Source organism: Janthinobacterium sp. Ant5-2-1 (assembly GCF_001445815.1).
Classification (GTDB): domain Bacteria; phylum Pseudomonadota; class Gammaproteobacteria; order Burkholderiales; family Burkholderiaceae_D; genus Janthinobacterium; species Janthinobacterium lividum_E.
Genome location: NZ_LNCE01000047.1, coordinates 115,078 through 171,779, shown reverse-complemented (window position 1 = coordinate 171,779; position 56,702 = coordinate 115,078). Strand labels below are relative to the sequence as shown.

At 64.0% G+C, this 56,702-nt stretch carries 51 protein-coding genes (2 of these 51 only partly in view); 30 read left to right on the top strand and 21 right to left on the bottom strand.

Annotated elements, in window-relative coordinates; genetic code table 11:
• The 4 genes from ASN89_RS16015 to ASN89_RS16000 all read right to left on the bottom strand — a co-directional run.
• Positions 1-1,266, bottom strand: the 5' portion of a protein-coding gene (locus ASN89_RS16015) for a tetratricopeptide repeat protein (protein ID WP_058049953.1). It extends 138 nt beyond the left edge of the window; 1,266 of the gene's 1,404 nt are visible here — the first part of the coding sequence; its start codon is at positions 1,264-1,266; the stop codon falls past the left edge of the window.
• Positions 1,263-3,224 carry a type II secretion system protein GspD gene (locus ASN89_RS16010; RefSeq protein WP_058050006.1) on the bottom strand — a complete coding sequence of 654 codons (1,962 nt, stop codon included), beginning with the start codon at positions 3,222-3,224 and terminating at the stop codon, positions 1,263-1,265. Before ASN89_RS16010 ends, ASN89_RS16015 begins: the two co-directional genes overlap by 4 nt.
• Before the next feature lie 107 nt (positions 3,225-3,331).
• Positions 3,332-4,714, bottom strand: a complete 1,383-nt coding sequence (locus ASN89_RS16005) for an ExeA family protein (RefSeq protein WP_235501988.1) — start codon at positions 4,712-4,714, stop codon at positions 3,332-3,334.
• Entirely contained in the window at positions 4,711-5,439 is a 729-nt protein-coding gene (locus ASN89_RS16000) for an ABC transporter ATP-binding protein (RefSeq protein WP_058049952.1), read from the bottom strand. The genes ASN89_RS16005 and ASN89_RS16000 overlap by 4 nt, the downstream gene beginning before the upstream one ends.
• Positions 5,440-5,646: 207 nt before the next feature.
• On the opposite strand from ASN89_RS16000, the gene ASN89_RS15995 reads away from it, so the two are divergent.
• The 16 genes from ASN89_RS15995 to ASN89_RS15920 all read left to right on the top strand — a co-directional run bounded on the left by ASN89_RS15995 (position 5,647) and on the right by ASN89_RS15920 (position 19,842).
• Positions 5,647-7,350, top strand: a complete 1,704-nt coding sequence (locus tag ASN89_RS15995) for a GspE/PulE family protein (protein ID WP_046683043.1) — start codon at positions 5,647-5,649, stop codon at positions 7,348-7,350.
• Between the two features lies 1 nt (position 7,351).
• Entirely contained in the window at positions 7,352-8,587 is a 1,236-nt protein-coding gene (locus ASN89_RS15990; protein WP_058049951.1) for a type II secretion system F family protein, read from the top strand.
• Positions 8,587-9,093 carry a type II secretion system protein gene (locus ASN89_RS15985; RefSeq protein ID WP_058049950.1) on the top strand — a complete coding sequence of 169 codons (507 nt, stop codon included), beginning with the start codon at positions 8,587-8,589 and terminating at the stop codon, positions 9,091-9,093. The genes ASN89_RS15990 and ASN89_RS15985 overlap by 1 nt, the downstream gene beginning before the upstream one ends.
• 76 nt (positions 9,094-9,169) lie before the next feature.
• Positions 9,170-9,643: a prepilin-type N-terminal cleavage/methylation domain-containing protein gene (locus tag ASN89_RS15980; RefSeq protein WP_058049949.1), complete on the top strand. Its 474-nt coding sequence runs from the start codon at positions 9,170-9,172 to the stop codon at positions 9,641-9,643.
• A gap of 159 nt (positions 9,644-9,802) precedes the next feature.
• Positions 9,803-10,339 (top strand): Tfp pilus assembly protein FimT/FimU, encoded by a 537-nt coding sequence (locus ASN89_RS15975; RefSeq protein WP_058050004.1) that lies wholly within the window; start codon positions 9,803-9,805, stop codon positions 10,337-10,339.
• The gene (locus tag ASN89_RS15970; RefSeq protein ID WP_058049948.1) at positions 10,329-10,886 is read left to right on the top strand and encodes a prepilin-type N-terminal cleavage/methylation domain-containing protein; all 558 of its coding nucleotides are present in this window, start codon (positions 10,329-10,331) and stop codon (positions 10,884-10,886) included. Before ASN89_RS15975 ends, ASN89_RS15970 begins: the two co-directional genes overlap by 11 nt.
• Positions 10,883-11,785 (top strand): prepilin-type N-terminal cleavage/methylation domain-containing protein, encoded by a 903-nt coding sequence (locus ASN89_RS15965; protein WP_058049947.1) that lies wholly within the window; start codon positions 10,883-10,885, stop codon positions 11,783-11,785. The genes ASN89_RS15970 and ASN89_RS15965 overlap by 4 nt, the downstream gene beginning before the upstream one ends.
• Positions 11,782-12,234 carry a hypothetical protein gene (locus ASN89_RS15960; RefSeq protein ID WP_058049946.1) on the top strand — a complete coding sequence of 151 codons (453 nt, stop codon included), beginning with the start codon at positions 11,782-11,784 and terminating at the stop codon, positions 12,232-12,234. Before ASN89_RS15965 ends, ASN89_RS15960 begins: the two co-directional genes overlap by 4 nt.
• 130 nt (positions 12,235-12,364) lie before the next feature.
• Positions 12,365-13,324 carry a hypothetical protein gene (locus ASN89_RS15955; protein ID WP_058049945.1) on the top strand — a complete coding sequence of 320 codons (960 nt, stop codon included), beginning with the start codon at positions 12,365-12,367 and terminating at the stop codon, positions 13,322-13,324.
• The gene (locus ASN89_RS15950; RefSeq protein ID WP_058049944.1) at positions 13,321-13,989 is read left to right on the top strand and encodes a hypothetical protein; all 669 of its coding nucleotides are present in this window, start codon (positions 13,321-13,323) and stop codon (positions 13,987-13,989) included. Before ASN89_RS15955 ends, ASN89_RS15950 begins: the two co-directional genes overlap by 4 nt.
• Complete coding sequence (gene gspM / locus ASN89_RS15945; RefSeq protein WP_058049943.1) at positions 13,989-14,687, top strand: type II secretion system protein GspM; 699 nt, start codon at positions 13,989-13,991, stop codon at positions 14,685-14,687. Before ASN89_RS15950 ends, gspM begins: the two co-directional genes overlap by 1 nt.
• Positions 14,672-15,085, top strand: coding sequence for an MSHA biogenesis protein MshK (locus ASN89_RS15940; protein ID WP_200969057.1), 414 nt, complete (start codon positions 14,672-14,674; stop codon positions 15,083-15,085). The genes gspM and ASN89_RS15940 overlap by 16 nt, the downstream gene beginning before the upstream one ends.
• A 38-nt stretch (positions 15,086-15,123) precedes the next feature.
• Entirely contained in the window at positions 15,124-16,908 is a 1,785-nt protein-coding gene (gene mshL / locus ASN89_RS15935; RefSeq protein WP_046683148.1) for a pilus (MSHA type) biogenesis protein MshL, read from the top strand.
• Positions 16,909-17,814 (top strand): ExeA family protein, encoded by a 906-nt coding sequence (locus ASN89_RS15930; RefSeq protein ID WP_058049942.1) that lies wholly within the window; start codon positions 16,909-16,911, stop codon positions 17,812-17,814.
• Positions 17,815-17,831: 17 nt separating this feature from the next.
• The gene (locus ASN89_RS15925; RefSeq protein WP_058049941.1) at positions 17,832-18,899 is read left to right on the top strand and encodes a tetratricopeptide repeat protein; all 1,068 of its coding nucleotides are present in this window, start codon (positions 17,832-17,834) and stop codon (positions 18,897-18,899) included.
• Between the two features lie 25 nt (positions 18,900-18,924).
• Positions 18,925-19,842 carry an alpha/beta hydrolase gene (locus ASN89_RS15920; RefSeq protein ID WP_235501987.1) on the top strand — a complete coding sequence of 306 codons (918 nt, stop codon included), beginning with the start codon at positions 18,925-18,927 and terminating at the stop codon, positions 19,840-19,842.
• Positions 19,843-19,947: 105 nt separating this feature from the next.
• Here ASN89_RS15920 and ASN89_RS15915 read toward each other — a convergent pair whose 3' ends face one another.
• The 3 genes from ASN89_RS15915 to ASN89_RS15905 form a co-directional block, all read right to left on the bottom strand.
• A complete protein-coding gene (locus ASN89_RS15915) occupies positions 19,948-21,051 on the bottom strand; it encodes an HD-GYP domain-containing protein (RefSeq protein ID WP_052755647.1) in 1,104 nt (367 codons plus the stop codon).
• Between the two features lie 48 nt (positions 21,052-21,099).
• The gene (locus tag ASN89_RS15910) at positions 21,100-22,278 is read right to left on the bottom strand and encodes a pyridoxal phosphate-dependent aminotransferase (RefSeq protein WP_058049939.1); all 1,179 of its coding nucleotides are present in this window, start codon (positions 22,276-22,278) and stop codon (positions 21,100-21,102) included.
• Positions 22,279-22,361: 83 nt separating this feature from the next.
• Positions 22,362-22,796 carry a putative toxin-antitoxin system toxin component, PIN family gene (locus tag ASN89_RS15905; protein WP_058049938.1) on the bottom strand — a complete coding sequence of 145 codons (435 nt, stop codon included), beginning with the start codon at positions 22,794-22,796 and terminating at the stop codon, positions 22,362-22,364.
• A gap of 30 nt (positions 22,797-22,826) precedes the next feature.
• Between ASN89_RS15905 and yaaA the strand changes: the two genes are divergently transcribed.
• Entirely contained in the window at positions 22,827-23,597 is a 771-nt protein-coding gene (gene yaaA, locus ASN89_RS15900; protein WP_046683029.1) for a peroxide stress protein YaaA, read from the top strand.
• A 35-nt stretch (positions 23,598-23,632) separates the two neighbouring features.
• Here the strand turns inward: yaaA and ASN89_RS15895 are convergent, their stop codons facing one another.
• A complete protein-coding gene (locus ASN89_RS15895; protein ID WP_046683028.1) occupies positions 23,633-24,436 on the bottom strand; it encodes an outer membrane protein assembly factor BamD in 804 nt (267 codons plus the stop codon).
• Positions 24,437-24,525: 89 nt separating this feature from the next.
• Between ASN89_RS15895 and ASN89_RS15890 the strand changes: the two genes are divergently transcribed.
• Both ASN89_RS15890 and pgeF read left to right on the top strand, forming a co-directional pair.
• Complete coding sequence (locus ASN89_RS15890) at positions 24,526-25,551, top strand: RluA family pseudouridine synthase (RefSeq protein ID WP_046683027.1); 1,026 nt, start codon at positions 24,526-24,528, stop codon at positions 25,549-25,551.
• Complete coding sequence (pgeF, locus tag ASN89_RS15885; protein WP_058049937.1) at positions 25,551-26,336, top strand: peptidoglycan editing factor PgeF; 786 nt, start codon at positions 25,551-25,553, stop codon at positions 26,334-26,336. The genes ASN89_RS15890 and pgeF overlap by 1 nt, the downstream gene beginning before the upstream one ends.
• A 16-nt stretch (positions 26,337-26,352) precedes the next feature.
• Here the strand turns inward: pgeF and ASN89_RS15880 are convergent, their stop codons facing one another.
• Positions 26,353-26,577, bottom strand: a complete 225-nt coding sequence (locus ASN89_RS15880) for a hypothetical protein (RefSeq protein ID WP_235501986.1) — start codon at positions 26,575-26,577, stop codon at positions 26,353-26,355.
• A gap of 114 nt (positions 26,578-26,691) precedes the next feature.
• Between ASN89_RS15880 and phaC the strand changes: the two genes are divergently transcribed.
• The 3 genes from phaC (at position 26,692) to rimO (ending at position 30,745) form a co-directional block, all read left to right on the top strand.
• The gene (phaC, locus tag ASN89_RS15875) at positions 26,692-28,407 is read left to right on the top strand and encodes a class I poly(R)-hydroxyalkanoic acid synthase (RefSeq protein ID WP_082654604.1); all 1,716 of its coding nucleotides are present in this window, start codon (positions 26,692-26,694) and stop codon (positions 28,405-28,407) included.
• 224 nt (positions 28,408-28,631) lie between these two features.
• The gene (phaR, locus tag ASN89_RS15870) at positions 28,632-29,195 is read left to right on the top strand and encodes a polyhydroxyalkanoate synthesis repressor PhaR (protein ID WP_010399000.1); all 564 of its coding nucleotides are present in this window, start codon (positions 28,632-28,634) and stop codon (positions 29,193-29,195) included.
• Between the two features lie 194 nt (positions 29,196-29,389).
• Complete coding sequence (gene rimO / locus ASN89_RS15865) at positions 29,390-30,745, top strand: 30S ribosomal protein S12 methylthiotransferase RimO (RefSeq protein ID WP_180979539.1); 1,356 nt, start codon at positions 29,390-29,392, stop codon at positions 30,743-30,745.
• A gap of 84 nt (positions 30,746-30,829) precedes the next feature.
• On the opposite strand, the gene ASN89_RS15860 is transcribed toward rimO, so the two are convergent.
• Positions 30,830-31,405 carry a PEP-CTERM sorting domain-containing protein gene (locus ASN89_RS15860; protein WP_046683023.1) on the bottom strand — a complete coding sequence of 192 codons (576 nt, stop codon included), beginning with the start codon at positions 31,403-31,405 and terminating at the stop codon, positions 30,830-30,832.
• 218 nt (positions 31,406-31,623) lie between these two features.
• On the opposite strand from ASN89_RS15860, the gene ASN89_RS15855 reads away from it, so the two are divergent.
• Entirely contained in the window at positions 31,624-32,790 is a 1,167-nt protein-coding gene (locus tag ASN89_RS15855; RefSeq protein WP_058049935.1) for a cystathionine beta-lyase, read from the top strand.
• A 38-nt stretch (positions 32,791-32,828) separates the two neighbouring features.
• Here the strand turns inward: ASN89_RS15855 and ASN89_RS15850 are convergent, their stop codons facing one another.
• The gene (locus tag ASN89_RS15850; protein ID WP_058049934.1) at positions 32,829-33,191 is read right to left on the bottom strand and encodes a DUF4870 family protein; all 363 of its coding nucleotides are present in this window, start codon (positions 33,189-33,191) and stop codon (positions 32,829-32,831) included.
• A gap of 86 nt (positions 33,192-33,277) precedes the next feature.
• Here ASN89_RS15850 and ASN89_RS15845 point away from each other — a divergent pair, with 86 nt between their 5' ends.
• Positions 33,278-35,167, top strand: a complete 1,890-nt coding sequence (locus ASN89_RS15845) for a serine hydrolase domain-containing protein (RefSeq protein WP_161911776.1) — start codon at positions 33,278-33,280, stop codon at positions 35,165-35,167.
• 4 nt (positions 35,168-35,171) lie between these two features.
• Here ASN89_RS15845 and ASN89_RS15840 read toward each other — a convergent pair whose 3' ends face one another.
• From ASN89_RS15840 to ASN89_RS15810, 7 genes are all read right to left on the bottom strand, one after another.
• Positions 35,172-35,429, bottom strand: coding sequence for a hypothetical protein (locus ASN89_RS15840; protein WP_058049932.1), 258 nt, complete (start codon positions 35,427-35,429; stop codon positions 35,172-35,174).
• Complete coding sequence (locus ASN89_RS15835) at positions 35,426-36,280, bottom strand: DUF692 domain-containing protein (protein WP_161911775.1); 855 nt, start codon at positions 36,278-36,280, stop codon at positions 35,426-35,428. Before ASN89_RS15835 ends, ASN89_RS15840 begins: the two co-directional genes overlap by 4 nt.
• Positions 36,270-37,190: a TIGR04222 domain-containing membrane protein gene (locus tag ASN89_RS15830; protein WP_058049930.1), complete on the bottom strand. Its 921-nt coding sequence runs from the start codon at positions 37,188-37,190 to the stop codon at positions 36,270-36,272. Before ASN89_RS15830 ends, ASN89_RS15835 begins: the two co-directional genes overlap by 11 nt.
• Positions 37,187-37,915 (bottom strand): nucleotidyltransferase domain-containing protein, encoded by a 729-nt coding sequence (locus tag ASN89_RS15825; RefSeq protein ID WP_152988587.1) that lies wholly within the window; start codon positions 37,913-37,915, stop codon positions 37,187-37,189. The genes ASN89_RS15830 and ASN89_RS15825 overlap by 4 nt, the downstream gene beginning before the upstream one ends.
• 109 nt (positions 37,916-38,024) lie before the next feature.
• Entirely contained in the window at positions 38,025-38,867 is an 843-nt protein-coding gene (gene serB, locus ASN89_RS15820) for a phosphoserine phosphatase SerB (protein ID WP_046683143.1), read from the bottom strand.
• Between the two features lie 55 nt (positions 38,868-38,922).
• Positions 38,923-42,366, bottom strand: a complete 3,444-nt coding sequence (gene mfd / locus ASN89_RS15815; protein ID WP_058049928.1) for a transcription-repair coupling factor — start codon at positions 42,364-42,366, stop codon at positions 38,923-38,925.
• An 87-nt stretch (positions 42,367-42,453) separates the two neighbouring features.
• The gene (locus ASN89_RS15810) at positions 42,454-43,398 is read right to left on the bottom strand and encodes a 5'-nucleotidase (protein WP_058049927.1); all 945 of its coding nucleotides are present in this window, start codon (positions 43,396-43,398) and stop codon (positions 42,454-42,456) included.
• Between the two features lie 341 nt (positions 43,399-43,739).
• On the opposite strand from ASN89_RS15810, the gene ASN89_RS15805 reads away from it, so the two are divergent.
• The 4 genes from ASN89_RS15805 (at position 43,740) to ASN89_RS15790 (ending at position 51,198) form a co-directional block, all read left to right on the top strand.
• On the top strand, positions 43,740-45,515 hold the full coding sequence (locus ASN89_RS15805; RefSeq protein ID WP_058049926.1) for a methyl-accepting chemotaxis protein: 1,776 nt from the start codon (positions 43,740-43,742) through the stop codon (positions 45,513-45,515).
• Between the two features lie 356 nt (positions 45,516-45,871).
• Positions 45,872-47,467, top strand: coding sequence for a methyl-accepting chemotaxis protein (locus ASN89_RS29785; protein ID WP_321166359.1), 1,596 nt, complete (start codon positions 45,872-45,874; stop codon positions 47,465-47,467).
• On the top strand, positions 47,467-48,369 hold the full coding sequence (locus ASN89_RS15795; protein ID WP_058049925.1) for an EAL domain-containing protein: 903 nt from the start codon (positions 47,467-47,469) through the stop codon (positions 48,367-48,369). Before ASN89_RS29785 ends, ASN89_RS15795 begins: the two co-directional genes overlap by 1 nt.
• Before the next feature lie 51 nt (positions 48,370-48,420).
• The gene (locus tag ASN89_RS15790) at positions 48,421-51,198 is read left to right on the top strand and encodes an ATP-binding protein (protein ID WP_058049924.1); all 2,778 of its coding nucleotides are present in this window, start codon (positions 48,421-48,423) and stop codon (positions 51,196-51,198) included.
• A gap of 3 nt (positions 51,199-51,201) precedes the next feature.
• On the opposite strand, the gene ASN89_RS15785 is transcribed toward ASN89_RS15790, so the two are convergent.
• Both ASN89_RS15785 and ASN89_RS15780 read right to left on the bottom strand, forming a co-directional pair.
• Positions 51,202-52,113 carry a lipase secretion chaperone gene (locus ASN89_RS15785; RefSeq protein WP_058049923.1) on the bottom strand — a complete coding sequence of 304 codons (912 nt, stop codon included), beginning with the start codon at positions 52,111-52,113 and terminating at the stop codon, positions 51,202-51,204.
• Between the two features lie 10 nt (positions 52,114-52,123).
• A complete protein-coding gene (locus ASN89_RS15780; protein WP_058049922.1) occupies positions 52,124-53,038 on the bottom strand; it encodes a lipase family alpha/beta hydrolase in 915 nt (304 codons plus the stop codon).
• Between the two features lie 363 nt (positions 53,039-53,401).
• On the opposite strand from ASN89_RS15780, the gene ASN89_RS15775 reads away from it, so the two are divergent.
• On the top strand, positions 53,402-54,082 hold the full coding sequence (locus ASN89_RS15775) for a TetR/AcrR family transcriptional regulator (RefSeq protein ID WP_058050001.1): 681 nt from the start codon (positions 53,402-53,404) through the stop codon (positions 54,080-54,082).
• 63 nt (positions 54,083-54,145) lie between these two features.
• Here the strand turns inward: ASN89_RS15775 and ASN89_RS15770 are convergent, their stop codons facing one another.
• Entirely contained in the window at positions 54,146-56,473 is a 2,328-nt protein-coding gene (locus ASN89_RS15770) for a penicillin-binding protein 1A (protein ID WP_414842517.1), read from the bottom strand.
• 212 nt (positions 56,474-56,685) lie between these two features.
• On the opposite strand from ASN89_RS15770, the gene ASN89_RS15765 reads away from it, so the two are divergent.
• Positions 56,686-56,702, top strand: the 5' end (the start) of a protein-coding gene (locus ASN89_RS15765; RefSeq protein WP_058049920.1) for an OPT family oligopeptide transporter. The gene runs 2,251 nt beyond the window's last position; the window shows 17 of its 2,268 coding nt (coding positions 1-17); the start codon lies at positions 56,686-56,688; the stop codon falls past the right edge of the window.

Here is a 56,702-nt window from a genome sequence, read left to right as displayed (position 1 = left end):
CTGGTAATAGGTGGCGGCCAGTTTCGGCTGGTTCAGCCGGTCCAGGCCCACGGCCAGGTTGAAGGCATAGTCGGGATTGCCGGGCGCGGCGCTGTAGGCGCGGAAAAATTGCTGCTGCGCTTCATTCCAGCGGCGCTGCTTGGCGTACACATTGCCCAGTGCAAACAGCACGGGGCCGCTGTCGGGGGTGCGGGCGAGGATGGCTTTCAGTTTTGCCTCGCTCTGCACGACGTCGCCCTGGCGCAGGCCGATCAGGCCGGCCAGCGCCACGCCATCGTCGGGATTGATCTCCAGCAAACGCACGTACAGCGACGCCGCCTGCGCGCCCTGGTTTTCGCGCTGCGCCACGGCCGCCAGGCCCAGCAGTGCATCGCGGTTGTTGGCATCCTGCCGCAGCACGCTTTCATATTGCTGGCGCGCCGCGCCCAGCTGCCCCCCGTTGAAGGCCTGGTAGGCTTGCTGCACACCGGGGTTGATTTGCGGCGCCGTATCGTTGCGTACCACCTGGATCTGGCTGTTGTCGGGCGCGGCCACTGGTGGCAGGCTGGGCGGCGCAGGCGGCTGCAGTTGCGCCAGCTGGGCGGCCACGGCCGCTTGCGCGGCGGCCTGAATCATCGCCTGCTGTTCCGCCGCGCCGGCTGGCTGGCGCTGTTCGCGCGGCACGTCCTGCGGCAGCGGCGAGGGCGCCGGGGCTTCCGGCAGGGCGCCGCCGGTCCCGGGCACCACCACGATGGGACCGGCAACGCCGGCCGTTCCCGGAGCGTCCGTCAGCGGCATGGGTACGCCGGGCAGGTTGGCGCCCGCGCCGGGGCTGCTGCTGGCGCGCCAGTACCAGTACGCCATGGAACCGGCCACCAGCAGCAGGATCGCCAGCAGCACGGCCAGGCGCACGGTGGCCGGGTCGACGCTGATGGGGCCGGTGGGGCCTTTCGGCGGCGGATTGCTGCGGCTGGTGCGGGGTTTGACGGGCGGCGGTTCCGGACGGGCGCGCGGCGGCTCGGGGGGCGGGCCAGCTTGCGGACCGGACTGCGCGCCACTGGGCTGGGGCGGCGGCGCGGGTGCGTCCTGCAGCGGTTCCAGGCGCAGGGTGCTTGCCGGCTGCACGGGCGGCGGTGCCACTGGCGCGGGACGGGGCGGCAGAGCGTCGGCCGGCGCCAGCTCCAGCACCTGGTCGTAGGCTTCGGACGGCTTTTCCAGTTCCTCGTCGGAAAGGCTGTTCTGCTTGGCGCGCTCGGCTTTCTTGAGCGCCTGCATCAGCAAGCTCATGGGACGTCTCCCTGCAGGCGTGCCTGCGGCTGGATGGCCGGCGCCGGCACGCCTTCCGTGTACGGCTGGCTGTTGAGCGGCGCCTGGCCGGGCAGCAAATAACGGTAGTCGCGGTAATCGCCATCGATGCTGGCATCCTTGACCACGACGGGGCGCATGAAGATCACCAGCTCCGTCTTGCTGCTTGCCTCGTTACGATAGGTAAACAAATTGCCGACCAGTGGCAGGCTGGACAAGCCCGGCACGCCATCCTTGGCATTGTCGACGGAATCCTGCATCAGGCCGCCCATCACGGCGATCTGGCCATTGCCTACTTTCATGATCGATTCCAGCTCGCGCGCCTGGATCACGGGCACCTTGCTGATCACGCTGGCCGTGGCCAGGGCCGGATTCGGGTCTTGCACGTAGCCGACGATGCGCGTGATGGTGGGCCTCACGTTGAGGGTCACTTCATCGCTGTCGGAAATTTGCGGCGTGACGCTCATGACGAAGCCGACGGGCACCGTTTCCAGCTTCGATTCATAGGTGGCGGGCGTGGTGATGGTGCCCGTCGAGCTGACCACGGCAGGCGTCACCTTGATGGTAAAGAAGACATTGTTGTCGACCACCTTCAGCATCGCCGTCTGATTGTTGAGCACGCTGATCTTCGGGCTGGACAGCACCTTCACCTTGCCGAACGATTCGAGCAGCTGGATGGTGGTCTTGAAACTGTCCTTCAGGTAATCGAGCACGAAGATGCCGGGCGTCGAACCGGGCGTGACGCCGCTGCTGAGCGCCTGGGTGCCCACCTGTTTCTGCGTCAGGCTCAGGCTGCCCGTCAGGCGCGACCAGTTGATGCCTTGCTGGTATTCATTGCTCAGGCGCACCTCGAGAATCGTGGCCTCGATCAGCACTTGCCGCTTGGCGCTGTGCAATACCGCGTCGAGGAATTCGGCGACTTTTTCGTGCTGGCGGCCCGTGGCCCGCACGGCGATCAAGCCGCCTTCCACGTTGACGACCACCGACGACGGGCTGCCCTTGTTGGCCAGTTTCAGCAGCGGCATGCCGTTCGCATCGAGCGGCTGGCCAGGATTCGCGTTCTGGATGGGCGCCTGCTGCTGGCCTGGCGCATACTGGCCGCCAGTCTGCATCGGCGCCTGGCTGCCGTATTGATTGCCGACCTGATTCTGCTGCTGGCCTTGCTGAATTTGCTGTCCCTGTTGTCCCTGTTGTCCTTGCTGCCCCTGCTGGCCGGGCATGCTCGTCAATTGCTGGTTCAGCTGTGCCAGCGGGTCCACCTGCACGTCGTTGAGCGTGGTCTCGCGCAGCAGGTCGCGGATATTCTTTTCCAGGCTGTACCAGAAATTATTCTCCGAACGATTCACGACCAGGGTGGTTGAATTGTTATTGCCATTGCCGCCGCTGCCTTGCGTGTTGCCAACGGGGTTGCTGGCGTTGTTGGAACCGCCGCCCGCCGTGGAAATTTGCGTGGCGATATTCACGCTGCTGTTGGTGCTGCGCGCCATGTTGACGTAATCGACCTTGTAATTGCGCCACACGGGCGCATCGGGCAGCACCGTCAGATTCTTGCCATCGATTTCGTAGCGCATATCGACTTGCTTGCCGATACGCGTCAGCAATTGCGGCAGGGTCTGGTCCAGCGCATTCAGGGTGACGCTGCCTTCGATCTGCGGGTGGATGTCGATATTCATGCCCGCGTCGCGCGCCAGCGCAAACAGCAGCGATTGCACAGGCACCTTGTGCACGGTGACGCTGTAGGTTTCCACTTTGGGCGCGGGCAGCGGCGCTGCCAGCGCGCTGCTTTGCTGCACCGGTTCGGGAATGGCGCCGACGGGGCGGGGCGGGACATTGAGGTGGGCAGGCGACAGCGGCGTTTGATGCGTGGCGCAGCCGGACAGCGCGGTGCTGCAGGCGAGGGCGACCCAGGAGGCCAGCACAGGAATAGGGTGTTGATTCATGAAAAGTTCGCCCTTGAAGTCGTGTTGTGCTTTTGTAATTTTACCCAGCATGATCGCCTAAAAGCAATCGGCTGTGCGGGCCAGGGTGGCAATATACCGAAATAAAGTCAGGGGAGGCCACGCCCCGTTTTTGCCGGCGCCGTGGCTTTCATTTCCGTACGGATACTATCTATGTCATTCAGCAATATTTTCTGCGGCGACGTGGGCGCCAGCCTCGTCCAGACGGCTTCGGCGCTGGCCCGGTCGGCGAAGCTGCCGTAGACGATGTCCAGGCGCGCGATGGCGTTCGCGGGCGCAGCGCCAGGCAGGCGAAACACGTGGACGTCGCGCAGGCCGATGGCTTGCTGCGCCTGCTGCAGGAAAGTTTCCGCCGCGGCCGTTTCGCTGGCGGGCAGGCTGGCGATTTGCAGCACCAGTTGCTGTGGTCCCTGCCTTGCCAGCCAGTCGCGCGATTCTGCCAGCTTGTTGTCGAGCAGCGTCGAGGGTGCCGGGAGCGCTGGCAGCGTTGGCAACGGTGCACGTGGAACTGCTGCCTGGCCCGGCGCCAGCCATTGCCACAGCAGCGCAGCGGCCAGCAGCAGCATCAGCGCGCTTAGGGTGCCCGCCAGCAGCTTGCCCGTATGCCAGGGCGGACGGTGGAAGGGGCTGTCGGCAATGGCCAGGCGCACGTGGCGCGCGCCGATTTCCTGTGCATCATCGGCAAACGCGGCCAGCAGGGCCTTGTCGGCCAGGATATTGACCCTGCGCACGATGCCTTGCGCCGCGCGCGCCAGCCGGCGCAGCGCGGCCGGCGTGAAGACGAGCGGCGCCGTGCGGCCGGCGGCGGCCAGGCGGCAGCCCAGATAATCGTTCAGCAAGGCTTGCGGCAGGCGCGGCACGGTGAAACTGTGGGTGATGCGTTCCTTCAATTGGCGGAACTGGGGCAAGTCCAGCGTGTGCTGCAATTCCGGCTGGCCGAACAGGACGATTTGCAGCAGCTTGTGGCTGGCCGTTTCCAGGTTCGTCAGCAGGCGCAGCGCTTCCAGGGTAGCGCCCGGCATGGCTTGCGCTTCTTCGGCCAGCAGCACCACCTGGCGCCCGGCCGTGTGCCGCGCGATCAGCTCGCCGTGCAGGGCGCGCAGCACGGCGTCGGTGCGCCAACCGTCCAGTGCCAGGCCCAGTTCGGCGGCGATGGCGTGCAGGACTTCGTCCGGCTCCAGGCGGGGATTGAGCAAATACAGCACGTCGACCCGGGGCGGCAGGCGCTCGGCCAGCATGCGGCACAGCATGGTCTTGCCGCTGCCGACTTCACCCGTCAGCTTGATGATGCCTTCGCCTTGCGTGACGGCATACAGCAGCGCATCGAGCAGTTCGCCCCGTGTATTGCCCGTATAAAAGAAGGCCGGGTCCGGCGTGATGCCGAACGGCGCCGTGCGCAAGCCGAAATGGCGCAGATACATGCCGTGCGGCGACGGCGCGTAGTGGCTGGCGACCTGCGTGTCGGTGTTCATGCCGCGATGCAATTGAGAAAAGCCTGTTCCAGGCTGGCGTCGGCCGCACCGCCATGGCGGGCGCGGCATTCGGCGGGCGTGCCTGTAAACACGATGCGGCCCGCATGCAGGATGGCCATGCGGTCGCACAACTCTTCCACGTCGGCCAGCGCATGCGAGGTGAGCAGGGCGCCGCGGCCCTGCGCGCGCGCTTGCCGCAGCACGTGCTTGAATTGCGCGCGCGCTTTCGGGTCGAGTCCACTCATCGGTTCATCCAGCACCAGTTGCCGCTTGCCCGACAGCAGGCAGGCGGCCAGCCCCAGTTTCTGCATCATGCCTTTCGAATACTCGCGCGCGGGACGCAGCAGCACGTCCGGCGCCAGGTCCAGCGCGCCCGCGACCTGCTGCACGGCTTGTGCATCGGGGCGCACATCGTGCAGGCGCGACAGGTAGCGCAGGAAGTCGCCGCCCGTCAGGTAATACGGTGCCTGGAAACGTTCCGGCAGAAACGACAGCGGCTGGCGCGCCGCGCCGTGCCGGTGCGGCTGGCCGAAAATGGCGATGTCTCCCCGCTCGGGCGTGCAGAAATCGAGCAGGCATTTCAGCAGGGAAGTCTTGCCCGCGCCATTCACGCCGACCAGGCCGAACAGTTCCCCCGCGCGCACTTGCAGGTCGACGCCGCGCAGCACGGCGCTGCCCGCCAGTTGCAGATGCACGTTGTGGAACTCGATGGCGCAGGCGTTCATAGGGGCAATGGTCGGCAGGGAAGACGGTGAACGACCGCCATTATTGCCATGGGCGCAGGCGGGCGGCAAGCGTTTCCTTGCAGTGTGTTGAAATGCGCAAAAATCAAACGTTGGAATGTATTTTCTTTAAGAAACAACAGGTTCTGGAATAAAATACTCCCGCGCGCCGCTGGCGTGCATCGTCTGTTGAACTGTCGAGGAGCAAGCATGGCAAGGCCAGAGAAAGTCCGGCTCGGTGAAATTTTGGTGCAGCAGAAATTGCTGACGGAAGAACAGTTGGGCCAGGCCTTGACGGAACAGAAGCGTTCGGGACGCAAGCTGGGCCGCGTTTTTGTCGAGCACGGCTTTGTCACGGAAGAGCAGATTTCCGGCGCGCTGGCGCGCCAGCTCGACATTCCCTACATCAATCTGAAGTTTTTCAACATCAATCCCGAACTGGTGCGGCTGCTGCCGGAAACCCAGGCGCGGCGTTTTCGCGCGCTGGTGCTGGAAGACCGCCGCGAGGGCTTGCTGGTCGGCATGTCCGATCCCACCGACCTGTTCGCGTACGATGAAATTTCGCGCCTGGTCAAGCGCCAGATCGAACTGGCCGTGGTCAATGAAACGGAAGTGCTGGCCGCCATCGACCGCATCTACCGCCGCACGGAAGACATTTCCACGCTGACGCGCGAGCTGGAGCAGGACTTGGGCGACGTATCCGTCGACTTCGGCGCGCTGGCCGCCAATCCGGGCCTGGAAGAAGCGCCCATCGTCAAGCTGCTGCAATCCGTGTTCGAGGATGCCACGCAGGTGCGCGCCTCGGACATCCACATCGAGCCGCAGGAAGGCCGGCTGCAGATCCGTTTCCGCATCGACGGCGTGCTGCACCTGCAGACGGAAGCGGACAGCAAGATCGCCAGTTCGCTGGCGCTGCGTCTGAAACTGATGTCGGACCTCGATATTTCCGAGAAGCGCCTGCCGCAGGATGGCCGCTTCGCCATCCGCGTGAAAAACCAGCGCATCGACGTGCGTATTTCCACCATGCCCACGCAGTACGGCGAATCGGTGGTGATGCGCTTGCTGAATCAGGGCGGCACGACCTTGCGCCTGGACGCCATCGGCATGCCGCCTGCGCTGGTGGCGCAGTTCCGCGCCATCGTCAGCCGCCCGAACGGCCTTGTGCTGGTGACGGGCCCGACCGGCAGCGGCAAGACGACGACCTTGTACTGCGCCTTGTCCGAACTCAATTCGGTGGAAAAAAAGCTCATCACGGTGGAAGACCCGGTCGAGTACCGCTTGCCCGGCATCAATCAAGTGCAAGTGAACGAGAAGATCGAGCTGAACTTTGCCAGGGTGCTGCGCTCGGCCTTGCGGCAAGATCCCGACATCGTGCTCGTCGGCGAGATGCGCGACCAGGAAACGGCGCAGATCGGCTTGCGCGCCGCCATGACGGGTCACTTGGTGCTGTCGACCCTGCATACCAACGACGCCATCAGCACGCCGCTGCGCCTGATGGACATGGGCGTGCCCCGCTACATGGTGGGCAGCTCGCTGCAAGCCGTGCTGGCGCAGCGCCTGGTGCGCGTAATCTGCGAAAGCTGCAGCACGCCGTACCAGCCCACGCCGAACGAATATGAATGGCTGCGCATGGAACTGGGCGAGCTGGTCGAGCGCAACCAGTATTTCCACGGCAAGGGCTGCTCGCATTGCAATGGCATGGGTTACCGTGGCCGCACGGGCGTGTACGAATTGCTGGAAATCACGCGCGCCGTGGCCGACGCCGCCAACCATGCCGACCCTTCCCACTTCATGAAGGTGGCGACGGCGCAGATGGCGGGCGAAACCTTGCGCCGCCACGCCGTGCAACTGGTGGTACAGGGCCGCACGACGGTGATGGAAGCGATGCGCATCAGCAACCAGAGCGAGGATTGAGGTGCCGTTTTTCTCCTACAAGGCCCGCAGCGCCAGTGGCGAACTGCTGACCGGCGTGATGGAAGGCGTCGACAGCGGCGCCGTGGCCGACCAGTTGATGGCGGGCGGCAGCACGCCCGTCGACATCAGCGCCACCAAACAAACGGTGACGGGCGCCGGCGCCAACCAGCTGGGCTGGTGGGACAAGCTGACCGAGAAAAAAGTCACGCCCATGGACGTGCAGCTGTTCAGCCGCCAGCTGTACACTTTGCTCAAGGCGGGCGTGCCCATCATGCGCGGCCTGGCCGGCTTGCAGGAGTCCGCCATCAGCCCCGCGTTCGGGCGCATCATCAAGGATGTGCGCGAGTCGCTCGATGCGGGGCGCGAGCTGTCGGCCGCGATGGCGCGCCATCCCGCGATCTTCACGCCGTTTTACTTGTCGATGGTGCGCGTGGGCGAAATGACGGGGCGCCTCGATGAAGTGTTTTTGCGCCTGTTCGACCACCTGGAATTCGACCGCGACATGCGCGCGCGCGTGAAAACGGCGACGCGCTACCCGACCTTCGTCGTCTTCGCCATGCTCGCCGCCATGATCGTGGTGAATATTTTCGTCATTCCCCAGTTCGAGAAAGTGTTCGCCAGCTTCCACGCGGAGCTGCCCCTGATGACGCGCATCCTGATCGGCACTTCGCGCTTTACGGTGGCGTACTGGCCCATCCTGCTGATGCTGGGCGTGGGCGGCTTTTTCGGCTGGCGCGCCTGGCTGCGCACGAAAGAGGGCTTGTATAAATGGGACCGCGCCAAGCTGCGCCTGCCGATCGCCGGCAAGATCATCCTGAAGGGCACGATGGCCCGCTTTGCGCGCAGTTTCGCCTTGTCGAGCACGAGCGGCGTGCCCATCGTGCAGGCGCTGACGGTGGTGTCGCAAACGGTCGACAACACCTACCTGAGCGCGCGCGTGGAACAGATGCGCGACGGTGTCGAGCGAGGCGAAAGCATCTTGCGCACCTCGGTCGCGGCCGGCGTGTTTACGCCCGTGGTGCTGCAGATGATCGCCGTGGGCGAGGAATCCGGTTCGCTCGACGACCTGATGGACGAGATCGCGGACATGTACGAGCGCGAAGTCGACTATGAATTGAAGACCCTGTCGGCACAGATCGAGCCGATCTTGATCGTCTTCCTCGGCGCCATGGTGTTGGTGCTGGCGCTGGGCATCTTCCTGCCGATCTGGGACCTGGGCCGGGCGGCCCTGCATTGATGAGAAAGCCGCTCCGCCAGCGCGGTTTCACCCTGTTCGAGCTGGCGGTCGCGGCGGGCGTGTTCGCCATCCTGGTGACGGTATTGTTGAACCGGCTCGGCTATTACCAGCAGCAGGCGCAGCAGGTGGCCGTGGCGCAGATGCTTGGCGTTTTGCGTACCAGCTTGCGGGTGCAGGTGCTGCAGCTGTACCTGGCGGACCGGCGCGACAAAATCCCGGCGCTGGCGCGGCAAAATCCGTTCGACTGGCTGATGGATAAGCCGGTCAATTACCTGGGCGAGTTCGCGCAGCCAGACCTTGATAAATTACCGGCGGGGAATTGGTTATACGACAGAAAAGAACAAAAAATTATCTATTTGTTTAGCAATGGCAATATTTTTCCCATTACAAGGGTTGATTCAGTGAAATTTAAGGTAATCTTGCCGGGTGCGGACGCCGATCTTGACAAGCTCTCCCGGGAGCCCGATATCGTGGTGTGGAAATCGCCGGACTCGGCGGCAAATTGACGCGCTTCCCGGTCTGGTGCAGCGACAGTTTCATGGCGTTGGTTTTGATGTTTTTATTTGATTTTGGAGAGCAGGTATGAATAAGTCTTTACGTAGTATGAAAAGCGGCGCCCAGGCAGGTTTTACCCTGATCGAACTGATCGTCGTCATCGTGATCCTCGGCATCCTGGCAGCGACGGCGATTCCTAAATTCATCGACATGTCGACCGATGCGCGCGTGGCCAAGATGCAAGCGGCCGCTGGCGCCCTCAAGGCGGGCGCGGCGCTGTACCATGCGCAGTGGCTGGTGAGCGGTTCGCCTGCCGATGGCAACACGGTGAAGATGGAAGGCCAGGCGATTACCGGAGTAGGTGGCTACCCTACGGCCGACGCCGCCGGGATTGGATTGGCTGCGGGTATTGCCACTCCTGATTATGTGATCACAACCACCGCGGGTTTCGTGGTGACCCCTGATGCAACGCGCACGACATGCTCGGTTACCTACCCCGCCCCAACGGCGACTGTCGCACCGGTAGTTACCAGTGCGGCAACTGCCGCCACGTGTAAGTAATCTTTGAGCACACTGCAAGGAAAGCCCGGCCACGCCCGGCCTTCCTTGCGCACCACCAGCCCAACCCCAGGCGCCAGCCCGTTGGGCTTTTTTACGGGCCATCCATTGCTGCAGCCACCGACAGTCTTTCCGCATCGCCACGCAGCGCCGCCAGGCCGCTTGCGTACGACTGCGCGCGGTTTTACCTTGATCGAGCTGGTGGCCGTGCTGGTGCTGGCGGGCTTGCTGGCGACCTTTGCCGTCAACCGATTTTTCCAGCGCGACACGTTTGACGCGCGCAGTTTTACGGATCAGGTGACGAATATTGTGCGTTACGGGCAAAAACTGGCGGTGGCGCAAAACCGTGCCGTGTTTGTCAGTATCAATGCCGACAGAGTGGGCCTGTGCTTCGATGCCGATTGCAGCGCCGCCCAGAAGGTGGTGCCGCCCACGGGCCGTAACAGCGGCAGCAAGGAAACGCTGCAGTATTGCCTGGGGAGCAATTGGCTATGCGAAGGCCGTCCGGCCAGCGTGACCATGCCCGGCGCCTCCGGCATCATGCCGGGATTTTATTTCGACGCGCTGGGCAAGCCGTATGCGTCGGGCGACGTATTTCCTGCCGCATCCACATTCCCGGCGCAACTGACGATCAGTATCCAGGGCGACGGCATGGAGCGCTACGTCATCGTCGAAAGGGAGACTGGTTATGTCCATTAGCCAGCGACGCCAGCGTGAACGCGGCGTGACCCTGATCGAACTGGTGCTGTTTATCGTCATCGTCGGCCTGGCCTCGGCCGCCATCCTCGGCGTGATGAGCATGACGACGCGGAACAGCGCCGACCCCCAACTGCGCAAGCAGGCGCTGGCGATTGCCGAAGGCATGCTGGAAGAAATCCAGCTGGCGCGGTTTACCTATTGCGATCCGCAAGACCCGGCCGCGGAAACGGCCACCAGCCCGGCCGGCTGCGGCGTCCCGGAAGGGCCGGGGGAAGAGGCGAACGGCGCGGGGCGGCCTTTCGATAACGTCAACGATTACGTGAATGCGTATGGCGCGGCCACGGACTACGAGACGGATGCCCAGGGCGCCGTATGGGCTGCCGGGTCCCCCCAGAAATATGTTGCATCGGTAACGATCACTCCGGTAGCCCTGAACGGCTTGCCCGCGACGGAGGGCCTGCATATCCGCGTGGTCGTGCCGTATGCCGACCAGCAGATCGTGCTCGACGGCTATCGCGTGCGCTATGCGCCGAACAGTATTCCATGAAAAATCTCCTTAACGTCCAGCGCCGCCCGCGCGGCTTTACCCTCGTCGAGATGGTCATCGTGATCGTCATCACGGGCATCATCGGCGCCATGGTCGCCGTTTTCATCCGCGTGCCCGTACAAGGCTATATGGACGTCGCGGCGCGCGCGGCACTGGCCGATACGGCCGATACGGCGGCACGCCGCCTGACACGCGACGTGCGCCTTGCCCTGCCCAACAGCGTGCGCGTGTCGGGCGAGGGGCGGTTCCTGGAACTGTTGCTGACCAAGACGGGCGGGCGCTACCTGAGCGACAGCGATGCGGCCGCGCCGGGCAATGTGCTGAGCTTTGACACCCCTCCCGCCGCCGGCGTTCCGGCGAGCTTCACCGTCGTCGGCGCCATGCCCGCCAATGCGCTGGGCGCGCGCCAGGCGATCAGCGTGGGCGACCAGATCGTCATCTACAACCTTGGGGGAGCTTACACGCCGAACAATGCGTATGCGTGCAGCGCGGCAAACGGCTGCAACCGCGCGCCAGTGACGGGCGTGGCCGGCCGTGTCGTCACGCTCGGCAGCTATCCGTTCACGACGGCGCCCGCGCCGCTGCCGTCGCCGTCGAACCGTTTCCAGGTGGTCTCGACGCCCGTCACCTATGCCTGCAATCTGACGGATGGCACCCTGACCCGTTACGCGGGCTATGCCATCCAGGCCGACCAGCCGGTTGTCGAGGGCACCGCGCCGCTGGCGGCGGCGAATGGCGCCCTGCTGGCGCGCCAGGTGACGGCGTGCACCTTCAGCTATACCGTGCTGGCCAATGTGCAGCGGGGCCTGGTGAATATCGACCTGAGCCTGGGCGCGGCGAACAGCAATACGGGCGTGCTGCGCCTGGTGCAACAGGTGCAGGCGAGGAATATGCCATGACGCGCTTGCTGCGCCACCGCACGGGCCGCATGCGCGGTTTCAGCCTCGTCACGGCGATTTTCCTGCTCGTGGTGCTGGCCGCGCTGGCGGCCGTGATGGTGAATATCTCCACCTTGCAGCAGACGGAATCGGCGATGGACGTGCAGGGCGTGCGTGCCGAGCAGGCCGCCCGCGCGGGCCTCGAATGGGGTTTGCAGCGGCAGATCAGCGCCGGCCTGACCGCTGGCGCGGCGTGCATCGGCGCCACCACGTTCAGTTTGCCACCTGGCACGACCTTGTCGGCGTTCAGCGTCAGCGTGCAATGCGGCACGGCCACGGGACCCGGCACCTTGACCAGCTGGACCATCACGGCCACGGCTTGCAACCAGCCTGGACCTGCCGGCTGCCCGAACCCGGGCAATAACCCCGATTACGTCCAGCGCCGCCTGCAAGCCGTGCTGTCGCAGTAAGGTCAACGGCGTGCAAAAAAGATCGCTAATTTATTGTTTTTACACAATAAAGTTGGCTTCATGAATTAAAATTAGCTGGATGCATCACTGCGCGACAAGATCGGGCAGGCACTTACACTGGATAGTTCGCATGGGTTTATTCGCAAGAGCAAAGAAGTACGATGGCTGGCTGGCCACGGCGTTTGGCCGCGAAGGCGTCAGCGCTGTCGTTGTCGAGCGTTCCGGCGGCGGCATGCCGCGTGTGCGGGGCGTCAGCTACCAGGCGGCCGCGCGGCCGGCGCCGGCCGAGGTGCTGGAAAAACTGGGCAAGGAGTTGCAGGCGGTCACGCGCCACTGCACCAGCGTGCTGGCCGGCGGCGAATACCAGCTGCTGTCGCTGGAAGCGCCTGCCGTGCCGCGCGAGGAATTGAAGACGGCCGTGGGCTGGCGTTTGAAGGACATGCTGGACTTTCCCCTGGCCGACGCCACCATCGACGTGTTCGACATTCCGGGCGACCCGAACGGCACCCAGCGGGGCAGCAGCGTGTTTGCCGTCGCCGCGCGCAACAGCGCCGTGTCGCGCCGCCAGGCGCTGTACGCCGAATGCAAGATCGGCCTGTCCGTGATCGATATCCCCGAGATGGCGCAGCGTAATATCGCCACTTTGCTGGAAACGCCGGGACGCGGCATCGCCGTGCTGTTTTTCGATGGCGACGGCGGCTTGCTGACCATGAGCTTCAATGGCGAGCTGTACCAGGCGCGCCGCATCGACGTGACCCTGACGCAATTGCAGTCGCCCGACGCCAGCCAGTACTACGACCGCGTCACCCTCGAACTGCAGCGCTCGTTCGATCACTTCGACCGCCAGTTTCATTTCATTTCGCTGGCCCGGTTGATGCTGATGACGGGCGCCAGCGACGGCTTGCACGCCTACCTGGCCGACAATCTCTACATGCCCGTCGAACAGCTGGACCTGGCCACGGTGCTGGACTTTTCTCAGGCCGTCGAGTTGCGCGACCCCGCCATGCAGGCGCGCTACTTCCTGGCCATCGGCGCTGCCCTGCGCGAGGTTGGCCTGCACCCGGGCAAGCACGAAGGGAAGGGCGCATGAGCCAGCAGATCAACCTGTTCAATCCCCAGTTTGAACTGAAACAACACCACATGTCGGCGCGCACGGCCAGCCTGGGCCTGGGCGGCCTGGCGCTGGTCTTGCTGGCCCTGGGCGTGCTGGCCCAGCAGGCAATGGCCAGCCTGGAACAGCGCGAAGCAGGCGTCAAGGCGGCGCTGGCGCAAGTCGAGGCGAAGCGCGACCAGATTTTGCGTGATTTTCCTCCACGCAAGAAAGATCCGGCCCTGGCACAGGAACTGGCGGCCGTCGAAGCGCAGCGCCAGTTGCTGCAGGACGCGTCAAGCGTGCTGGACAGTGGCAAGCTGGGCAATACCCTCGGCTATGCCGGCTATTTCCGCGCGCTGGCGCAGGCCAGGGTCGACGGCGTATGGCTGACGGGCGTGGACATCGCCGGCGCCGGCAATGATTTCGGCTTGCAGGGCCGCGCCTTGCATGCGTCGCTGCTGCCCGCCTACATCACGCGCCTGGGCCAGCAGGAAGTACTCAAAGGCAAGAGCTTCGCCAGCCTCGACATCGGCCAGCCCGAGCAGCCGGCCGGGGCGGTGGTTGACGGCAAGGCGGCCAGCCTGCCTTATGTCGCGTTCAGCCTGCAGTCGGCGGAGCGTGCTGTCACGCCGGCCAAACCTGTTGCGGGAGGAACACGCTGATGCTGCCCTTGCTGAAGAAATGGGCCACCGCCTTCGACGCCCTCAGCCTGCGTGAGCGGCTGATGGTGTTTGGCGCCGCTGCGGCCGCCATCCTGTTTGTGTTTTATTTCATGAGCTTCAATCCCTTGCTGGCGAAACGCGCCGCGCTGGAAGCGAGCATTGCGCAAAAGCAAAGCCTGTTGACTGCGACGAACAAGGAAATCGAGCTGACCATGCTCGCCCATGCCACCGATCCCGACCGGGAAGCGCGCACGCGCCTGGTGGCCTTGCAGGCGGAAACGGCGTCCCTGGCGCGGGCGCTGCGCGAGAAGCAGCATGGCCTGGTGGCGCCCGAGCGCATGGTCACCTTGCTTGAACACTTGCTGCGCCGGCACGCGGGATTGCGCGTGGTGTCGCTGAAAACCTTGCCCGGCAGCGCAGTCGGCGCCCACCAGGCCGATGCTGAAAACGGCGACGCGGCGGCCAAGGCGGATGCCGCCAAGGCGCCGGCCCCGGCGCCGTTGCTGCACCAGCATGGCGTGGAAGTGGTGCTGCAAGGCAGTTATGCGGACATGGTGCAATACATGCAGGCGCTGCAAGCGATGCCGACGCGCGTGTTCTGGGGCGCCGCCCACCTCGATGCGGCCACTTATCCAAGCGCCACCCTGACCCTGACCTTACACACCCTCAGCATGGACGACACATGGATCGCACTCTGACCTTTGGTCCCGCGCTGCTGGCGCCTTTGCTGATGCTGAGCCTGGCATGGCCGGGCGCGCAGGCGCAGGCGCTCGATGATCCGACGCGCCCGCCCGCGGCCCTGTGGGCGCCCGCCAGCGCCGCGCCCGTTGTCGCGGCCCGGCCGCAACTGCAATCGGTGCTCATTTCCACCCAGCCGGGCGGACGCCGGCTGGCCGTCATCGATGGCCAGACGGTCAAGGTTGGCAGCAAGGTGGGCAACGCCATGGTGACGGAAATCCGCGATACGGCCGTAGTGCTGCGGCGTGGCAAATCACTGGAAACCTTCAAGCTGTACCCGAACAGCAAGACCGATAACAAGACCGATAACAAGACCGACAACGAGACCGATCGCAAGACCGGCCGCAAGCAGGAGTAGAAGAAGTGGCCAAGCAACTCAATCAACACAAGGCGAGCATGTTCAAGATCAGTACGATGGCGGCTGTCATCAGCGTCAGCCTGGGCCTGGGCGGCTGCAATGTCGCGCCCGTCAAGCGCGACACCTACAATGCGATTACCGACGCGGTCAAGGGCGCGGCGGCCACCACGGCGCCAGCGGCCCAGCCGGACGCCGTGGAAGCGGCGCTGCTGCCGCCCGTGGCGGCCCTGGCCCAGCAATTGCCGAAGGCCCGCGCCGCGCTCGACGAGCGCTTCAACGTGGCTTTCAACAATGTGCCGGCGCGCCAGTTCTTCACCTCCATCGTGGCCGGCACGCGCTACAACATGCTGGTCCATCCCGACATCGGCGGCACGATTTCCGCCAACCTGAAGGACGTGACTCTGTTCCAGGCGCTCGACGCCGTGCGCGAACTGTATGGCTACGACTACAAGGTCGAGGGCACGCAGATCTACATCAAGCCCCTGACCATGCAGACGCGTTTGTTCCACGTCAATTACCTGACGGGCGCGCGGCGTGGCAGTTCCAACCTGCGGGTTTCGTCGACGTCGGTCGGATCGGTGGGCTCGACCAACTCGGGAGGTTCAGGCAACAGCGGCAATAACAGCCAGGGCAATAACCAGAATAACGAGCAGAACCAGCAGACCAACGGCGGCCAGGGCGGCCGCACGCTGGACAGCAGCAACCTGACCACTTCGTCCACGGCAGATTTCTGGCCGGAATTGAGAGCGGCGCTGGAAGCCATTGTCGGCAGCACTGAAGGGGGGCGGCAAGTGGTGCTGAGCCCGCAGTCGGGCGTGATCGTCATCCGCGCCATGCCGGAAGAGCTGCGCAATGTCGACATGTACCTGAAGGCCACGCAGCTGTCCGTCGACCGCCAGGTCATCCTGGAAGCGAAAATCCTCGAAGTCGAACTCAACGACAATACGCAGACGGGCATCAACTGGGCCTCGTTCGCCTCGATCAAGAGCGGCCACACGAACCGCATCTCGACCGGTTTCATCCAGCCGGGCGGCACCCTGGCGCCGCTGCCGTTCAATGGCGGCCAGCCGCCCAACATGACAACCGGTAATGGCTTGACGGCCAGCAGCGGCTTTGGCCTCAGTTCGGCGGCCAACGCGGCCGGTTCCATGTTCGGCCTGGCTTTCCAGACGGCCAATTTCGCTGCCATGATTTCCTTCCTGGAATCGCAGGGTTCCGTGCACGTGCTGTCGAGTCCGCGCATCGCCACCATGAACAACCAGAAAGCCGTGCTGAAGATCGGCACGGACGAGTTTTACGTGACGGGCGTGTCGACCACGACGAACACGACGGCCAGCGGCGCGACGACCAGCCCCAACGTGACCCTGCAGCCCTTCTTTTCCGGCGTGGTGCTGGACGTGACGCCGCAGATCGATGCGGACGGCAACATCATCCTGCACGTGCACCCGTCCGTCAGCCAGGTGTCGACCATCAGCAAGGAAATCGACCTGGGCAGCGCCGGTTCGCTGAAACTGCCACTGGCCGCATCGAGCACATCCGAGATGGACAGCATGGTGCGCAGCCAGGATGGCCGCATCGTCGCCATTGGCGGCCTGATGCGCCAAGCCACCACGGCGGACCGCTCGCAAGTACCGGGCGCGGGCGATATTCCCGTGCTGGGCGCGTTGTTCCGCAACACGGGGCAGGTGATCCAGAAGCGCGAGCTGGTGGTGCTGATCAAGCCGACCATCGTCGATGGCGCCAATAGCTGGAACGAGGACTTGCTCGATTCGGGCAAGCGCATCGAGGCGCTCGACCCGCGCCGTCCGTCGGAGCGGCGCTAAATGTACCAGGCCCATTTCGGCTTGCGCGAGGCGCCGTTCGGCCTCACGCCCGATACCAGTTTCTTCTTCAACGGCCCGCAGTCGCAAAAGGCGCTCAACACCTTGCTGGTGGCGGCGCGCAATGGCGAGGGCTTCATCAAGATCACTGGCGAAGTGGGGACTGGTAAAACCTTTTTGTGCCGCAAGTTCATGCAATCCTTGGGGCCGGACTTCGTCACGGCCTACATCCCGAATCCGAACTTGCCGCCCCGTTCGCTGATCCTGGCGCTGGCCGACGACCTTGACGTGCTGTTGGAGAAAGATGCGGATCAGCATCAGTTGCTCAAGTCGCTCAACTTGCGCCTGCTCAACCTGGCGGCGCAGGGCAAGCGCGTGCTGCTGTGCCTGGACGAAGCGCAGGCGATTCCCGTCGACAGCCTCGAAGCGCTGCGCCTGCTGACGAATTTGGAAACGGAGAAGCGCAAGCTGCTGCAAATCGTGCTGTTCGGCCAGCCGGAACTCGACGTCAAGCTGGCCCTGCCGGAAATCCGCCAGCTGGCGCAGCGCATCACCTTTCACTACCACCTGGGTCCGCTGTCGCGCGACGACGTGGATTTCTATGTGGCGCACCGCTTGCGCGTGGCCGGTTTCGACGGCGCGCGCCTGTTCAGCCGTGGCGGCGTGCGCAAGCTGTACCAGGCTTCCGGCGGCATCCCGCGCCTGATCAACATCATGGCGCACAAGGCGCTGATGGTGGCGTATGGGGAAGGGCGGCAGCAGGTCAGCGGGCGCCACGTGGCGCTGGCTGCCAGCGACACCCTGGCCAGCAAGCCGCGTCGCTTTTGGCTGTGGCCGTGGCCATGGCTGGCCGGCGCCGGCGTGCTGGCCGCCGCCGGTGCCGTGAGCTGGACTTTATTGAACCGATGACGAAGATGAGCCTGTAGATGAGCCTGATTAACAAGATGTTGCAAGACCTCGATGCGCGCGGCACCCCCGATGGACGCGGCGACGCGGCCGGCATCCGCTCCGTGCCCGAACGCGAGCGGGGCGTTTCGCGCGCGCTGGTCTTTGGCGGCGCCGCCGGCCTGACGGCCGCCGCCATCGCCCTGGGCTGGGTCTACCTGAAGCGCCCGTCCGTACCGCCCATGCTGGTCAATGTGGCCAGCACGCCGGTTCCGATCCCGGTCCCCGCGCCTGCTGCCGTTGTACCAGCGCCGGTGGTGGCCGCCCCGGCGGCGCCCGTCGTGGCGGCGGAACCCGAGCCCGTGTTCCAGGCCGAGGAAGTTGCTCCCGCGCCAGTCACGGCGCGGCCCGCCGAATTGCGCCGCATCACGGAAAAGGCCGCCAAGCCTGCCGCCGCGCCCGTCGTGAAGATGGCATTGCCGGTCGCCAGCGAGCGCATCATCGACGGCAAGCAAGTCACTGCGCAGCAGCGCGTGGAAAATGAATACCGGCGCGCGCTGGCCCAGTTGCAGGATGGCCGCGTCTCCGACGCCATGCTGGCCTTGCAGCAGACCCTGCAACTGGACCCGCGCCACCAGGGCGCGCGCGAAACCCTGGTGCGCCTGCTGCTCGAAGCGCAGCGCCCCGACGAGGCGGCCCGGCAGTTACAGCTGAGCCTGGCATTGGACCCGAAACAGCCGGCGCAAGCCATGATGCTGGCCCGTCTGCAGCTGGACAAGGCCAACGGCGGCGCGGCCGCCCTCGATACCCTCACGCGCAGCCTGCCGTACGCCGCCGACAATGGCGAATACCGCGCCTTCCTGGCCGGCGTGCTGCAGCGCGAACAGCGCTACCGCGAAGCGTCCGAGCACTACCAGCTGGCCCTGCAGACGGCGCCCGACAACAGCGTCTGGTGGATGGGTCTCGGTATCGCCTTGCAAGCGGATAACCACCCGGCCCAGGCGCGCCAGGCGTTCGAGCGGGCCAAGGGTTTGCAGACGCTGTCGCCGCAACTGCAGGCGTTTGTCGAACGTAAATTGGTGCAGCTGACGGCGGCTGCGGCGAAGTAACTTTACCTCAATGAAAGAAACCAGCTTGAAGCCTCTCAATCTGCTCATCGTCCTGTGCTGCCTGGCCAGCAGCGCCCTGGCAAGCAATGCACTGGCCGCACCCGCCAGCGCGCCTGCCAGCTACGTTCTGGAAAATACGGAAGTGCGCGACATCCGTGCACAAGCCCTGAAACGCGACTACCAGCTCTATGTCGCCTTGCCCGATTCCTATCGGCAGGGGACCAAACGCTATCCGGTATTGTTCGTCGTGGACGCCAATTACTCGTTCGCCATCGTGCGCAATATCGCGCAGCGCCTGAACAAGCATGCCGGAATGGAAGAAGTCATCGTGGTCGGCCTGTCGTACGCCAACGGCGATGGCGGGGTATATAGCCGCCGGCGCGACTATACGCCCACCACGCCGCGCAAGCATGACTACCGCTCGGACATGCCGGGGCGGCAGCCGGCGTTCGGCGAAGCGAAGGCGTATGGCCAGTTCATTTCGGGCGAAGTGTTTCCCTTCATCGCCAGTAACTATCGCGTCGACATGCAGCGCAAGGTGTTTATCGGCCATTCCTATGGCAGCCTGCTGGGCCTGCAATTCCTGCTGACCGAACCGCGCACTTTCGAGCATTACATTCTCGGCAGTCCGTCACTGTGGTACGACGCCGGCGTCATGTTCGACCGCGAGCAGGCGTATGCTGCCAGCCACAAGGATCTTCCTGCATCCGTGTTCTTCGGCATCGGCGGCCTGGAAAAGCTGGCGCCGGGCAAGAAGCGTTCGCGTTCGGAGGAAGAGGCCGACATGCTGGCCGACTTGCGCGAGTTCGACGGCAAGCTGAAATCGCACAAGTACCCGGGCCTGAAGACGCGCCTGCGCGTGTTCGAGGATGAAGACCATGCGAGCGTGTTTCCCTTTATCCTGACGCATGGCTTGCGGGCGTATTTGAAAGCATCGAAATGACAATTTCGCTGCCCTGGCGGCCAAGAGCTTGAGTACCTTGTAATATCGTGGATTTTTTCAACAGAGAGTGGTCGCTGCCACCGATGCGCCGTCAGGGAATAAACCCTACAACCTCGCTTCATCCCCCCACACATGCCGCATGCTGAAGCGCACGCCCGCATCGTCTTCATGCAGCGACGAAACGATGGCGAACTGGCTGTCGCCCGTATCGCGCGGCGTCATCTGCGATAGCTGGGCGGCGGCCAGCGGCGCACCCAGCGGGTCGCTGAGCGGGTGGACGTGGCCGGCGCCCCGTTGCGTCACCACCCCCAGTTCGCCGCTGCGCAGGCGCACTAACGTTCCTGGCGGATATTTGCCCAGCAGGTTGACGAACTGCTCTCCCAGCAAGGGGTCGATGGGCACGCCCTGGTCGAGGAAGATGTGCTGCAGCGCCTGGTCGGGCACGATGGAGCGGCGGTAGTTGCGCGCCGAGACGCGGGCGCAATAGCGGTCGGCCAGGCCGATCAGCTTGGCATTTTGCAGGATTTCGTCGGCCGTGCGCCCTTGCGGGTAGCCGCTGCCGTCGTCGTTTTCATGGTGCAAGAGCACACAACTGAGCCACTCCTCGTCGTCGACGCCGGCGCAGCGCAACAGTTCCGTGCTTTCCTGCGGATGCTGGCGCACGATGCGCATTTCCTCGTCATTGAGGGGACCGCGCCGGTCCTGGAAACTGTCGTGGTGGCGCAGCATGCCCACGTTCATCGTCAGCGCGGCCGCGCCGATCAACAGCAATTCGTCGTGGGACTTGTGCATGCTGCGGCCCACCAGCATGGCCAGCAAGGCCGTTTCGATGCAGTGGCGCACGGCGTAGCTGCCGGCGATCTGGTTGAGCAGGATGCTGGCCAGGGCGATATCGGCATCGTGCTCAAGCGCGCGCAGCAGTTCGCGGGCGATGTCGCGCACGTCGCGCTCGGCATTGTTTTCGCTGCGCAAGGCCAACAGCAAGCGCTCCAGGCGCTGCGCCGCCTCGTTGAGCAGACGCAAGACGGACGGCTGGTCCGGCGCGCCCACATACAGGCCCAGCTGCATTAGCCGCCCCAGTTGTGCACCGTCCGTGATGATCTGCCCCTTGCGCAGTTGTGGGCCGGCACTATGGTCAGCCAGAAACAGATCCCAGGGCAGGGGTTCGCCGGGAACCAGGTCGGCCGGGCCGATGCGACGCTGTACCATGCTTGTCATCCTTTGCCCCGCCGCAGCGAAGCCATGCTCAGTGCTCGGTTATATGCTGCGCAGGCGCTCGAGCGCCAGGCGCAAGGTCTCGTCTTTTTTTGCAAAGCAGAAGCGCACGATGCTTGACTCCTTGCCCTGCGCATAAAACGCGGAGACAGGAATGGCGGCCACCTTGATTTGCGTCGTCAGCCATTCGGCGAACTGCGCTTCGGTCTCTTGCGAAATGGCATCGTAGCGCACGCACTGGAAATACGTGCCGTCGGCCGGCAGCAGGGTAAAGCGGCTGCCCGCCAAGCCGTCGCGGAACAAGTCGCGCTTGCGCTGGTAAAAGGCGGGCAAGTCCAGGTAGGGCTGCGGGTCGGCCATGTAGCCGGCCAGGCCGTGCTGCATCGGCGTGTTGACGGTAAACACGTTGTACTGGTGCACCTTGCGAAATTCCGCCGTCAGCGCGGCCGGGGCCGCTACATAGCCGACTTTCCAGCCCGTCACGTGATACGTCTTGCCGAAGCTGGAAACGATGAAGCTGCGCGCCGCCAGTTCCGGATTACGGCTCAGCGAGGCGTGCGGCACGCCGTCGTACACCATGTGCTCATACACTTCGTCAGATAGGATCAAAATTTGCGTGCCGCGCACGATGTCGGCCAGCGCGGCGATATCGGCGGGACGCAAGATCGTGCCCGTCGGGTTATGCGGCGTGTTGATGATGATCAGGCGCGTCTTGTTGCTGACAACCGCGGCCAGCTTGTCCCACGGCACGCTGTAGCCCTGTTCACTCACCTCCATAGAGACGAGCACGGGCACGCCGCCGGCCAGCGCGATGGCGGGCAGGTAACTGTCGTAGGCCGGTTCGATGACGATGACTTCGTCGCCCGGATGCACGCAGCACAGGATGGCCGTGGTCAGCGCCTGCGTGGCGCCGGCCGTGACGGTGATTTCCGTGCCGGCGTCATAGCTGTGGCCGTACAAGCTGGCGATCTTGGCGGCGATGGCTTCGCGCAGGGGCGCGGCGCCCGTCATCATCGGGTACTGGTTGTGGCCAGCGCGCATGGCGTCGCTGACGCGGTCGACCAGGCCAGGCGCGCAATCGAAGTCGGGAAAGCCCTGGCCCAGGTTGACGGCGCCATGCTGTGCTGCCAGGCTGGACATGCGGGTAAACACGGTGGTGCCCACGAGAGGCAAGCGGGTGCTCAGGGCGGGAGTCGTGTAGGGCAGGGACGGGCTGTTCATGAACGGTAGGGTCGCGGTGCGGAAAGTGGAATCGTGTCCCATTCTAGCGCAGCGCGCCCCGTTGCGTGCGGGGCTTTGGCGGCTCAGCCTGGCAATGCCCAGCCTTCCGGCACCATGATCTTGAACATGCCGGCCTTGGCCGTCTTGCGGGCCAGTTTCAGCAGGGCCTTGTCCTTGGTGATGAGGATGTCGGCGTTGGCGTCGCGCGCCAGTTCGAGGAATTTCTGGTCATCCTTGTCCGTGCAGACGGGCAGGCGCACGCCGGAGACGGGCGGCGCCACGACGCTGATGTGGGCGTCGAAGCGGGCGGCGGCAACGGCGCGGCTGGCTTCATCGAGCGGCAGATGCTTGTAGTGCAGCACGACCAGATATTCTGCGCGGCAATCTTCGCGCGTGATGGCGTGCACGGCGCCGCTTTCCATGGCCGTCAGCAGGCCCGCCCAGCGCGGGTCGTTGAAGACGAACAGGTCGAGGCAAACGTTGGTGTCGAGGACGAGTTTTTGTGGAGCAGGTATCATGTCGGCAATTCTATTCTGTAGTGATAATTTATGTTGATCGTGCTTTCGCCCGCCAAGAGTCTCGACCTGGAGACGCCGCCAACAACCTCGTTGCACAGCACCCCTGATTTTCTCGACCATTCCGCCCAGCTCATAGCCCGCATGCGCCAGTTTTCGCCGGCCGAAGTGGGCAGCCTGATGGGTATTTCCGATGCCTTGTCCGCCCTCAACGTGGCCCGCTACGCGTCCTGGACGCCCCAGCTTGACGACGCGCGCCAGGCCATCATGGCCTTCAATGGCGACGTGTATGCCGGCTTCGAGGCGCGCAGCCTGCAGCCGGCCCAGCTCGACTATGCCCAGTCGCGCGTGCGCATCCTGTCGGGCCTGTACGGCTTGCTGCGCCCGCTGGACCTGATCCACCCGCACCGCCTGGAAATGGGCACGCGGCTGTCGACCGCGCGCGGCAAGGATTTGTATGCGTTCTGGGGCGACACCATCACCAACGGCCTGAACCGTACTGCCAGGGAGCAGGGCGCGCAAGTGTTGGTCAATCTTGCTTCCGAAGAATATTTCAAATCCGTCAAGCCGCGCCAGCTGGACGTGCCCGTCATCGCGCCCGTGTTCGAGGACTGGAAGAACGGCAAGTATAAAATCATCTCGTTCTACGCCAAGCGCGCGCGCGGCATGCTGGCCCGCTATGCGGCCGTCAACAATATCCGCGATCCGCAGCAGCTGAAGCAGTTCGACGTCGACGGTTACGCGTATGTGCCGGAAGCATCGAACGATACTAGCTGGGTGTTCCGGCGCAAGGTAGGCGAATAAGTAAAAAAACCGGGCTAGCCCGGTTTTTTCTTATCTTACTGCCAGAATTTCCACCACTTGCGTTCCTTGTTCACCCCTTCCGGGCTGAGGAATGCCGTGTTCGGGTAGTTCTTGGTCAGCACGCGCAAGGCGTCGTCGCGCAGGTCGGTCAAGCCCAGCTTGTCATACGAACGGTACATGATGAACAGCGCTTCTTCGATGGCCGGCGAGGCGGCAAAGTCGCTCACCGTCGTTTGCGCGCGGTTGGCAGCGGCCAGATAGGCGCCGCGGCGGTAGTAATAACGCGCCACGTGCACTTCGTATTTCGCCATCGCATCGATCAAATAGTTCATGCGGGCCAGCGAATCGGGCGCATATTTACTATTTGGGAACTTGTCGACCAGTTGCTTGAAGGCCGCAAACGCTTCGCGCGTGGCTTTCGGATCGCGCTCGGTCGGATCTTGCTCGTACAGGAAGTTCAGGAAGCTGATCTGGTCGTTAAAGCTGATCAGGCCCCGCAAGTAGTACATATAGTCCACATTGGCGTGGTTCGGATGCAACTTGATGAAGCGTTCGACGGCAGCCAGTGCCTGCGCCTGGTCTCCCGACTTATAATACGCGTAAGCGATCTCCATCTGCGCTTGCAGAGCATAGTTGCCAAAAGGATAGTTAGCCTCCAGCTTCTGGAACAGACCGATTGCAGCTTCATAGTGCTGCCCGGTCATTTCTTCACGCGCCTCCGAGTATAATTTCGTAACGGACCAGTTTTTGGTCTCATCCACTTTTTCAGGCAACAAGCTGCAAGCGGACATGCCGAGCAGAACGACTGAAGCGACTACCAACGATAATTTTTTTTGCATGACGTTTTGCAAGAAGGTTTTAACCAAGATTTTACAATAGGCTGATTATAGCCGATGGGAATGCTGTGATATTAACTCCGAAGCCTAATTTGGCTGACCCCGCGTTTGACTCCCTTTCTGACCATGCTGCCGAAGAGGCGTTTGACGGCGATTTTGCCGCCGACGACGTCTTCGAGGAAATGGCCCCGATTACATTGGAACTGACGCCGGACGCCTGCGGCCACCGCCTCGATAAAGTCATCTCCAAGCTGGTGCCGCAATACTCGCGCAGCCGCCTGCAATTGTGGCTGGAAGCCGGTTTCGTGACCGTCGATGGAAAAGTTGCCAAACGCAACATGACCGCCTATGGCGACGAGAAGATCGTCATTCTGCCGCAAAGCGCGCCGGAAGACGAGGCTTTTAAGCCGGAAGCGATGGAATTGAACATCGTGCACGAAGATGAGCATATCATCGTCATCAACAAACCGGCCGGACTGGTCGTGCATCCGGGCCCGGGCAACTGGTCGGGCACCTTGCTCAACGGCTTGCTGCACCACTGCCCGCAGCTGGCGGGGGTGCCGCGCGCCGGCATCGTGCACCGCCTGGACAAGGATACGAGCGGCCTGATGGTCGTCGGCAAGACCTTGGCCTCGCAAACGGATCTGGTGCGCCAGTTGCAGGCGCGCACCGTCAAGCGCGAATATTTCGCGCTTGTGTGGGGTACGCCGAAAATGGCGGGCACCATCGATGCGTCCATCGCGCGCCACCCGCGCGACCGGGTCAAGATGGCCGTCTCGGAGAATTTCACCGCCAAGCCCGCCATCACGCACTATGAATTGATCGGCAGCGGCGAACTCGACCGCCGTCCCGTGAGCCTGATGCAATGCCGCCTGGAAACGGGCCGCACGCACCAGATCCGCGTGCACATGCAGCATCTGGGGTTCGCGCTGGTCGGCGATTACGTGTACGGCAAGCAGCATCTGGTGTCTGTCTTCTCGCGCCAGGCGCTGCAGGCGCGCCGTCTTGGTCTCGTGCATCCGGGCACTCTGGAAGCGTGCGAATGGATCGTGCCGCTGGCCGATGATTTCGCGCAATTGATCGCCACCGCCGGCATTCCCGAGCCGGAACAGGTCTGATGACGTCGCCGTTGCCTTGCCTTGTGCCCGATTGGCCCGGCTTGCCTGCAAACGTGGGCGCGCTGGCAACCGTGCGCGCAGGCGGCGTAAGCCAGGGGCCGTATGGTGACGGGCAGGGCGGCGATGGCTTGAACCTGGGCACGCACGTGGGCGACGACCCTGCGCACGTGGCCGCCAACCGGGCGCGGCTGGCAGAGGTCTTGCCGGCGCAACCGGCCTGGCTGTCGCAGGTGCATGGCGTGACCGTGGCCGATGCTGGCAAGCTGGACGGCTACGTGCCGGACGCCGACGCCAGTGTGGCAGCGCAGCCTGGCGCCGTGTGCGTGGTGATGACGGCCGATTGCCTGCCGGTGCTGTTCTGTTCGACGGATGGCCTGGTCGTCGGCGCGGCCCATGCGGGCTGGCGCGGCCTGGCCAACGGCGTCTTGCAGCGCACGGTGGCGGCCATGCGGGCGCAGGGTGCGACGGACATTCTCGCCTGGCTGGGGCCGGCCATTGGTCCGCAGCAATTCGAAGTGGGGCAGGATGTGCTGCAAGCGTTCCGCGACGGCGCGCGCGACGATGCTGAACGGCAAGTGTTGAGCGCTGCGTTCGTCGCCATCGCTGGCAAGCCGGGCAAGTACCTGGCCGACATCTATGCGCTGGCGCGCACCATGCTGCTGCGCGATGGCGTGGCGCAAGTGGCGGGTGGGGAATATTGCACCGTCAGCGATGCGGCGCAGTTTTACTCGTACCGGCGCGATGGCGTCACGGGAAGACAGGCCAGCTTGATCTGGCGCAAATAATCTGCACGGCAGACACTTATGTGTCTGCCGTTTTTGTTTTATCGTCTGCTGAGGCTTTGGAGCGCGCGTTCTGTTCCGTGATGCGCGCCGCCTTGCGTTTGCGTCGCCGCGAGCCCGTCAGATAGAATAGGATGGACAGGGGAATGACGCAGTACAGCACGAAGGTCATCACCCCGGCGACGATCGACGGTTCCGTCAGCGCCATGAGGCCGACGACATAGATCCAGGCGACAGCGGTCATGAGCATCATAAGTAGTGGCAATCAGTAAGAGTTTGCATGCAGGTGGCCCGGAAGTAATTATTTATTAATTCTTGAATGGACTTACATATACCTATGAATATGCCCGATCCTCAAATGATGACCAAGGAATGGATGGCGCAGATCAGCAATCCTGAGCAGTGGAAGACGTGGTTCAACATGGTACCGCAGCCCCAGGGCAATCCGATTGCCGGCATTTTGCAGGATGCGGGCGCCAGCATCAAGCCGGAGGTGATCGAGCAACTGAAAAACGCCTACGTGGCCAAGCTGACGGGCTTGTGGGCCGACTTCATGGCCGGCAAGACACCGGAGCTGAAAGACCGCCGCTTTGCCGCCCCTGCCTGGCACGCCAGCCCCCTCTCGGCCTTCAATGCGGCGGCCTACCTGCTGAACGCGGAGTTTCTCAGCGCCATGGCCGACGCGGTGGAAGCGACGCCGCACCAGAAGCAAAAGATTGCGTTTGCCGTGCAGCAAATCGTCGATGCCATGTCGCCCGCCAATTTTCTTGCCACCAATCCCGATGCTCAGCAAACCCTGATCGAGACCAAGGGCGAAAGCCTGACCAAGGGCTTGAGCAATATGCTGGCCGACATGCAGAAAGGACGCATTTCGCAGTCCGATGAATCGGCCTTCGAAGTGGGCCGCAACGTGGCCACCACGCCGGGCACGGTGGTGTTTGAAAACGCCTTGTTCCAGCTGATCCAGTACACGCCGACGACGGCCACGGTACACCAGCGTCCGCTATTGATGGTGCCGCCGTGCATCAATAAATTCTATATCCTTGACTTGCAGCCGGAAAACTCGCTCGTGCGCTACGCGGTGGAGCAGGGCAATACCGTATTCCTCATGTCCTGGCGCAATCCGGACATGAGCATGCAGCACCTGACGTGGGACGATTACGTCGAGCAAGGCGTGATAGAAGCCATCAAGGTCACGCAGGAAATTTCCGGCCAGGACAAGCTCAATATGTTCGGCTTTTGCGTGGGCGGCACCATCGTCTCGACGGCGCTGGCCGTGCTCAAGGCACGGGGCGAGAATCCGGCCGCCAGCGTGACCTTGCTGACCACTTTCCTCGATTTCTGCGACACGGGCGCGCTCAACGTCTTTATCGACGAGCCACAAGTGGCGCTGCGCGAGCAGTCTCTGGCCAAGGGCGGCCTGATGTCGGGCCGCGACCTGGGCAGCACTTTCTCGAGCTTGCGGCCGAACGATCTCGTGTGGAATTATGTGCAGTCGAATTACCTGAAGGGCAAGGAGCCGCCCGCGTTCGACTTGCTGTATTGGAATGGCGATGGCACGGGCTTGCCGGGCCCCATGTTCTGCTGGTATCTGCGCAACACTTACCTGGAAAACAGCCTGAAAGTGCCGGGCAAGCTGACGGTGGCCGGTGAAAAGGTCGACCTGAGCAGCATCGACGCGCCCGCTTTCATCTACGGTTCGCGCGAAGACCATATCGTGCCTTGGGGCGCGGCCTACGCCAGCACGGCTTTGCTGAATCCGAAAAAACCGAAAGCCAACCGTTTTATCCTCGGTGCGTCGGGCCATATCGCCGGCGTGATCAATCCTGCCTCGAAGAAAAAGCGCAGTTACTGGAGTAATGACCAGCCACGCACGGCCAAAGCCAAGCCCTTGACTGCCGAGCAATGGATGGAAGGCGCGACCGAGCACGTGGGCAGCTGGTGGCCCGAATGGGCTGCCTTCCTGGCCGAACACGGCGGCGCCCAGGTGAAGGCGCCAGGCAAGCCAGGCAACAAACGCCACGCGGCAATCGAGCCGGCGCCAGGGCGGTATGTTAAAGTCAGGGCGGATTAATTCACAAAGCGTTTTTGCTGACGAGACCGGCGTAATCTCCGGTCTTGTCAGGAATCTACTTTTAGTTGCGTTGCAATAAATGCGGGAATCTACTACCCTGATGTGCAATGGAGCCGTTTTCCACTCTATAATGGAAAACGTAGGCAGGTGCGAAAGCGGACCCACGTTCGCTTTTTTTTCGGATTAACTCAGTATGCGCTGCGGCGCAATAAGTGGAACTTGTGATGAGTAGTGCAAAAAAAAGTATAGACCGCCTGATTAAAAAATATCCTAACCGCCGTCTGTATGACACGCAAACCAGTTCTTACATCACCTTGACGGACGTCAAGCAACTGGTGTTGGACAATGAGGTGTTTACCGTCGTCGATGCCAAATCCAATGAAGATTTGACGCGCAGCATCTTGCTGCAAATCATTTTGGAAGAGGAAGCGAACGGCGCGCCCATGTTCTCGAGCAGCGTGTTGTCGCAGATCATCCGCTACTATGGCCACGCCATGCAGGGCATGATGGGATCCTACCTGGAAAAGAACGTGCAAGCGTTCACCGATATCCAGCACAAATTCACGGGCACGTCGGCCGGCAGTTTCGAAGGCAAGCCATTCAGCCCTGAAATGTGGACCCAGTTCATGAATGTCCAGGGCCCGATGATGCAAGGCATGATGAACAACTACATCGACCAGAGCAAGAGTCTGTTCGTGCAGATGCAGGAACAGATGCAAAGCCAGAGCAAGAATCTGTTCGGCACGTTCCCGTTCGTTCCGCCGGTCCCGCCAACGGACAAAAAGTAAGCAATGCCACACGTTCACCGGGCGATTTGATCGCCCGGGAGTTGTATCGGCGTCATCAAAACAGCATAGTTCTGCCAGCAAGGGGCGGCTCGGGGTACAATAGCCGATTCGCCTCACCATTTTACTAGCTGCCAACTATGTCTGAAATTCACCGTATTCCCGTTCCTTCCGCCCAGCCCGAGGCCATGCTGGCCATGCCAGGTGCGGCGCCGAAAGTGGGCTTTGTCTCGCTCGGCTGCCCGAAAGCGCTGGTCGACTCCGAACAAATCCTGACCCAACTGCGCGCCGAAGGCTACGAAACGGCGAAATCCTACGCTGGCGCCGATCTGGTGATCGTCAATACCTGCGGTTTTATCGATGCTGCCGTGCAAGAGTCGCTCGACGCCATCGGCGAAGCGCTGGCTGAAAACGGCAAGGTCATCGTCACCGGTTGCCTGGGCGCCAAGAAAGATGCTGCCGGCGACGACATCATCATGAAGGTGCACCCGAAAGTGCTGTCCGTCACGGGCCCGCACGCGCTGGCCGAAGTGATGGATTCCGTCCACTTGCACCTGCCGAAACCGCATGCACCGTTCCTCGACCTGGTGCCGCCGCAAGGCGTCAAGCTGACGCCGAAGCACTATGCCTACCTGAAAATTTCCGAAGGCTGCAACCACCGCTGCAGCTTCTGCATCATCCCGTCCATGCGCGGCGACCTCGTTTCGCGCCCGATCGGCGAACTGATGATCGAAGCGGAAAACCTGTTCAAGGCCGGCGTCAAGGAATTGCTGGTCATTTCGCAAGACACGTCGGCGTATGGCGTGGACGTGAAATTCCGTTCCGGCTTCTGGAATGGCCGTCCCGTGAAAACCCACATGACGCAGCTGACGGAAGCGCTGGGCGAACTGGCCAAGTCCTACGGCGCCTGGGTGCGCCTGCACTATGTATATCCATACCCGCACGTGGACCAGATCATCCCGATGATGAGCGGCGGCCACATCCTGCCATACCTCGACATCCCGATGCAGCATGCGCATCCTGACGTATTGAAGCGCATGAAGCGTCCGGCCAGCGGCGAGAAAAACCTCGACCGCATCCAGGCCTGGCGCGCCATCAACCCGGACCTGACCATCCGCTCGACCTTCATCGCCGGTTTCCCGGGCGAAACGGAAGCGGAATTCGAATACCTGCTGGACTTCCTCAAGGAAGCGCAGATCGACCGCCTGGGCTGCTTCGCCTATTCGCCTGTGGAAGGCGCGACGGCCAACGAAATTGCCAACCCCGTGCCGGAAGAGTTGCGCGAAGAGCGCCGCGGCCGCGTCATGCTGCTGCAGGAAGAAATTTCCAAGAAACGCCTGCAAGCCAAGGTCGGCAAGACCGTGCGCGTGCTGATCGATGAAGTCACCCGCTCCGGCGGCGTGGGCCGTTCGTCCGCCGACGCGCCGGAAATCGATGGCGTCGTGTATGTGAAGCCGCCGTTCGAACCGCACCGCAAGCTGGCGGTCGGCCAATTTGTCGACGTGACCATCACGTCCGCGGATGCGCATGACTTGTGGGGCGCTGCGGAGTAACGCTGTCCTGGTGTGGCCGACAGCGTTGATACTGTTTTGAAAAGAGGGATCGCCAGTTTGGCGGTCCCTTTTTTTTGTGGCGCTTCAGATGGCGCGACGCCGGCGCTGCATCCAGGCGATACCGGCCAGGCCCAGCAGCAGCATGGCATAGGTTTCAGGCTCGGGTACGGGGACCAGTACGGGACTGATCGTCAGCTTGGTGTCTGGCGACCAGCGTACGCTGATACTGCTCGAACCGGGATCAAAAGGATGGTAATAAGTGTAGGCAAAAGAGTCACCCGTCTTCAATCTGCCAAAATAGGTTTCGTCGGGATAGCTGCCGGTGAAATACGCGGAGATATTCAAGCCGCCTGCAGCAGAATATTCCAGTACATCTACTCCACAGCGCATGTAGATATTGCCATTGTTGCAGTCATGGTAGTAGTTCCGACCATTGAATACCAAGTTGTAGGCTTCGTTTTTCGTGATGACATTGTCGCCATTGGCATTGTTGAAATTAAAGCTCCCTTCCAGCCGCAAGTCGGGGTTCCACGCACCGCCATTCAATTCATCATAAAAACCGGTATAGGAAAAGTTGACCACGTTAGGCTTGGCAGGAGCGGCCAGCGCCGTTGTCGTGGCCACAGCCAGGACGCAAGCGAGCACTGCATTTTTCAACATGGGATATCCTTCAGATTGGAATGTATAAAATTAAAATATTAAAAATAAAGCATGCTAATAATACATGGTAAATGTGAAAGCATTATCGGATTTATTCTTCCGTTCGCTATACATCTGGCGCCAGTTGTACGGCAGTTTTTGAGCAAAGCCCTTACAATCAATGCGGACCCGCATTGTGCGGTCTGCTTTTTTATTGTCTACGACCCGTTGCCGACGCCATGACCACACCCAAATCTCCGCAAACCGCGCTGATCCACAGCGATTACCAGGCACCGCAAGGCTTTGCCGCGTTTCCCAACGCCATCCATCACGCATCGACCGTGCTGTTCAAGGACGTGGCGGCCATGCGCTCGGGCGACTGGAAAGACAAGAACGCCTATACCTACGGCTTGCACGGCACGCCCACCACCTTCACCCTGGAAGCGCGGCTGGCTGAAATCGAAGGGGGACAATACTGCCTGCTGGCGCCGTCGGGCCTGGCGGCCATCGCCATGGCGGACTTTGCCCTGCTGAAAACGGGTGACGACGTTTTATTGCCGGAAAATATATACAACCCGAACCGCGAACTGGGACGCTGGCTGGCGCAGGATTTCGGCATCACGGCCCGCTATTACGATCCGCTTATCGGGGCCGGCATCGCGGCCCTGATCCAGCCAAACACCAAACTGATCTGGACGGAAGCACCCGGTTCCGTGACCATGGAGGTGCCGGACTTGCCCGCCATCTGCGCGGCCGCCCATGCGCGCGGTGTGCTGGTGGCTTTGGACAACACCTGGTCGGCGGGCCTGGCCCTGCGCGGCTTCGACCTGGGCGTGGACATCATCATGCAGGCGTTGACGAAATACCAGTCGGGCGGCTCGGACGTGCTGATGGGCGCGCTCTTTACGCGCGAGCGGGCGCTGCACGACCGCCTGGCACAGGCGCACATGCGTCTGGGCATGGGTGTGGGGGCGGACGACGCCTATCTGGTGCTGCGCGGCTTGCCCACCATGAAGCTGCGCTTCGACGCTCACGATGCGGGCGCGCGCACGGTGGCCGCCTGGCTCAAGGGCCGCAGCGAGATCGCCACGGTGCTGCATCCGGCCTTCGCCGATTGCCCGGGCCACGCCATCTGGCAGCGCGACTTTACGGGCGCGGGCGGCCTGTTTTCCGTGCTGTTCGATGCCCGCTACACGGAGGCGCAGACGGACCGCTTCGTCGATGCCTTGCAGTTGTTCAAGATTGGCTACAGCTGGGGTGGCGCGAACAGCCTGGTGATGCCGTACCGTATCGCCGCCATGCGCAAGGGCTGGCAGTTGCCGGGCCAGCTGGTGCGCCTGAACGTGGGGCTGGAAGATCCGCAGGACTTGATCGCCGATATCGAACGGGCGTTCGCGGCGATGTAGCCGTGTGCGGGCAAGCACGATGGCTTGCCCGCAAGCATTTACATGGGGACGGGGCTGTTGTTGTTCAGGTCGATGAAGCCGCGCAGCAGGCGGTAGGCTTTCCACAGCCAGGCCACGCCCCACACGATGAGGGCCAGCGGAATGCCGATCAGCGTGACCCACAGGATGGCGCCGACGACGATCCAGACCACGTACCACCAGAAGGAACGGATCATCCAGCTGTGATGGCTGTGCACGAAGGTCCCGGCGGCCTCGTCCCGCTTCACATAATTGATGATGAGCGGAATGAAGGAAAACGCGCCCAGCGAAAACACGAAGCTGGCGCCATGTATCAGGTACAACCACCAGGCCAGTTTTTTGGTCTGCTGAAGTTGGGTATCCAAAAGAATATCTTGTGACATGAAAGCTCCCGTCGTTGCTCAATTTTTAATTGTAACAAGCAAAGCGGCGCGGCAGCGCAGTCCATGGAAAAAGGCAGAATACATTGTTGAAACGAGATCGATATCCTACCCTGGCCGCGCGCGCCAGATCATGGCTGCGCCAGGCTTTGCCGGCCTTGCTGTTGTGCATCACCGCTGCGCATGCCGCCGGCCCAACCCTGGACGCGGAGTTTGCCGCCGGCTTGAAGGAAGAGGGTCTGGCGGGCGCCGTTTGGAGCGAAGTCTTGCCTGACGGGACAGTCAAAGTCGGCGCGTCCGGCTTGCGCGATGCCGCCAAGAACATACCCATGCAGACGGATACGCGCATGCAGGTGAGCTCCGTGGGCAAGGTGGCGCTGGCGCTGGGCATTCTGCGCCTCGTCAGCGAAGACAAGCTCACGCTCGACACGCCCGTGCAGCAGGTGCTGCCGGAACTGGCGCTGAAAAACCCGTGGCAGGCCAGCGACCCCGTGCGCATCCGCCACCTGCTCGCGCATACGTCGGGCCTCGATAACGTGCGCTTCTGGCAGGCGTTCAGTCTGAACCCGGCGCCGGAGACGCCGCTGGCCGAGGCGTTTGACGGTGGGCGCAATCTGCTGCGCGTGGGCGCCCGGCCCGGCAGCCGCTATGCATACTCGAACATGGGCTATGGCTTGCTGGGCATGGTGATCGAGAAGGTCACGGGCCAGCCGTACGAGCGCTACCTCGATGCGCAGCTGCTGCAACCGCTGGGCATGGCGGACAGCACGTTTGCCTACGTTACACAAATGAGTACGCAAATGAGCACCCAAGCGGGATCGCTCGCGGACCCGCGCCTGGCCATGGGCCACTTCGAGCATGGCGTGGCGCAGCCGGCCGTGCCCCAGTATTTGCGTCCGGCCGCGCAGTTCACCACCACGGCGGCCGACATGGGCAAGCTGGCGCAGTTCCTGATGGGCGATGGCAAGCTGCAGGGCGCGCAGTTCATTGACCTGGCGCTGATGGGCGCCTTGTCCGAGCCGGCCGGCACGGATGCGGCGCAGGCGGGCCTGGCAACGGGACACGGCCTGGCGCTGGCCGTGCGCGACCGCCATAACGTGGTGGGCGCCTGCCATCCTGGCACGGCCGTGGGTTTCCGCGCCATGCTGTGCATCTATCCGGAACAGGACAGCGCGTTCTTCGTGGCTTTCAATACGGATGCCGAGCAGGCCGACTATGAACGCTTCAACCGCCTGCTGCTGCGCGACCTGGAACTGCCGCTGCGCGCGCCGGCCCCGCGCGGCACGCCCGCACCCACGGTGGAAAACTGGCAGGGCGTCTACGTGCCGTCGCCCAGCCCCATGGCCAGCATGGCCTGGGTCGACGCCGTCTTCGGTTTTACGCGTGTGAAATGGGATGGCGAGTCGCTGTTCCTGATCCCGTTCCAGGGCGAACCGAAGGAACTGGAGCCGGTGGGCGGCCTGCTGTTCCGCGCCAGCGACCGCAGCACGCCGTCGCACGTGCTGATGCAGGAAGATGGCAAGCATGTGCTCAGCGATGGCCTGCGCAGCTATGAGCGCGCGTCGATGATGCGCATGCTGGTGCTGTGGGGCAGCCTGGCCCTCGGTGCGGCCGGCTTGCTGTACGTGCTGGTGGTGGGCGTGTGGCGCGCCGCGCTGCGCAGCCTGGGACGGGGCGACCATCTGTTCGCTCCTTTGCTGGCCATGCTGGCGCTGCTCCTGCCGCTGCCCTTTTTCTATTTCCAGTCCTACCTGCGCCTGGGCGACATCACCATCGCCAGCGTGCTGCTGGTATTGGTGACGGGCGCGCTGCCGCTGGCGACGGCGTTCGGCCTGGCTCGCTGCTGGCGCAGCCGCGGCACGGCGGCCGAGGCGGGCTCGTGGGCGAAATGGGATTGGGTGGCCTTGCTGGCGGCCCTGCAACTGCTGCTGGTACTGGCGTGGTGGGGCTTGCTGCCGCTGCGCCTGTGGCAGCTGTAGGCCGTCAGGTCCAGATGGCCAGCAGCCGGCGCCACCAGCGTTGCGCCGGTGCCGCCCGGGTACCGTGTGCGGTGCGCTTGGAACGATAGCTGGCTGCCGCCATTTGCAGGCCGATGCGGTCCATCGCCGCCATCGCCTCCGCTTCCTGCGGCGACAAGCCATGCAGCAAGGCTTGCGCGCGGGGCTCGAGCAGGAAGGCGGCACGCAGGGCGTCGTCCGTGTACAGCTTTGCCAGCAAGGTTTCCAGTGCGGGGGAACTCATGCGCTGCGTCCCGCGCGCAAGGCCGCGCGCGCCAATGCCAGCTGGCCCAGCACATGCTCGAACGACGGATAATTTCCGTCGCGTTCGACGATCACCGTCAACGGTTGCGGCGCATGGCGCGCCAGCACCGTCAATAAAGCAAAGACTTCGGGCGGCACGTCGTGCAGATGGTCGTCCAGCAGGCGCTGGCCGCCGCCCGGCGCAGCGATCCAGTGGCCGCCGCTCAGGTGCACGGCGCCCACCCTGTCCAGCGGCAGGCGCAGCAATAGTTCATGCGGCGACTCGCCGGCATTGACGGCATTCGCATACAGGTTGTGCAGGTCGAGCAGCAGCGGCACTTGCGCGCCGTGGATAATCTGCGCCAGCCATGCCGCTTCGTCCAGGGTGCTGGCTGGCGGCTGGACCAGGGTGGCGATGTTTTCCATCAGCGGCGCGCTGCCGACGATGCGCGTGGCTAGCGCGATATTGGCGATCGCGCCGGCGGCGCTGTGCGGTGTGCGCGGCGGCGCCGCTAGGTGGCCGATCTCGACGCCGCCGGCGCGCACGAAACTCAGGTGCTCTGACCACGACTCCGCCTGCACTTCTTTCATCAGGCGCGCCATCGCATGCAGGCGGCGCGGGTCGGCGGGAATCGTCGACGCCAGCCCCATGCCCACGCCGTGCAAGCTGACCGGCACCTGGCGCGCCAGGCTGCGCAAGGCGGCGATGCCGGCGCGCGAGGCGCCGTAATAATCGTCGGCGATCACTTCCAGCACGTCGATCCGCGCCAAGTTGGACAGGATGCCGGCGGCCAGTTCGCCGCGCCAGCCCAGGCCGACGCGGTCGCGCGTGGTCTCCTGGCTAACTGCCACAGCCGCCGCCACCGCCGCATCCGCCACAGCCGCTGCCGCCGCCGTCACCGCCGCCGCCCGATGACGAGTCGCCCGAGTCGCCCGTGCTGCTGGACGAGGAGTCGCCACCGCCATTTTGCCGGGGCACCGGATACAGCTCGGCGACATACGCGTACACGGACAAGGGCAGGGCACCGATGCCGAAGATGGCGGCCAGCAGGGCCATGTCGGCGCTGCTGCTGCCCGCCTGCAGGCGCGCCGAGCGCATGTTCAGGCGGCCGAACAACATGCGCAAGTCGGTCAGCAGCCGCTGCGCGCTCCAGCTGGTCGCCTGGGTGCGCAGGCCGCGCAGCATGAGGAGAAAAATCGCCAGCAGGACCGCCAGGAACAGCAGGTTGTAGTGCTGGCGGCTGATGGCGATGACGGCCTTGACGGCGGCCACCGTCAGCAGCAGCCAGTGCGCGGCCCAGGTGATGCGTTCGCGCCGGCGCAGCAGCTGCGGGCCGACCAGCAATTCCTGCTGCGTCAAGGTCTCCTGGTAGGCGCGGCACGACGGCAGCATCTCGGCCTGCACGGCCAGTTCCTTGCTGTGGCCCTGGCGGCCCAGGTACAGGCGCAGCACGTCGCGTTCGATGTCGTGGCTGGCGAAGCGCAGGCTGTCGGCGCTGGCCGTTTCCAGCAGCGGGCCATCGGCGCGCAGCAAGCCGCGGTCGACCAGCACGATGGCGGCGATCTTTACGGCTTCGAGCGCGCCGCCGCGCAAAAAAGCAATGCGGTAGGGATCGTCGGCCAGCGACAGCTGGGCGTGCGGATTGCGCAATTCCTGGCGGATCAGCAGCTCGCGCACGAGGTAGTACACGAGCGCGCCGAAGATCAGGTAGGCCAGCAGGAATGATGGCCCGCTCCAGTCAAACGGATTCACGCCGTTCACCGCATCTGCTCCGCGTGTTCGCGCAGGCGTCCGGTAATCGTCATCAAGCCCGTAAAGGCGGGCAGGGCCTGCCCCGGCGCCAGGCGCGCCGTTTCGCGCGCCGCCGACATGGCTTGCAGGGCAGCGTGCAGGGCCGGTTCGCCCAGCTGGTCGACAAACGCTTCGAGCGCCTGCTTGCCGGACTGCGCCGGTTTGTCTTCCAGCTGCGCCAGCGAGGCCGCGGCCGAACGCAGGGGACCGGCCGCGTCGGCGATGGCGCCGGCCAGCTGTTCTTCATTCAGGCTCAATAGCATATACCGTTCGCGCATGCGCACCTGCTGGTTCAGCAGCACTTGCCGCAGCCGGCGCAGCACGGCGTCGCGGCTCGTGTGCAGGCTGGCGAAAGGATCAACGCCATGCAGCACCTGGTGGCGCGCGATGATGTCGGCGAACTTGACGGCGAAGGCGTCGGCGGCCTGCGTCAATTCGCTTTCGAGCAGGAACATCACCTGCAAATCGATGGCGGCGTGCGCCAGGCGCAAGGGCCCGCGCAGCGCATCGGCCGCCTGCGGCGTAAAGCGCTTGAGCAGCAACAGCAGGTTGACGTCGGAGGTGGCGCGCAACTGGCCATCGGCGGCCGAGCCAAACAGCACGGCGGCGGCCAGGTCGGCGCCGAAGGCTTTCTGCGCGGCAGCGACGAATATATCGAGGTGGCGTTGTATTTCTTCTGGCAGCGGTGGCGGCATGCGGTGCTCTTTCACGATGGGCTGGCGGGATGATCACAAGTTTGCAATATAGCAAACTTATGCCATCGCGCGCGCACCGCCCGCCCGATAGCCCTAACCTGGGGCCGATTCAGCTCAGGACGTTGAGCAAGCCATCGAGTCCCACGAAGTTCAGCGCCACGTCGGCTTGCGAGCGCACCACGGGCTTGGCGCGGAAGGCAACCGACAGGCCGGCGATGCCCATCATCTTCAAGTCGTTGGCGCCGTCGCCCATGACGATGGCTTCGGACGGGGAAATGCCCAGTTCCGCGCACACGCGCTCCACCGTGCGCTGCTTTTCCTCGGCGTCGACGATGCCGCCCAGGACTTTGCCCGTCAGTTTGCCGTCGACGATTTCCAGTGCGTTCGCATGCGTGTAGTCGAGGCCCAGGCGCTCCTTCAGGCGCTCGGTGAAGAAAGTAAAGCCGCCCGACACCAGCAGAGTTTTCAGGCCGGCCTTTTGCACGGCCGCCAGCATGGCTTCCGCGCCCGGCGACAGTTTCAAACGCTCGTCGTAGACGCGCTGCAGGGCCGATGCATCGAGGCCTTCGAGCAGGGCCACGCGCTGTTTCAGGCTGGCGGCAAAATCGAGCTCGCCGCGCATGGCCGCTTCCGTGATGGCCGCCACTTGCGGTTTCAAGCCCTGCATGTCGGCGATTTCATCGATGCACTCGATGGTGATCAGGGTCGAATCCATGTCCATCGCCACGAGCTTGAATTCACTAAGCTCGCGCTGTCCCATCATGTAGGTGGCGTCCAGCTGCGCCGCCTGGGCCGCCACTTCGATCGTGGGGCGCAGTGCGGGCGAGTAGGCGATCTGCTCGCAGCGCACGGCGTTCGGACCGAGGCGCGTGACGGACGTCGGCGCGGCCAGCGCGGCGATGCGTTCGAGGCGGGCGCTATCGCCGTCCAGGCCCTGCAGGATCAGATTCATGGTGATGGTCTTGGTATTGGTCATGGGGCAGTCCTGCATTAATTGTCGAAATGGTCTACACCGTCAATTGCTTGATGGTGGTCTTGATTTGCGTCACGCGCGCGGCCAGGTCCGGCATGGCGGCCGTGATTTTCAGCTTGTCCTGGCCATGCAGCTTGATATGGCGGTTTTTCTGGATCAGGTCGATGATGCGCATCGGATCGATGGGCGGCTTGGCCATGAATTGCAGGGTGGCCGCCTCGCCATGCACATCGATCTTGACGATGCCCACGGTTTTCGCCGCGATGCGCAAACGGTGCGTCTCGACCAGGGCCTTGACGGCGTCGGGCAGCTTGCCGAAGCGGTCGATCAACTCTTCCTGGATATCGTCGATCTTCTCTTGCGTGGCGCAGTTGGCCAGGCGCTTGTAGATCGACAGGCGCTCGTGCACGTCGCCGCAGAAGTCCGCCGGCAGCAGGGCCGGCACGTGCAGGTTGATCTCTGTCGTCGACGCCAGCGGCGCGGCCAGGTCCGGCTCCTTGCCCGCTTTCAGCGAGCGCACGGCTTCGTTGAGCATGTCCGAATACAGCTGGAAGCCGATTTCCGTCATTTCGCCCGACTGGCTCTCGCCCAGCACCTCGCCGGCGCCGCGGATTTCCAGGTCGTGCATGGCCAGGTAAAAGCCGCTGCCCAGTTCTTCCATCTGCTGGATGGCGTCCAGGCGGCGCTGCGCCAGCTTGGTGAGACCCTGTACGTCATGCACCAGCAGGTAGGCGTAAGCCTGGTGATGCGAGCGTCCCACCCGGCCGCGCAGCTGGTGCAGCTGCGCCAGGCCGAACTTGTCGGCGCGGTGCATGATGATGGTGTTCGCCGTCGGTACGTCGATGCCCGTTTCAATGATGGTCGTGCACAGCAAAATATTGAAACGCTGGGCAACGAAGTCGCGCATGACCTTTTCCAGGTCGCGCTCGTGCATCTGGCCGTGCGCCACGGCGATGCGCGCCTCGGGCAGCAGTTCCGTCAGCATGGCCAGGCGGTTTTGGATGGTTTCCACCTCGTTGTGCAGGAAGTAGATCTGGCCGCCCCGTTTGAGTTCGCGCAGGCACGCTTCGCGGATGATGGCTTCGCCTTCGCTGCGAACAAAAGTCTTGATGGCCAGACGCTTTTGCGGCGCCGTGGCGATGATGGAAAAGTCGCGCAAGCCTTCCAGGGCCATGCCCAGGGTACGCGGGATCGGCGTGGCCGTCAGCGTCAGCACGTCCACTTCCGCGCGCAAGGCTTTCAGCGCTTCCTTCTGGCGCACGCCGAACCTGTGTTCCTCGTCGATGATGACGAGGCCCAGGCGGGTAAACTTCACGTCGTCGGACAGCAGCTTGTGCGTGCCGATGACGATGTCGATGGTGCCGTCGGCCATGCCCTTGAACGCCTGCGTGATCTCCTTGCCGCTGCGGAAGCGCGACAGCTCCGCGATGCGCACGGGCCAGTCGGCGAAGCGGTCGGCGAAGGTTTGCGCATGCTGCTCGGCCAGCAGGGTGGTGGGCGCCAGGATGGCTACCTGCTTGCCGCCCATGACAGCGATGAAGGCTGCGCGCAGCGCCACTTCCGTCTTGCCGAAACCGACGTCGCCACAGACGAGGCGGTCCATCGGTTTGCCCGAGGTCATGTCCTTGATGACGTTGTGGATGGCCTCGGCCTGGTCCGGCGTTTCGTCGAAGCCGAAGCTGTCGGCGAAACGCTGGTAGTCGTGCGACGAGAATTCGAACGAGTGGCCCTGGCGCAGCGCGCGGCGCGCATACAGGTTGAGCAGCTCGGCGGCCGTGTCGCGCACCTGTTCGGCGGCGCGTTTTTTCGCTTTTTCCCACTGGCCCGAACCGAGCGAGTGCAGCGGCGCGTCTTCCGGCGAGGCGCCCGAATAGCGCGAAATGACGTGCAGCTGCGACACGGGCACGTACAGTTTCGTGTCCTTCGCGTATTCCAGGTGCAAAAATTCCGTCTCGCCTTCGCCCAGGTCCATGCTGGTCAGGCCCATGTAGCGCCCGATGCCATGGTTGATGTGCACGACGGGGTCGCCGATTTTCAGCTCCGACAGGTCGCGCACCATCGACTCGACCTGCGTCACGCCTTCCTGCTTCTTGCTGCCGACCCGGCGGCCGGAACCGGCATACAGCTCCGTCTCGGTGATGAAGGATAGATTTCCTGCCGGCGTAAACAGCTCGAAGCCCGCATGCAGCGGCGCCACGCCCAGCATCAGCTTGGTGTCGGATTGCAAAAAGCCATCGCTGCCTTCCACCGGCGTCAAATGCAGGTCGTATTCGCTGAAGTACTGCTGCAAGGTTTCGCGGCGGCCGTTCGATTCGGCGCAGATCATCACGCGGCGCCCCGATTGCAGCAAATAGCTGCGCAGGTTGGCCAGCGGATCGTCGGCGCGGCGGTTGACGGCGATGTTCGGCACGGGCGCCGACAGTTCGGACGCCAGCGCATCGTTCGATTTGCTTATCGCCAGGCGCGCATACGGCTTGGCCAGGCCGAAGAACTGCTCGTCGGACAGGAACAGCGACTCGGGCGGCAGGATGGGACGTTCGCGGTCCGCCTTCAGGAAACGGTAGCGCGACTGGGTATCGCTCCAGAAGCGGCCGATGGCAGAGTCGATCTCGCCCACCAGGGCCAGCGAGGCGTCGGGCGGCAGGTAGTCGAACAGGGTGGCCGTCTGCTCGAAGAACAGGGGCAGATAATATTCGATGCCGGCCGAGGCGATGCCGCTGCTGATGTCCTTGTAGACGACCGAGCGCGATGGATCGCCCTCGAACTGTTCGCGCCAGCGGTTGCGGAAGGTGGTGCGCGCCGCTTCGTCCATGGGAAATTCACGGCCCGGCAGCAGCCGTACTTCATGCACGGGATACAGCGAGCGCTGGGTGTCGGCGTCGAAGGTGCGGATGGTCTCGATGGTGTCGCCGAACAGGTCCAGGCGGTAGGGCAGGGCCGACCCCATGGGGAACAGGTCGAGCAGGCCGCCGCGCACCGAGTATTCGCCGGGCGACATCACTTGCGAAACATGGCTGTAGCCGGCCAGGGTCAGCTGCGACTTCAGGCGCGCCTCGTCGAGCTTTTCGCCCTTCTTGAAGAAGAAGGTGTAGGCGGCCAGGAAGGACGGCGGCGCCAGGCGCACGAGCGCCGTGGTGGCCGGCACGATCAGCACGTCGCACTGGCGCGTCTGGATTTCATGCAGCGTGGCCAGGCGCTCGGAGACCAGGTCCTGGTGCGGCGAAAACGCATCGTAGGGCAGGGTTTCCCAGTCCGGCAGCAGGTGGCAGCGCAGTTCCTTGCCGCCAAACCAAGGGATTTCATCGAGCAGGCGCTGGCCGTCGCTGGCCTGCGCCACCACCACGGCCAGCATCTGGCCCCGCGCTTTCAAGGCCAAAGCGGCCAGCGCCAGGGCATAGGCGTCGGATGAACCATACAGGGCGGGCAGCGCATAGCGGTTGCCGGGCTTGGGGAGGGCTTTTGTTAAGTCTAAGGACATGCAGGCGATGACACTAGTGGCAGAGGCAGTTGAATGGGACAGCTGTGGTGCGCGCCGCGCCGCCAGTGACGGCGCTGACAGGCAGGATTATAGACCATCGCCCGCGCGCATATTCGCGACACCGAAAGGAACATGCACCATGGGTATCGTGCCGCCCGCCGATTTGAGGTGGCTCAGCTGGTCATCGAAGAAGATATGCGGCTTGAACACGGCCAGCACGCGCGATTTGTCCATGCCGCCGAGGAAAAACGTCTCGTCGGCCGCCACGCCCCAGCTTTTCAGGGTCGTCACGACGCGCTCGTGCGAAGGCGCGTTGCGCGCCGTGATGATGGCGATGCGCAGGATCTTTTTATAACCGGGGTCGCGCCGCTGGGCCCTTTCTTCCAGGCGCTGCATGGTGGCCAGCTTCTGGAACAGGCCGGCCAGCGGGCCGGGGCGGTGCGGCGTGCCCACGTTCAGGGTTTCATGGGCGTGGAATTCATCGACGTCATTGTTGCGCTTGAAGACGGTTTCCGCTTCGTCGTCGGCGATCACGCCGTCGAAATCGAAGGCCACGCGCAGTTCCTCGTCGTTTTCGTCGTCTTCCGTGCGCGACGGCAGCACCAGGCCGGCCGGGTAGTCGCAGGCCAGCGCGCTGCGTACGTCGTCTTCATTCGCGCTGAGGAACAGCGACGCGTTGAAGGCGGGCAGGTAGGGATAGGGCGACTTGCCCGTCATGAAGGCGGCGCGCGAAATGTCCAGGCCATAGTGGGCGATCGAATGCATGACGCGCAAGCCCGTTTCCGGCGAATTGCGCGAAAACAGCACCACTTCCACGGGCGACTGGCGCGGATAGTGCTTGTTGATGTTCAGGAAACGGCGGATGAAGGGGAAGGCCACGCCGCGCGGCAAGACCGTGTCGACATGCGTTTCCTGGTACTTGCGGTATTCCTCGGGTCCGTTGTCGAGATAGACCTGGTGCGATTCGGCCAGGTCGAACAGGGCGCTGGAAGCAACCCCGATCACCAGTTTGTGTTCGATAGGATAAGCCATGGTCTGCCTGTTGTTTGCTTGTTGCTCATCTTATACGACTATCAACTGCGTAGCCAATAGTGAGGCATGGGGATTTTTTTGCACCAAAGCGGGGCGCTATGTCAATTTTTTTGACCGCTGTGCAATGCGCGCCACAGTAAAGAAATAAATATTGTTTTGTATCAAGTATTTGACAGCCAGCGCGCCTGTTTTCCACTATGCTTCCACTTATAAAATCTCGCCAATTGTAACGAAGCGTACGCCCTATCCCCGCCACCTTTATACAAGTGTCAGCTGTTTTACTCGAACATGCCAGCCCCAACTTCGCCAGCAGTCTTCGTGACTTTATAAAGGACCTCGCCATGTTTAAGAATTTACTGATCAAATGGAAGTTGGCGACGCTTGTCGCCGTGATGATGGTGGCCTTGCTGGTGGTGGGCATCAGCGGCTACACGGGCATCGCCACCGTGGGCAACGCCGTCAATGAAATCGGCGTGGTGCGCCTGCCGTCGATCCAGGGCTTGATGATGATCAACGAAGGCCAGACGGCCGTTGCCGCCGCCACCCTGACGGCCGCCATGTATGAAAACAATTACCAGGCACAGGACAAGTTCGCGGAAGCGCTGCAGCTGCGCACCAAGGCCTGGAACAATATCGAGGCGGGCCGCAAGCTGTACGAACCGCTGCCGCAAACCGCCGAGGAAGCCGTGCTGTGGAAGCGCTTCCAGGGCGAGTGGACGGCATGGAAGGCGGACGACGACAAGGTGCGCGCCATCTTGCGCCAGCTGGCCGACAACCGCGACGAGCCGCGGCAGAAAGAGTTGTTCGCGGCGTTCTACAAGCAGTACCAGGACTCGCGCAGCCTGTTCGGCAAGGCCGAAGGCACGCTCAACGAGATCATCAAGCTCAATAACGGCGTGGCCGACGCCAGCGTCAAGGATGGCAGCGCGGCCGTGATCCGCTCGGAAAGCCTGATGGTCATCCTTGGCTTGCTGGCCTCCGCGCTGGGCATCGGCTGCGCCGCCTATATCACGCGCGCCATCACGCAGCCGATCAATTCGGCCGTGAAAGTGGCGCAAACGGTGGCTTCGGGCGACCTGACGAGCCACATCGAGGTACACACGACGGAAGAAACGGGTCAGCTGCTGCAGGCGCTCAAGGACATGAATTCCAGCCTGGTCAGCATCGTCGGCCAGGTGCGCAGCGGCACGGAGACCATCGCCACGGCGTCGTCGGAAATTGCCAGCGGCAACCTGGACCTGTCCTCGCGCACGGAAGAGCAAGCCAGTTCGCTGGAAGAGACGGCGTCGTCGATGGAAGAGCTGACGTCGACCGTGCGGCAGAATGCCGACAACGCCCAGCAGGCCAACCAGCTGGCGCTGAGCGCCTCGGGCGTGGCGGTCAAGGGCGGCGCCGTGGTGGGCAAGGTGGTCGAGACCATGGACGCCATCAACGACTCGTCGCGCAAGATCGTCGACATCATTTCCGTCATCGACGGCATCGCCTTCCAGACGAATATCCTGGCCCTGAATGCGGCCGTGGAAGCGGCGCGCGCGGGCGAGCAGGGACGCGGCTTTGCCGTCGTGGCCACGGAAGTGCGCAATCTGGCGCAACGCTCGGCCGCCGCAGCGAAGGAAATCAAGACCCTGATCGGCGACTCCGTCGTGGCAGTGGATGCGGGCAGCAAGCTGGTGGCCGAGGCGGGCAGCACGATGGCCGAAATCGTCTCCAGCGTGCAGCGCGTGACGGACATCATGGCGGAAATCAGCCTGGCCACGCAGGAACAAAGCTCGGGCATCGACCAGATCAACCAGGCCATCGGCCAGATGGACCAGGTGACGCAGCAAAACGCGGCCCTGGTGGAAGAGGCGGCCGCCGCGGCCGAATCGCTGCAGGAGCAATCGGGCCAGCTGGCCCAGGTGGTCAGCGTCTTCAAGCTCGATGGCGCCCAGGCGCCTGCCGCGCGGGCAAACGCGAACGCAAAGCCGGCCGCGCCGCGCGCCGTGGCGGCCAGCGCGGCGCTGAAGCGTCCGGCATCGCGGCCTGCGCCGCGTCCCGCTGCGGGCCGCCCGGCCTTGCACGCCGTGCCGTCCCAGCGCCAGAGCGCGCCGCGCGACGACGAGTGGGAAGTGTTCTGATCGATTGACGGCGCCAGCATGCGCTACCGGACGGCCGCCTTGCGCGGCCGTTTTCACATGCGCGCACAGGGTCGCACTGCGGTTCGAACTGCGGTTACTACTTACTAAAAAAACAGCGTTATAAAAATAGCTGTTTTGCCATCTAAGCAAATCTTTTCAAAACTTAACGCGACATTGCCTGTGAGATAACTCACACTGCCTGCCGTACCGCCCTTGTTCCCGCCTCGGCCACATCCCGGCTGACCCTTCCGCCTGCTGCGTCCAGCCATTCATGGCAGGCGGCAGCCATTGCCGTCAGCCTTGCATGCGAGCCCGGCGTGATGACCGATGCACCACACTGAAGGATGCGAATAAAGATGGCAAATATGAAAATCGGCACGCGCCTGCGCTGCGCCTTTGCATTGTTGACCTTGCTGCTGCTGGCGACCGCCGTGCTGGGCATGCTGCGCCTGTCCAGCCTGGAGCTGCGCATGCGCGACGTGATCAATGACAAATATCCGAAAACCGTGCTGGCCAACGACATCATCAAGAATGTCAACATCATCGCGCGCTCCTCGCGCAACCTGCTGCTGATGACGGAGCCGCAGCAGCTGGCGCAGGAACGCGCCACGATCGCCAGGGCAGGCGGCGAAACGGAAAAGGGGCTGGCGCAGCTGGAACAGGTGGTAACGTCGCTGCAGGGCCGCCAGTTGATGGCGGCCGTGACGCAGGCGCGCGCCGCGTTCAACGGCGGGCGCGACAAGGTACTGGCCTTGCTGGAAGAGGGCGCGCGCGATGAAGCGACCAGCTTGCTGCTCGGCACGGTGCGGGGCGACCAGCTGCGCTACATGGCGGCGCTGGAAAGCCTGATCGCGCACCAGCATGGGCTGATGGAGGAGGCGGGCGCCCAGGTGCGCGCGGAACACGCCACGGCGCGCAACATGATGCTGGCGCTGAGCGCGCTGGCCGTGCTCTTTTCGCTCCTTACCGCCTGGCTGGTCACGCGCAGCATCGTCCATCCGCTGCGCCATGCCCTGGCAGTGGCGCAGACCGTGGCTGCCGGCGACCTGACGTCGACCTTCGGCCGCCACGGCGGCGATGAAACGGGCAAGCTGCTCGACGCGCTGAGCATCATGAACGGCAACCTGCTCGACATCGTGCAGCAGGTGCGCAGCGGCACTGACACCATCGCCACGGCCTCGTCGCAAATCGCGGCCGGCAATATCGACCTGTCCTCGCGCACCGAGGAGCAGGCCAGCTCGCTCGAACAGACTGCGTCGGCCATGGAGGAACTGAACTCCACCGTGCAGCAGAACGCGGACAATGCCCGCCATGCCAGCGTGCTGGCCGTCGAGGCGGCGAACATCGCCGGCGCCGGCGGGCAAGCCGTGGGCCAGGTGATCCATACGATGGACGCCATCAGCGCCTCGTCGGCGCAGATGGCCGACATCATCGGCGTGATCGACATGCTGGCCTTCCAGACGAATATACTGGCCCTGAATGCGGCCGTGGAAGCGGCGCGCGCGGGCGAGCAGGGGCGCGGCTTTGCCGTCGTGGCAACGGAAGTGCGCAATCTGGCGCAGCGCAGCGCGGCGGCGGCGCGCGATATCCGCGCCCTGATCGCCACCTCCACGCAGCAGGTGGACGCAGGCGCGGCGCTGGTTGCACAGGCCGGCGCCACGATGCGGGACGTGGTGGCGGCCGTGGGACGCGTGAGCCAGATGGTGGCCGACATCACGGCGGCCAGCGCCGAGCAAAGTACGGGCATCGGCCAGGTCAGCCAGGCGGTCGTGCAGATGGACGAAGTGACGCAGCAGAACGCGGCCCTGGTGGAAGAGGCGGCGGCCGCTTCGCAATCGCTGGAAGGCGAGGCGGCCAGGCTGCTGCAGGTGGTCAGCGTGTTTCGCCTGCGCCAGGGGCCGGCGGTTCTGGCGGGCCGCACTGCGCCGGCCGTACCGCGTCTGCTGGCCTAGTGGCGCGCCTGGCAAGGTTCTGGCACGGCGCGCTGGCGCGGCTGTGCCGGGCGCCGGCGCGCAGCCGGGAGTTGCAGGGGCGCCTGGACAGGGCCATCGTCGACGGCGAATTCTGCTTTCACTACCAGGGCAAGTTCGATACGGCGCAGTTGCGCCTGGTCGGCCTGGAGGCGCTGCTGCGCTGGAACCACCCGCACCACGGCCTCGTCTATCCGAACGAATTCATCGGCCTGGCCGAGCGGACGAACGCCATTGCCGCGCTGGGCAACTGGGGCATCGACGCGGCCTGTCGCCAGCTGGCGCATTGGCGCGCGGCGGGCCTGCCCGTGGTGCCGGTCGCCGTGAACGTCTCGGCGCGCCAGCTGTGCCAGCCGCATTTGTCGGCGCAGTTACCCGATTTTGTGCTGGGCTGCTTGCGGCGCCACGCCATACCTGCCGGCCTGCTGGAGCTGGAAGTGACGGAAAGCTGCTGCATCGACGACATGGCGCAGGCGACGCAGGTATTGCGCCGGCTGCGCGCGCTGGGCCTGGCCATTTCGCTCGACGATTACGGCACCGGCCATTCGGGGCTGAGCCATGTCAGGATGCTGCCGATTCATACCATCAAGATCGACCGCTGCTTCATCCACGACGTGGCCAGCGGCGGCCGCGACGCCGTCATCGTCGCCTCGACCCTTGCCCTGGCGCGGGGCTTGGGCTTGCAGGCGCTGGCCGAGGGCGTGGAAAACGGTGAACAGCTGGCGCAGCTGCGGCGGCTGGGCTGCCCCCAGGTACAGGGCTTTTATCTGCACCGCCCGGCGCCCGCGGCCGACGTGGCCGCGCTGCTGGCCGCGGGCGCGCCGGCCGGCCCTGTAACAGTGCCGAAACATGGCGCCATGCGGCATGGCGCGGATGCTCAGTAGAATATGGCCACTGCAAGCCGCGTGCTTTAACACCTACTCCCCCACGCAAGAATGATAAACAGTCCTGCCCCGGCCTATGTCTTCGGCCCGTTTCGCCTTTTGCCGCTGGAGCGCGTGCTGTTCGAGGGCGAACGCGCGCTGCGCCTGGGCAGCAGGGCCATGGACTTGCTGCTGGCCCTGCTGGAGCGCGCCGGCGACATCGTCGACAAGCACGATCTGGTGGCTATCGTCTGGCCCAACGCCGTGGTCGACGACGCGACCTTGCGCGTGCACCTGGCGGCGCTGCGCAAGGCGCTTGGCGACGGCCGCGATGGCCAGCGCTACATCACCACCATTCCCGGGCGCGGCTACGGCTTCCTGGCGCCGCTGGCGCACACGGGCCGGCCAGCGCCCGGTGCGGCGGGCGCCGAGCCACGACACAACCTGCCCGTCATGCTGACGCGCATGCTGGGCCGCGCCGAGGTGCTGCAAACGATGGCCAACCAGCTGCTGCAATTGCGCCTGCTGTGCATTGCCGGCCCGGGCGGTATCGGCAAGACCACCCTGGCCGTCGGCCTGGCCACGCGCGTGCTGCGCCGCTATGCGGATGGCGTGTGTTTCGTCGACCTGTCGCCGCTGGACGAGGCCCGCCTGGTGCCGCTGGCGCTGGCCACGGCGCTGGGCGTGGCCGTGGCGGCCGACGACGCCATGCCGGTCTTGCTGGCCTACCTGCGCCCGCGCCACATGCTGATCGTGCTCGATAACTGCGAGCACGTGATCGGCGCGGCCGCCACGCTGGCCGACGCCTTGCTCAAGGGCGCGCCGCTGCTGCACGTGCTGGCCACCAGCCGCGAGCCGCTGCGCCTCACCAGCGAGCAGTTGCAGCGCCTGCCCACGCTGGAATTGCCGCCCGCCGATGCCGTGCCCGATGCGGCGGCAGCCCGCCATTTCTCTGCGGTGCAGCTGTTTTGCGAACGCTGCGCGGCCGTCGACGATGCTTTCGTGCTGGCCGACGCCGACGTGCCCGTCGTCGTCGATATCTGCCGGCGGCTCGATGGCATCCCGCTGGCGCTGGAATTGGCGGCCGGGCGCATCGGCCATTTCGGCTTGCACGAATTGCGCCGCCAGCTCGACGACCGCTTTCGCCTGCTCACGCGGGGCGCGCGCAACATGCCCTTGCGCCACCAGACCCTGCGCGCCACCCTGGACTGGAGCTATGGTCTGCTCGACGCGCAAGAGCGCCAAGTACTGCAGGCGCTGAGCGTGTTCAGGAGCCGCTTCCGCCTCGAGTCGGCCAGCGCCGTGGCCGGATGCGATGTGTTCGACACCGTGGCCGACCTGGCGGCCAAATCCCTCGTCAGCATCGAGTTTTGCGGCCAGCACGTGTATTACCGGCTGCTCGACACCACGCGCGCCTATGCCGGTGCGCAGCTGTCGGCGGGCGGGGACGCGGGCGCCGTGCTGCTGCGCCATGCGCGCCATTGCCTGGGCCTGGCCCAACGCATCGCGGCCGACTGGGGGAGCATGCCGCCGGCCCAATGGAGCGCGCGCTATGGCCGCCATGTCGACGACCTGCGGGCCGCCATCGACTGGGCCTTTGGCGAGGAGGGCGACGTGGCGCTGGGCGTGGCTCTGACCCTGGCCGCGCAAACCCTGTTTTATCAGCTGTCGCTGATGGACGAGTACCGCGTGCGCGTCGAGCGGGCGCTTGAGTGCATGGCCGCGCATGCGCTGGACGACCCGGACAGCGAGATGCGGCTGCATGCCTCGCAGGCGCATCTGCTGCTGCATACGCAGGGCATCACCGGCACCATGCTGCGTTCGTTCCAGCACGGCTATGCGCTGGCCATGCGCACGGACGATGGCAGCCGGCGCTTCGAGGCGATTTGCGGCATGTGGATCTGCTGCCTGAAGCTGGCCGATTTCCAGCGCGCCGACAGTTATGTCACCGAGCTTGCCGTCCTGTGCGACGCGCGCGACGATACGCCGATGCGGCTGGTGCTAACGCGCATGCGTTCGGTCGGCGAGTACGTGCAGGGGCGCTACGCGCAGGCGGCGGCGCTGGCGCACATGGTGCTCGCGCATCCCGAGGGCGCATGCCAGCTTGGCGTCAACAATGTCTTGCTGGCCGACCACCAGGTTTGCCTGCGCGGCACGCTGGCGCGCTGCCTGTGGATGCAGGGCCGCCCCGACGATGCCCTGGCCCTGATGCGCGAGGCGGTGGCGGTGGGCTTCGAGCATAATGGCGTCACGCTGTGCGTGGCGCTGGCCATCAATGCCATTCCCGTCGCCTTGTGGTGCGGGCAGCGGGAACTGGCGCATGCGTGGACTTGCCTGCTGTGCGAGCATGCGGCCCGCTATGGCTTGCTGTACTGGAGCGCCTGGGGCGCCGCTTACCAGCGCCTGCTTGATGCGGACGAGGCGCTGACACAGTTTCCCTGGCCTGCGGTGCGCAGCTGGCCGATACAGGTCGACTTGATGGCCACCCTGCACGACGCTGCCGCCGATAGCCAGGCGCTGCGGCGCGCACGCATGGGCCAGGCGCCATGGAGCGCGCCGGAAGTGCTGCGCCGCGACGCGCACCACCGTTGGCGCGCGCTGGCGCAAGAGGATGCCACCGGGCTGGACGCGGTGCGGGTACAACTGGAAGAAGCGCTGCGGCTGGCCAGAGAACAGCAGGCGCCGGGCTGGGAACTGCGCTGCGCCACCAGCCTGGCGGCCGTGCTGCAGGCGCAAGGCCGCGGCGCGGCCGCGCATGCCGTGCTGGCCCCCGTCCATGCCGGCTACCGGCAGGGGCGCGGCACGGCGGACGTAATGGCGGCGGCGGCTTTGCTGGCGCAGCTGGCTTGAGCCTTATTCGTAGGCGCCCAGCCGGCGCTGCTCGTCCGGCGTGAAACTGGCGTCGCGCAGCTGCTGCAGGGCTGCCGCATCCTGCGCGCCGCCGGGCAGGCTTGCCCTTTGTGCTTGATAAGCGATGATGCGCTGCTGCCACTGCGATTCCTCGCGGTCCAGTTCCGCCAGGCGCGCCGCCGCCGCCGGCGTGAAGGTGCTGGCGCGCAGGCGGTAGACTTCGTTGTCGCCGCCGCCCTGTGCCCGCAAGCTCTTGACGGAGGCGTCCAGCTGCGCCACCCGCAGCGGCGCATCGCGCGCGGCGCGCTGGGCGGGCGTCATCTTTTGGTCCAGCGCCATCAGTTGCGCCTGGCGCTGCGCCTCATCGAGCGTGGTGTCGCCGAGGATGGCCATGCGCGCCACGGCGTCGTCGTCATACGCGTCGCTGGCGCCGAACAGGCCCGCGCTTTCCTCGGGCGTAAAGTAATTGCCGCGCAAGGCGCGCATGGCTTGCAGGCGCGCGCTCGCCGCCAGGGCCGCATCGGCTTGCGCCGGCAAGGCCTGCTCGGCCCCGGCCAGCGCCTGCTTGTAGGCCAGATACGCGCCCAGCAGGCGCTTGGCTTCGCGGGCGGGGACGGGCGCCAGGCGCCGCTCCAGTTCCGCCTCGATCTGGCTGCGGATAGCGGCCAGCGGCTTTTCGCCGAGGCCCGCCAGGTAGTAGTCGAACAGGTGCGCCAGTTCCGCGTCGACCACCAGCTTGTCGCCGGCGGCTACCGTCACGTTGCCGTCGGGCCGCGTGCCTTCCATCGAGCGCACGAACGCGAACAGGTCCGGTTCCGCCTTTTCCGGCGGCGGGGCGGGCGCTTCGCCCGGGCGCAGCGCCAGGTACAGGGCCAGGGCCGCCAGGCTGCCGCCGATGATCCATTTCGCGTGCATGCGCTTCTCCTTACAGTCCCAGGCCTTGCAGGCGGTTGGCCTGCTGGCGGAAGACCGTGACGGGGTTCGTTTCGAACAGGTTGACGATGCCGACGAACTGGTTGACTTCATCGAGGTGGTTCATGGCGTAGTCGTCGCGGATCACCTTGCCCAGGTGGCTGGAACAGCTACTGACCAGGCCATCGTTCTTGGCACCGCCGAAGGCCAGGCTGATGGCGGCCAGCAGCGGGTCGCCCACGTCGAGCACGTTCGTGTACGGCTGCGCGCCGCTCCACGAAAAATAGTGCACGCCTTGCACCTGGTAGGCGCCTTCGCCGCAGGCGGAGGCGGGTACGCCTTGCGGATGGCGGCTGTTGAAGGCGAGCGAGCCGGCGGTGGACAGCGACGCCAGCGAGGCGCCCGCGTTTTGCGGCAAGCCCTTGTTGCCCGACAAAATGCCGATCAGCGAGGCGAGCGCATTGCCCAGCGCGTTGCTGGTGTTGGGGATGGCGCCGCTGAGGATGTCGGCCACCTTGGAACCCTTGTTGACGCCGGCCACGCTGGTGACGGACGCCACCAGGTCGGGGCGCACGGAAGCGACATAGCGGGCCGTGGGGCCGCCGTGGCTGTGGCCGATCAAATTGACCTTGGCCGCGCCGGTGGCGGCGAGGATTTGCCGCACCTGCGACAGCAGCTGCTCGCCGCGCACTTCCGTGCTGTTGGCGGCCGACACGGTGGTCACATACACTTGCGCGCCGCCGCTGCGCAGGGCGTCGGGGACGCCATAAAAATACTCGACGGGGCCGAGCTTGTCGAAGCCGAACAGGCCGTGCACGAGCACGATCGGGTACTTCGTTTGCGTGTAGCCGGCGGCGCTGGCGCTGCCGGGCAGGATGGCGAGGGCGAGGAGCAGGGTGGATAGCAGTTGCCAAAAGCGAGTCTTCATTTTGTCTCCGTTATTTGAATAGTATGGAAATGTCGATGCTGTAGCGATGTGCCGTGCGCGCCTTCGCATTCTATCGATGCATTAAATATAGCGAGCGCTCGGTTTTTTGAATGTAGCACCGCTGGATGTAAATTGCATTTGAATTGCATGATGCAGCGCAATAACTGTGGGTATTTGGCGTGGCTTATGCGCCCATTGCATAGTTGAAAAGTAAAATAGTTGTTTTCCTGAGCTATAATCGGCCCGCATCAGCCGTCCCGCCATCTTGCAGTGCCGTGCCCAGGCATTGCATGGATATCGCTCTTACACCGTTATTTGGGAATGCACTTGTCGACCCATTTTAATTTTGAACAGTTTCAGCAGATGACGCCTTTAAATGGCGAAAACATCTGGGAATATATTCTTGACCGCCACGCGGAACGTATCGGCGTCAAGCGCCGCAAACCGGCGCTGGAAAATCTTGAACGCATCTTCGTCGCCACTTTCCGCCTGGCCAATGACGTGGGCTTCCGCGCCATGAGCTTGCGCGACCTGTGCCGCGAGACGGGGCTGTCGATGGGCGGCCTGTATGGTTACATCACCAGCAAGGATCAACTGGCCGAAATGATCGAGGACGTGGTGCGCCACGCCACGCAAGCCTTGCCGCTGCTGTTTGCCGACGTGAAGTCGCCGCTGGACCGCCTCGAAGCGATGATACGCTCGTCGATCTACCTGTCCGAAGTGCTGCAGCCGTGGTTTTATTTTGTCTTCATGGATTCGCGCGTGCTGCAGGTCGAGCAGCGCAGCATGGCGAAAAATTCGGAACTGTATGTGCAGACCCTGATCGCCGCCACGATTGCCGAAATCGAACCGAAACCGCAGGGAGATCCCACCTTGCTGGCCGCGCACTGCCTGGCCCTGTTCCAGGACTGGTACGTGAAACGCTGGAAGTACCGCGCCGCGAAGGTCAATGTCGACGATTTCGCCGACAGTGTCGTCGGTACGGCGCGCGGGTATCTGAGCATGGTCAAGGCGCCGGAAGCAGGTCGGATTAGCGCAGCGTAATCCGACAGGCGTCGACGGCGGCGCTTGTCGGGTTACGCCGTTCCGGCTAACCCGACCTACTGATCAGTTCGTGGTTTCCACCGGCAGCGTCTCAGGCACGGCCGCCGGATCCGTCGGCGTCTCCACGTCCATATCCAGGGTCCTGATCCCGTTCATGTCGATGAATTCGTCATATAGCCACTCGCCGTCGACCTGGCTCAGGCCAGCCGGCACGGCGCGCGTGATTTGCGGGCGCGTCGACAGGGCCGTGCGCATGTAGTCGATCCAGATCGGCATGGCCAGGGTCGCGCCGAATTCGCGTCCACCCAGGGACTTGGGCTCGTCGTAGCCCATCCACGCCACGGCCACGATGCCGCCGCTGTAGCCGGCGAACCAGCCATCGACGGCGTCGCTGGTGGTACCCGTCTTGCCGGCGATGTCAGTCCGCCCCAGTTTTTTCGTCGCCGCCGCGCCCGTGCCCGTGCGCGCCACTTCGCGCAGCATGCTGTCCATCACGAAGGCGTTGCGCGGGTCCAGCGCCAGGGTCTTGTCGTCGTTCGGCGCGGGCGGCTTGGTCTGCATCAGGATGGTGCCCTTGGCGTCGACGATGCGGTCGATCAGGTAGGGTTCCACCTGGTGGCCGCCATTGGCAAACAAGGCGTAGGCGCCCGCCATCTGCACGGGCGTGACGGAACCCGTGCCCAGCGCCATGGTCAGATTGTTCGGCTGGCGTGCCGGGTCGAAGCCGAATTTTTCCAGGAAGTCGTGCGTGTACGACACGCCCAGCGCGCGCAGGATGCGCACCGAGGCCACGTTCTTCGATTGCGCCAGCGCATAGCGCATGGTGATGGGGCCGTCGAACTTGAAATCGTCATTCTGCGGCGCCCACACCTTGCCGCCCGCCTGCATTTCCAAAGGCACGTCGTTGATCAGGGTGGCCGGCGAAAAGCCTTTTTCCAGCGCCGCCGAATACACGAACGGCTTCATGGCCGAACCGGGCTGGCGCCATGCCTGCGTGACGTGGTTGAACTTCTGCAGGTTGTAATCGAAGCCGCCCACCATGGCGTGGTAGGCGCCCGTGTCCGCGTCGAGCGACACAAACGCGGCGGCCACCAGCGGCACTTGCGTGATGGTCCAGTTGTCCTTGCCATCCCTGGTGATGCGGATCACGGCGCCCGGGCGCAGCTTGATGCCGGCGCTCGCTTTGGCGGACAAGGCAGGGGCGGCAAAGCGCAAGCCTTCGCCCGTGATGGCCTTGGCGTCGCCGTCGCCCGTGTCGGCCACCACCTTGCCGCTGGCCACGTCCGTGACGACGGCGGCGATCAGGCCGTCGCTGTCCGGGCGTTTTTGCAGCGCCGCATCGATGGCGTCGTCGCGCTGCTCCGGGTCGGCTGGCATGTCGATGAAGGTTTCCGGACCGCGGTAGCCGTGGCGCTGGTCGTAGGCGATGACGTTGCGTCGCGTCGAGGCATAGGCCGCATCCTGGTCGGCTTTCAGGATCGTCGTGTAGACGCTGATGCCCTTGGTGTAGCTGTCTTCCTTGAACTGCGCGTAGACGGCCTGGCGCGCCAGTTCGGCCACGTATTCGGCGTGCGTATCGAAACCCTGCTTGCCGCGGCTATTGATATGCAGCGGCTGGGCCAGCGCCTGCTGGTACTGGCCTTCGCTGATGTAATCGAGTTCGCGCATGCGTTTCAAGACCAGCCGCTGGCGCGCGTGCGCCTTTTTCGGATTGCTGATCGGGTTGTGGCGCGACGGGTTTTGCGGCAGGCCCGCCAGCATGGCCATTTCCGCGATCGACAGTTCGGACAAGGGCTTGCCGAAGTAGGTCTGCGCCGCGCTGCCGAAGCCGAACGAGCGCTGGCCCAGGTACATCTGATTCATGTACAGCTCGAGAATCTGGTCTTTCGACAGGGCCGCCTCGATTTTCAGGGCCAGCATGATTTCATTGAGCTTGCGCGAGGCGACTTTTTCGCGCGTCAGGAAGAAATTGCGCGCCACCTGCATGGTGATGGTGGAGCCGCCGCCGTGGCCGAAGCCATGGCGCAGGTTCGACAGCACGGCGCCGCCGGCGCGCACGAAGTCGATGCCGTGGTGCTCGTAGAAGCGGCCATCCTCGATGGCCAGCAAGGCCTTCTTCATCATTTCCGGCACTTGCGCAATCGGCACGAAGTCGCGGTGCTCTTCGCCGAATTCGCCGATCAGCACATTGTCGGCCGTGTACACGCGCAGCGGTATCTTCGGCTGGTAGTCGGTGATGACGCCCAGTTCGGGCAGGCGGGGGCGCACGTACAGGAACAGGTAGGCGGCCAGCAGCACGGCAGCTGCCAGCGCGGCGCAGCCGGCGATGATGATAGCGCGCACGGTGGCGTGGCGGGAAGGCCAGGGGAATCCGGTTCGTTTGGCAGTCAAGGCAGTCTCACGTGAGCGTGCAAGGCACGGTGGCAGCGATTATAGACCAATGCGCCAGCCGTTCCGGCGCGGGCGGGGCGGCAGGGCCGGCCGCCGGGACCGGGAGCAAAAAACCTTTTCATCGAAACGCGGCTGTGCGATAGTCTCGGCTTCAAGAAAATAGCCCGGGCGTCAATCCGGGCTGTTTATTTTTAAAAATTAAGGAAATATCCATGGCAAAAGATGCAAC

Bases quoted from the DNA above. Each gene is read 5' to 3' on its own strand.
- ASN89_RS15790 (WP_058049924.1), top strand. From the start codon at position 48,421: ATGATAAACAGTCCTGCCCCGGCCTATGTCTTCGGCCCGTTTCGCCTT.
- ASN89_RS15775 (WP_058050001.1), top strand. From the start codon at position 53,402: ATGACGCCTTTAAATGGCGAAAACATCTGGGAATATATTCTTGACCGC.
- ASN89_RS29785 (WP_321166359.1), top strand. From the start codon at position 45,872: ATGGCAAATATGAAAATCGGCACGCGCCTGCGCTGCGCCTTTGCATTG.
- ASN89_RS15955 (WP_058049945.1), top strand. From the start codon at position 12,365: ATGGGTTTATTCGCAAGAGCAAAGAAGTACGATGGCTGGCTGGCCACG.
- rimO (WP_180979539.1), top strand. From the start codon at position 29,390: ATGCCAGGTGCGGCGCCGAAAGTGGGCTTTGTCTCGCTCGGCTGCCCG.
- ASN89_RS16010 (WP_058050006.1), bottom strand. From the start codon at position 3,224: ATGAATCAACACCCTATTCCTGTGCTGGCCTCCTGGGTCGCCCTCGCC.
- ASN89_RS15960 (WP_058049946.1), top strand. From the start codon at position 11,782: ATGACGCGCTTGCTGCGCCACCGCACGGGCCGCATGCGCGGTTTCAGC.
- ASN89_RS15855 (WP_058049935.1), top strand. From the start codon at position 31,624: ATGACCACACCCAAATCTCCGCAAACCGCGCTGATCCACAGCGATTAC.
- pgeF (WP_058049937.1), top strand. From the start codon at position 25,551: ATGACGTCGCCGTTGCCTTGCCTTGTGCCCGATTGGCCCGGCTTGCCT.
- ASN89_RS16000 (WP_058049952.1), bottom strand. From the start codon at position 5,439: ATGAACGCCTGCGCCATCGAGTTCCACAACGTGCATCTGCAACTGGCG.
- serB (WP_046683143.1), bottom strand. From the start codon at position 38,867: ATGAATCTGATCCTGCAGGGCCTGGACGGCGATAGCGCCCGCCTCGAA.
- ASN89_RS15995 (WP_046683043.1), top strand. From the start codon at position 5,647: ATGGCAAGGCCAGAGAAAGTCCGGCTCGGTGAAATTTTGGTGCAGCAG.
- yaaA (WP_046683029.1), top strand. From the start codon at position 22,827: ATGTTGATCGTGCTTTCGCCCGCCAAGAGTCTCGACCTGGAGACGCCG.
- ASN89_RS15905 (WP_058049938.1), bottom strand. From the start codon at position 22,796: ATGATACCTGCTCCACAAAAACTCGTCCTCGACACCAACGTTTGCCTC.
- ASN89_RS15980 (WP_058049949.1), top strand. From the start codon at position 9,170: ATGAATAAGTCTTTACGTAGTATGAAAAGCGGCGCCCAGGCAGGTTTT.
- ASN89_RS15850 (WP_058049934.1), bottom strand. From the start codon at position 33,191: ATGTCACAAGATATTCTTTTGGATACCCAACTTCAGCAGACCAAAAAA.
- ASN89_RS15860 (WP_046683023.1), bottom strand. From the start codon at position 31,405: ATGTTGAAAAATGCAGTGCTCGCTTGCGTCCTGGCTGTGGCCACGACA.
- ASN89_RS15780 (WP_058049922.1), bottom strand. From the start codon at position 53,038: ATGAAGACTCGCTTTTGGCAACTGCTATCCACCCTGCTCCTCGCCCTC.
- ASN89_RS15825 (WP_152988587.1), bottom strand. From the start codon at position 37,915: ATGCCGCCACCGCTGCCAGAAGAAATACAACGCCACCTCGATATATTC.
- ASN89_RS15965 (WP_058049947.1), top strand. From the start codon at position 10,883: ATGAAAAATCTCCTTAACGTCCAGCGCCGCCCGCGCGGCTTTACCCTC.
- mfd (WP_058049928.1), bottom strand. From the start codon at position 42,366: ATGTCCTTAGACTTAACAAAAGCCCTCCCCAAGCCCGGCAACCGCTAT.
- ASN89_RS15930 (WP_058049942.1), top strand. From the start codon at position 16,909: ATGTACCAGGCCCATTTCGGCTTGCGCGAGGCGCCGTTCGGCCTCACG.
- ASN89_RS15880 (WP_235501986.1), bottom strand. From the start codon at position 26,577: ATGACCGCTGTCGCCTGGATCTATGTCGTCGGCCTCATGGCGCTGACG.
- ASN89_RS15970 (WP_058049948.1), top strand. From the start codon at position 10,329: ATGTCCATTAGCCAGCGACGCCAGCGTGAACGCGGCGTGACCCTGATC.
- ASN89_RS15910 (WP_058049939.1), bottom strand. From the start codon at position 22,278: ATGAACAGCCCGTCCCTGCCCTACACGACTCCCGCCCTGAGCACCCGC.
- ASN89_RS15925 (WP_058049941.1), top strand. From the start codon at position 17,832: ATGAGCCTGATTAACAAGATGTTGCAAGACCTCGATGCGCGCGGCACC.
- phaC (WP_082654604.1), top strand. From the start codon at position 26,692: ATGATGACCAAGGAATGGATGGCGCAGATCAGCAATCCTGAGCAGTGG.
- ASN89_RS15805 (WP_058049926.1), top strand. From the start codon at position 43,740: ATGTTTAAGAATTTACTGATCAAATGGAAGTTGGCGACGCTTGTCGCC.
- gspM (WP_058049943.1), top strand. From the start codon at position 13,989: ATGCTGCCCTTGCTGAAGAAATGGGCCACCGCCTTCGACGCCCTCAGC.
- ASN89_RS15915 (WP_052755647.1), bottom strand. From the start codon at position 21,051: ATGGTACAGCGTCGCATCGGCCCGGCCGACCTGGTTCCCGGCGAACCC.
- ASN89_RS15940 (WP_200969057.1), top strand. From the start codon at position 14,672: ATGGATCGCACTCTGACCTTTGGTCCCGCGCTGCTGGCGCCTTTGCTG.
- ASN89_RS15810 (WP_058049927.1), bottom strand. From the start codon at position 43,398: ATGGCTTATCCTATCGAACACAAACTGGTGATCGGGGTTGCTTCCAGC.
- ASN89_RS15985 (WP_058049950.1), top strand. From the start codon at position 8,587: ATGAGAAAGCCGCTCCGCCAGCGCGGTTTCACCCTGTTCGAGCTGGCG.
- ASN89_RS15895 (WP_046683028.1), bottom strand. From the start codon at position 24,436: ATGCAAAAAAAATTATCGTTGGTAGTCGCTTCAGTCGTTCTGCTCGGC.
- ASN89_RS15950 (WP_058049944.1), top strand. From the start codon at position 13,321: ATGAGCCAGCAGATCAACCTGTTCAATCCCCAGTTTGAACTGAAACAA.
- ASN89_RS15785 (WP_058049923.1), bottom strand. From the start codon at position 52,113: ATGCACGCGAAATGGATCATCGGCGGCAGCCTGGCGGCCCTGGCCCTG.
- ASN89_RS16005 (WP_235501988.1), bottom strand. From the start codon at position 4,714: ATGAACACCGACACGCAGGTCGCCAGCCACTACGCGCCGTCGCCGCAC.
- mshL (WP_046683148.1), top strand. From the start codon at position 15,124: ATGTTCAAGATCAGTACGATGGCGGCTGTCATCAGCGTCAGCCTGGGC.
- ASN89_RS15840 (WP_058049932.1), bottom strand. From the start codon at position 35,429: ATGAGTTCCCCCGCACTGGAAACCTTGCTGGCAAAGCTGTACACGGAC.
- phaR (WP_010399000.1), top strand. From the start codon at position 28,632: ATGAGTAGTGCAAAAAAAAGTATAGACCGCCTGATTAAAAAATATCCT.